This is a genomic window from Shewanella sp. VB17, from assembly GCF_013248905.1.
In the GTDB taxonomy this organism is placed as follows: Bacteria; Pseudomonadota; Gammaproteobacteria; order Enterobacterales; family Shewanellaceae; genus Shewanella.
Genome location: NZ_JABRVS010000001.1, coordinates 4,207,482 through 4,265,152 on the forward strand (window position 1 = coordinate 4,207,482; position 57,671 = coordinate 4,265,152).

Annotated in this window: 43 protein-coding genes (2 of these 43 cut by a window edge); 14 read left to right on the top strand and 29 right to left on the bottom strand. The window is 40.0% G+C overall.

Annotation, left to right across the window (positions count from 1 at the left end):
* Positions 1-209, bottom strand: partial view of a bile acid:sodium symporter family protein gene (locus tag HQQ94_RS18225; RefSeq protein WP_173295749.1) — the 5' end (the start) only. It extends 703 nt beyond the left edge of the window; only the first 209 of its 912 coding nucleotides appear in the window; its start codon is at positions 207-209; its stop codon lies beyond the left edge, outside the window.
* 164 nt (positions 210-373) lie between these two features.
* Positions 374-4,930, bottom strand: a complete 4,557-nt coding sequence (locus tag HQQ94_RS18230) for a biotin carboxylase N-terminal domain-containing protein (protein ID WP_173295750.1) — start codon at positions 4,928-4,930, stop codon at positions 374-376.
* 121 nt (positions 4,931-5,051) lie between these two features.
* Between HQQ94_RS18230 and HQQ94_RS18235 the strand changes: the two genes are divergently transcribed.
* The 7 genes from HQQ94_RS18235 to HQQ94_RS18265 all read left to right on the top strand — a co-directional run bounded on the left by HQQ94_RS18235 (position 5,052) and on the right by HQQ94_RS18265 (position 12,051).
* The gene (locus HQQ94_RS18235) at positions 5,052-5,963 is read left to right on the top strand and encodes a LysR family transcriptional regulator (RefSeq protein ID WP_173295751.1); all 912 of its coding nucleotides are present in this window, start codon (positions 5,052-5,054) and stop codon (positions 5,961-5,963) included.
* 175 nt (positions 5,964-6,138) lie between these two features.
* On the top strand, positions 6,139-7,299 hold the full coding sequence (locus tag HQQ94_RS18240) for a hypothetical protein (RefSeq protein ID WP_375335702.1): 1,161 nt from the start codon (positions 6,139-6,141) through the stop codon (positions 7,297-7,299).
* Positions 7,300-7,357: 58 nt separating this feature from the next.
* Entirely contained in the window at positions 7,358-7,924 is a 567-nt protein-coding gene (locus tag HQQ94_RS18245; RefSeq protein WP_173295752.1) for a SprT family zinc-dependent metalloprotease, read from the top strand.
* Positions 7,925-8,097: 173 nt separating this feature from the next.
* Positions 8,098-8,853 carry an endonuclease gene (locus HQQ94_RS18250; protein ID WP_254304095.1) on the top strand — a complete coding sequence of 252 codons (756 nt, stop codon included), beginning with the start codon at positions 8,098-8,100 and terminating at the stop codon, positions 8,851-8,853.
* A 6-nt stretch (positions 8,854-8,859) separates the two neighbouring features.
* Positions 8,860-9,591 carry a 16S rRNA (uracil(1498)-N(3))-methyltransferase gene (rsmE, locus tag HQQ94_RS18255; protein ID WP_173295753.1) on the top strand — a complete coding sequence of 244 codons (732 nt, stop codon included), beginning with the start codon at positions 8,860-8,862 and terminating at the stop codon, positions 9,589-9,591.
* Between the two features lie 52 nt (positions 9,592-9,643).
* Positions 9,644-10,594, top strand: coding sequence for a glutathione synthase (gshB, locus tag HQQ94_RS18260; RefSeq protein ID WP_173295754.1), 951 nt, complete (start codon positions 9,644-9,646; stop codon positions 10,592-10,594).
* A gap of 107 nt (positions 10,595-10,701) precedes the next feature.
* Entirely contained in the window at positions 10,702-12,051 is a 1,350-nt protein-coding gene (locus HQQ94_RS18265) for an alkaline phosphatase (RefSeq protein ID WP_254304220.1), read from the top strand.
* Between the two features lie 99 nt (positions 12,052-12,150).
* On the opposite strand, the gene HQQ94_RS18270 is transcribed toward HQQ94_RS18265, so the two are convergent.
* From HQQ94_RS18270 to HQQ94_RS18280, 3 genes are read right to left on the bottom strand one after another with little or no spacing between them, the layout of a single operon-like run.
* The gene (locus tag HQQ94_RS18270) at positions 12,151-14,631 is read right to left on the bottom strand and encodes a bifunctional diguanylate cyclase/phosphodiesterase (RefSeq protein WP_173295756.1); all 2,481 of its coding nucleotides are present in this window, start codon (positions 14,629-14,631) and stop codon (positions 12,151-12,153) included.
* 4 nt (positions 14,632-14,635) lie between these two features.
* Positions 14,636-15,808, bottom strand: a complete 1,173-nt coding sequence (locus tag HQQ94_RS18275) for a hypothetical protein (RefSeq protein ID WP_173295757.1) — start codon at positions 15,806-15,808, stop codon at positions 14,636-14,638.
* The gene (locus tag HQQ94_RS18280; protein WP_173295758.1) at positions 15,801-16,205 is read right to left on the bottom strand and encodes a hypothetical protein; all 405 of its coding nucleotides are present in this window, start codon (positions 16,203-16,205) and stop codon (positions 15,801-15,803) included. The genes HQQ94_RS18275 and HQQ94_RS18280 overlap by 8 nt, the downstream gene beginning before the upstream one ends.
* Before the next feature lie 295 nt (positions 16,206-16,500).
* Between HQQ94_RS18280 and HQQ94_RS18285 the strand changes: the two genes are divergently transcribed.
* From HQQ94_RS18285 to HQQ94_RS18295, 3 genes are all read left to right on the top strand, one after another.
* Positions 16,501-17,535, top strand: coding sequence for a methyltransferase (locus tag HQQ94_RS18285; protein WP_173295759.1), 1,035 nt, complete (start codon positions 16,501-16,503; stop codon positions 17,533-17,535).
* 187 nt (positions 17,536-17,722) lie between these two features.
* Positions 17,723-19,393 carry a DUF342 domain-containing protein gene (locus HQQ94_RS18290; protein ID WP_173295760.1) on the top strand — a complete coding sequence of 557 codons (1,671 nt, stop codon included), beginning with the start codon at positions 17,723-17,725 and terminating at the stop codon, positions 19,391-19,393.
* A 142-nt stretch (positions 19,394-19,535) separates the two neighbouring features.
* Entirely contained in the window at positions 19,536-20,699 is a 1,164-nt protein-coding gene (locus HQQ94_RS18295) for a site-2 protease family protein (RefSeq protein ID WP_173295761.1), read from the top strand.
* A gap of 120 nt (positions 20,700-20,819) precedes the next feature.
* Here the strand turns inward: HQQ94_RS18295 and HQQ94_RS18300 are convergent, their stop codons facing one another.
* The 6 genes from HQQ94_RS18300 to tkt form a co-directional block, all read right to left on the bottom strand.
* On the bottom strand, positions 20,820-21,563 hold the full coding sequence (locus HQQ94_RS18300; RefSeq protein WP_173295762.1) for an ABC transporter substrate-binding protein: 744 nt from the start codon (positions 21,561-21,563) through the stop codon (positions 20,820-20,822).
* A gap of 175 nt (positions 21,564-21,738) precedes the next feature.
* Entirely contained in the window at positions 21,739-22,479 is a 741-nt protein-coding gene (locus tag HQQ94_RS18305; RefSeq protein ID WP_173295763.1) for a YdiY family protein, read from the bottom strand.
* A 110-nt stretch (positions 22,480-22,589) separates the two neighbouring features.
* Complete coding sequence (fba, locus tag HQQ94_RS18310; RefSeq protein WP_173295764.1) at positions 22,590-23,654, bottom strand: class II fructose-bisphosphate aldolase; 1,065 nt, start codon at positions 23,652-23,654, stop codon at positions 22,590-22,592.
* A 194-nt stretch (positions 23,655-23,848) separates the two neighbouring features.
* The gene (locus HQQ94_RS18315; protein WP_173295765.1) at positions 23,849-25,024 is read right to left on the bottom strand and encodes a phosphoglycerate kinase; all 1,176 of its coding nucleotides are present in this window, start codon (positions 25,022-25,024) and stop codon (positions 23,849-23,851) included.
* A gap of 95 nt (positions 25,025-25,119) precedes the next feature.
* Entirely contained in the window at positions 25,120-26,142 is a 1,023-nt protein-coding gene (gene epd, locus HQQ94_RS18320) for an erythrose-4-phosphate dehydrogenase (RefSeq protein WP_173295766.1), read from the bottom strand.
* A 385-nt stretch (positions 26,143-26,527) separates the two neighbouring features.
* Positions 26,528-28,519 (bottom strand): transketolase, encoded by a 1,992-nt coding sequence (tkt, locus tag HQQ94_RS18325; RefSeq protein WP_173295767.1) that lies wholly within the window; start codon positions 28,517-28,519, stop codon positions 26,528-26,530.
* A gap of 522 nt (positions 28,520-29,041) precedes the next feature.
* On the opposite strand from tkt, the gene metK reads away from it, so the two are divergent.
* Complete coding sequence (metK, locus tag HQQ94_RS18330; RefSeq protein WP_173295768.1) at positions 29,042-30,190, top strand: methionine adenosyltransferase; 1,149 nt, start codon at positions 29,042-29,044, stop codon at positions 30,188-30,190.
* 226 nt (positions 30,191-30,416) lie between these two features.
* Here the strand turns inward: metK and HQQ94_RS18335 are convergent, their stop codons facing one another.
* Entirely contained in the window at positions 30,417-30,968 is a 552-nt protein-coding gene (locus tag HQQ94_RS18335) for a GNAT family N-acetyltransferase (RefSeq protein WP_173295769.1), read from the bottom strand.
* A 149-nt stretch (positions 30,969-31,117) separates the two neighbouring features.
* Here HQQ94_RS18335 and HQQ94_RS18340 point away from each other — a divergent pair, with 149 nt between their 5' ends.
* The 3 genes from HQQ94_RS18340 to HQQ94_RS18350 all read left to right on the top strand — a co-directional run bounded on the left by HQQ94_RS18340 (position 31,118) and on the right by HQQ94_RS18350 (position 33,327).
* Positions 31,118-32,044, top strand: coding sequence for a GGDEF domain-containing protein (locus tag HQQ94_RS18340; RefSeq protein ID WP_173295770.1), 927 nt, complete (start codon positions 31,118-31,120; stop codon positions 32,042-32,044).
* Positions 32,045-32,206: 162 nt separating this feature from the next.
* A complete protein-coding gene (locus HQQ94_RS18345; RefSeq protein WP_173295771.1) occupies positions 32,207-32,620 on the top strand; it encodes an META domain-containing protein in 414 nt (137 codons plus the stop codon).
* Positions 32,621-32,868: 248 nt separating this feature from the next.
* Positions 32,869-33,327 (top strand): GNAT family N-acetyltransferase, encoded by a 459-nt coding sequence (locus HQQ94_RS18350; protein WP_173295772.1) that lies wholly within the window; start codon positions 32,869-32,871, stop codon positions 33,325-33,327.
* Between the two features lie 132 nt (positions 33,328-33,459).
* Here HQQ94_RS18350 and HQQ94_RS18355 read toward each other — a convergent pair whose 3' ends face one another.
* From HQQ94_RS18355 to HQQ94_RS18435, 17 genes are all read right to left on the bottom strand, one after another.
* Positions 33,460-34,485: a hypothetical protein gene (locus HQQ94_RS18355; RefSeq protein WP_173295773.1), complete on the bottom strand. Its 1,026-nt coding sequence runs from the start codon at positions 34,483-34,485 to the stop codon at positions 33,460-33,462.
* 16 nt (positions 34,486-34,501) lie between these two features.
* Positions 34,502-35,020: a DUF4157 domain-containing protein gene (locus tag HQQ94_RS18360; RefSeq protein WP_254304096.1), complete on the bottom strand. Its 519-nt coding sequence runs from the start codon at positions 35,018-35,020 to the stop codon at positions 34,502-34,504.
* A gap of 62 nt (positions 35,021-35,082) precedes the next feature.
* Positions 35,083-37,578: a hypothetical protein gene (locus HQQ94_RS18365; protein ID WP_173295774.1), complete on the bottom strand. Its 2,496-nt coding sequence runs from the start codon at positions 37,576-37,578 to the stop codon at positions 35,083-35,085.
* A 155-nt stretch (positions 37,579-37,733) separates the two neighbouring features.
* Positions 37,734-39,134 carry an ATP-binding protein gene (locus HQQ94_RS18370; protein ID WP_173295775.1) on the bottom strand — a complete coding sequence of 467 codons (1,401 nt, stop codon included), beginning with the start codon at positions 39,132-39,134 and terminating at the stop codon, positions 37,734-37,736.
* A gap of 42 nt (positions 39,135-39,176) precedes the next feature.
* Complete coding sequence (locus HQQ94_RS18375; RefSeq protein WP_173295776.1) at positions 39,177-43,934, bottom strand: contractile injection system tape measure protein; 4,758 nt, start codon at positions 43,932-43,934, stop codon at positions 39,177-39,179.
* Positions 43,927-46,479, bottom strand: coding sequence for a hypothetical protein (locus tag HQQ94_RS18380; protein WP_173295777.1), 2,553 nt, complete (start codon positions 46,477-46,479; stop codon positions 43,927-43,929). Before HQQ94_RS18380 ends, HQQ94_RS18375 begins: the two co-directional genes overlap by 8 nt.
* Entirely contained in the window at positions 46,469-47,344 is an 876-nt protein-coding gene (locus HQQ94_RS18385; RefSeq protein WP_173295778.1) for a hypothetical protein, read from the bottom strand. Before HQQ94_RS18385 ends, HQQ94_RS18380 begins: the two co-directional genes overlap by 11 nt.
* 3 nt (positions 47,345-47,347) lie before the next feature.
* On the bottom strand, positions 47,348-51,496 hold the full coding sequence (locus HQQ94_RS18390; protein ID WP_173295779.1) for a baseplate J/gp47 family protein: 4,149 nt from the start codon (positions 51,494-51,496) through the stop codon (positions 47,348-47,350).
* 62 nt (positions 51,497-51,558) lie between these two features.
* Complete coding sequence (locus HQQ94_RS18395; protein ID WP_173295780.1) at positions 51,559-51,975, bottom strand: GPW/gp25 family protein; 417 nt, start codon at positions 51,973-51,975, stop codon at positions 51,559-51,561.
* 81 nt (positions 51,976-52,056) lie between these two features.
* Complete coding sequence (locus tag HQQ94_RS18400) at positions 52,057-52,356, bottom strand: PAAR domain-containing protein (RefSeq protein ID WP_173295781.1); 300 nt, start codon at positions 52,354-52,356, stop codon at positions 52,057-52,059.
* Between the two features lie 9 nt (positions 52,357-52,365).
* The gene (gene vgrG / locus HQQ94_RS18405; RefSeq protein WP_173295782.1) at positions 52,366-54,156 is read right to left on the bottom strand and encodes a type VI secretion system tip protein VgrG; all 1,791 of its coding nucleotides are present in this window, start codon (positions 54,154-54,156) and stop codon (positions 52,366-52,368) included.
* Positions 54,157-54,178: 22 nt separating this feature from the next.
* Positions 54,179-54,820 (bottom strand): peptidoglycan-binding protein, encoded by a 642-nt coding sequence (locus HQQ94_RS18410; RefSeq protein WP_173295783.1) that lies wholly within the window; start codon positions 54,818-54,820, stop codon positions 54,179-54,181.
* Between the two features lie 9 nt (positions 54,821-54,829).
* Positions 54,830-55,000: a DUF5908 family protein gene (locus tag HQQ94_RS18415; protein WP_173295784.1), complete on the bottom strand. Its 171-nt coding sequence runs from the start codon at positions 54,998-55,000 to the stop codon at positions 54,830-54,832.
* A 2-nt stretch (positions 55,001-55,002) separates the two neighbouring features.
* A complete protein-coding gene (locus HQQ94_RS18420; protein ID WP_173295785.1) occupies positions 55,003-55,473 on the bottom strand; it encodes a phage tail protein in 471 nt (156 codons plus the stop codon).
* A 72-nt stretch (positions 55,474-55,545) separates the two neighbouring features.
* Entirely contained in the window at positions 55,546-56,019 is a 474-nt protein-coding gene (locus HQQ94_RS18425) for a phage tail protein (protein WP_173295786.1), read from the bottom strand.
* 51 nt (positions 56,020-56,070) lie between these two features.
* Positions 56,071-57,624: a phage tail sheath C-terminal domain-containing protein gene (locus HQQ94_RS18430; protein ID WP_173295787.1), complete on the bottom strand. Its 1,554-nt coding sequence runs from the start codon at positions 57,622-57,624 to the stop codon at positions 56,071-56,073.
* A gap of 17 nt (positions 57,625-57,641) precedes the next feature.
* Positions 57,642-57,671, bottom strand: the end of a protein-coding gene (locus HQQ94_RS18435) for a hypothetical protein (protein WP_173295788.1). Its footprint extends 849 nt past the window's final position; only the last 30 of its 879 coding nucleotides appear in the window; its start codon lies off the right edge, out of view; its stop codon occupies positions 57,642-57,644.

The following is a 57,671-nucleotide window of genomic DNA, read 5'->3' on the forward strand; positions in this document are numbered from 1 at the left end:
AAAATAAGGCCCACCAACACGGCTCTTTTCTGCTTCATCGCACGTGAAAAGTCATCTAGGCTCAATGTTAAGCCCATAGCAAGCATAATGATGATTAACAAAGGCACGATTAAATATGTTAACTCAATAAACCACTGAGGGATAAAATAAGCCGTCGTTGCACCAATCAAAGCTAAAAGTGGGAAAAAACGGTTTATTTTATCAAGCATATTTTTCTCATCAATAAACTCACATCGAAGTGATGGGTAACTGGAGGGGTATTAATACATCAACAACATTGATGTTATAAAAAATAATGTTGAAAAGTTGGAACATAAGGATAGGCATTAATTTGCCTATCCTTATTTGACGATATTACTTTATTCAGAGTTGATTAAGCCTCAACAGGTGATACCACAAACAGTAATTCACCTTGCGACACTTGCTGACCATTGGTGTTTAATATCCGCTCAATACGGTATTTTTTATCTTCAGGATAAAGTACCGCATCTTTGCGATTATAGCTGGCCAGATTTAACTGAGAAAACATCTTCATCGCTTCCGTCAGTGCTAAAGTTTGATCGACGGTTACAATCTCTCCCTCTTTAACAAAATCCGCTTCACCTGGCGCTGGAGAGGTATAGAAAATACCGGCGCCTTGTGCCATCACCTTAAGCTCATCACTCTCACCAACACGCAATGATTCAGTATCGATTCCAGCAGTGTCAGCTGCCGCTTCCATCTCAGCAATTAATTCAGGAATATCAAGCTCTGCCATCAGGCGAGGAAGGTAATTGGTATCATAAACCCCTTCATTGAAGGTACCATCTTTCAAAATACGAGTCAGTAGAGGGATGTTAGTCGCAATGCCTTTAATCACGACCTGATCGGCTAGATAATCATGCAGCTTATTGATCACATCATCGCGACTTTCACCGCGACAGATGATCTGCGCAATTAAGCTATCATAATAAGGTGAAACCTCTTTACCTTCACCCGCAATAGAAATAATTTCAATATCATCACGCTCAGGCATCTGATATTCAGTGATTAGACCAGGATGTGGTAGCAACTGAAGAACACCATGACTATCTAATGCCGCTTTTTCAGCCGTCACTCGCACTTCAATTGCGTAGCCTTTATCTTGAGGCTCAAGCGCTTCAATCGAGCGACCCGCAGCGATATCAAAACCGGCACTGACAATATCAATACCAGAAGTTGCTTCTGTTACTGGATGTTCAACCTGTAGACGTGTGTTCATCTCCATAAAGTAGACTGCATTCATGTCTAAGTTATAAATAAACTCAACGGTACCCGCCCCCATGTAATCTGTTGCATGGCCTAATGCAAGCGTATATTCAAGCACCTTAGCTTTTAGCTCAGGTGGCAGCATAGTCGAACCTGACTCTTCTACTACCTTTTGGTTGTTACGCTGAACTGAGCAGTCACGAATCCCCAACACTTTGGTGTTGCCAAACTGATCACGCAGTAGCTGTACTTCGATATGACGTAATGAAGTGACATATTTTTCAAGATACAAATCACCATTGCCAAATGCAGCTGCGGCTTCTGTTGACGTCTGCTGGAACAAACTAATCATGTCACCTGCACGCTCAACAACTTGAATACCTTTACCACCACCACCTTGTACGGCTTTTAGTAATACTGGGTAACCTATCTCATTTGCCACATTTACCGCTTGCTCAGCATTGCTCAAAATACCGTGACTACCAGGAACGACCGGAACGCCATTGGCTTGAGAGGTCTTAATTGCGTTTGATTTATTGCCCATGGTCGTCATGCTGTGCACGCTTGGTCCAACGAAGTTAACCCCGTTATTGACACAAAGCGCTGCAAACTGTGGGCTTTCAGATAAGAAACCAATACCCGGATGAAGCGCATCGACATTCTCATATTCAGCCACTTTCAAGACTGAATATGCATTTAGATAACTCTCATCTGACGTATTACCGCCAATACAAACCAATTTATCCTTCTCTTTGAGCATGTCAGCAGGCACTGAAGTCATATCCGGATCTGATGCCACTAAGACAACATTGATATTATTATCGTGAGCCTTACGGATAAGTTTAACTGCAGTACAACCTCGAGCATGAACCAATAACTTATTAATTGGTTTCATCAGTTGACGAGGATCGTCTTGGATAATTTTTTCATCCTCAACCAAGATTTCAGGAACGAGTGTCGATAGTGCTTTACCAATGACCTCTTCTATTTTCGCGGTAGGCTTAGGCATGAGTGGATCGATACTAGCAAGTTGTTCATCAATCGTGTCACTAAATGGATTCGTCACCAAAGCATTCATCGCACCAGGAACTTTCGACAGATAGTTCGATAATGTTGCTGTTGAAGGCAGGTATGCAGGTACCACCATTTGACCTGCAAATGGCATATTTGTCCCTGATAAATAATAAGTCTGTACCAGTGGATGAGTCACAAAACTCGCCTGAGCGCCACCGGTACAATCACCATAACCAAACATCAATACAGGCAGTTCATTGTCACGAATAAAGCGTGTAATACGATCATTCACCACCGCCATGGAAAATAGCGCAGCAGCTCCCTCTTTCGTTTGCATACCACCAGAGCTGATAAAGCAAATAACAGGTAGTTTACGTTTCGCACATTCAATAAGCAAAGCCGAGAACTTCTCTGCACTGGCCATATCAAAAGCGCCAGCTTGGAATGCAGTGTTTGACACTGCAACCCCCACTTTAATCTGCTGACCATCTTGCTCAAAATCAGCCACACCTGTGATTAAGCCACAAGGACGAATGCCTTTATCGAGCGCATCCTCAATTGACAAACGAAATCCTGGAAAATTGAGTAGATTCGCTGACATTTTATCAGCATTAATTTCTTCGAAATCATTAAAAAACTGAGTGGTAATGTTTTCCCAACTCATCTTACCGCTGCGTTTCTCATCACGAAGTACTTTCTGGATCAACAAATCCTGATAGCCCATGGTGAGACGATTCCAAAAGTCTTTACGGCGACCAATACGCACAGGATTTATCGCCCCAGTGTATTCACTGCTTTCACTTTCGCTATCGAAATACTCTGGTAATAGACGCTCAAAGAAATAGGTCAAGATAACAAAAAGACTGTCATTCAACTGCGGAAAACCAACACTCTTCCATTGTTCTGTTTTAGTCAGTAATTCAGCTCGGTTTGACTGAGACATGAAAAATTTAAGCCACTTGTAGAACTTACCTTTATCGCTAGCAGTGTCTTGCGTCGAAATAGCACGGTCAATCGAGTCATGTAATAAATTATCCACTGATGCTCGAGACAAACTCTTAGACATCATGGCTTCTTTAGCGATAGAGGCTAAATTGCCAACGACGTTATCATACAGTGCGTTGAAGATGAGAATGTTATAACACTGCCAAATAAAATCTTCACGTAACTCATCATGAATAACCACATCAAGCACGGTTAATTCATTAAGCTCAGGCCAATCTGCTTGGGTCACTTCAGCTGGCAAGCTTTCAAGGTGCGCGATTAAGCCTTTAAAATTGTTCTCTGCATTGCCTTTCCAGCGATGATACAAAGACCAACCAATATTAAATAACAAGGCCTTACGTGCTTTCTTATAGTTTTCTTTTGGCTCACCCAAAATTAAACGAGTCAACATGTTACGTTCAGTAGAAACCTCATCACGCTTAGTGCTGAAGTTGCCCCAAAGCTTGTTTAACTCTTCATCGTAAACTAACTTATCCGGACTTGATAACCAAGATTGGAAGACACGATCTTGCTCTTGCTGAATACGTGCAAGTAAATCACCTTCAGGCACGCTGACCTTAGACAAACGACCATACTGGTCTTGGGAAATAGAATGAATACGACTACGCAGGGTTAGGTAGCGCAAGTAACGATAAGCACTACCAAACAAATTAAGATGCATTGTAGGATTATTCGCCACCGCAAGCTCTGCGTGGTGCTCTAACGCTGATAGATTTTGAGAAGGCATTAAGAAACGATTCAAGCTGCGATCATAGTGCTCACGTAAATCGCTTGATTCGCGCACAAACTGCACTGCAGCTTGTTCAACAGCTTCAACACTGCTAATGATAGCTCGACGTAAATTATGTTGGCGTTCATCTTTATCTGATGGAGAGAAGTCAATAATGCCGTCGATACAACCCGAAGTGTATAATTCCTCCGGAGAGACGCCCACTGATTTAGCACATTCTTGCCACGATAAGTTGTACTTACGCGCGATGCTCTGTAGCCCTTGTGGTTGAATGGTATTGAAAATACCATCACGTACTGAAAGTAGTATATTGGCAGCAGCTAACGGAATCGCACCACCTGAATAACCTGCACCGATAACAATACCAATCGTAGGCACATCAACGTTAGCGCTTTCAGCAATGGCTTTAGAAATAGTGTGTGCTTGGTTTTGGCTGTTCGCAATCTCACCCGCATCTGCACCAGGGGTATCAATAAGGTAGATGATAGGCATCGACAATTCAGCAAATTGACGGATAGCCTTACATGCTTGAAGATGATGTTCAGGCAACCAAGCCCCATTGCCGACAGTGCGCTCTTGAGCAATAAAGCCTAAACGGCGCGTACGCGCACCAAAATTAAGTTCAATTTCAGCACTGTAAAAAGATCCTATATGGGTTTCAGCAATCAATTTACCTTTAAGATCAGCAATAACACGCTTAGCGCCAAAGCGGTTTTTATCAAGCGTAGGTTGGATAACCTTAGTGACATAGCCATCGACATCAAGTTGTTCAAGCTCTTTCAGGTTTGATTGAATAGTCTCTTCGCCCAAAAGGCCTTTAATTTCTTCTGATAAACTCTGTTTACTGTGCTCAGGAAACAATGAAAAATTTTGCGCCAACTGCTCAGCTTTTAGAAAAAGCGGGTCGGCAGATTGAGCCTGGGGAATATTGATCGGCTTATTGTTACTGGTCATTGATTGTTCCTCTGCTTAGCCTCTAAAAATTTTTAGGTCGTAAATATAACTTTGTTAACCCGTCAAATGCCATTAAACTAGCTTAGACACTTTGTTCCATATTTGAGACAGTACAAATTACATGCCAGATCTTAACGGGATGATGCTATTTTCAGCGGTAGTGAGAGCGAAAAGTTTCTCTCAAGCTGCTCGTGAAACAGGCATACCAAAGTCTACCATAAGTCGTAAAGTCGCCCAACTAGAAGAACAACTTGGCGTACGACTATTACAACGTGATACTCGAAATTTGAGCCTCACTCAGGTAGGTGTATTGTTTTATCAGCATTGTGCTAGCATCAGAGATGAAATAGAAGCCGCAAAAGCAACCATAGAAAACACCCATAACCATGTATCAGGCTCATTACGAGTAGCCATTCCGGTTTCCTTTAGCCAAGAGCTCATTGCAAATCTGTGCAGTAGCTTTATGCGACTTTACCCGAACGTCGAATTGGATATTCAGTTTACTGACAATGATGTCGGTTTGGTCGGTGAAGGTTATGATATTGCTATTAAATATGGCCCTCTGCAATCATCAGATTTAGTGGCTAGGTTATTGCTCGAACGCCAACCTATTTTAGTGGCAAGCCCCACTTATCTAAAACTCAATGGTACTCCGGCAACGCCACAAGAATTAATGGAACATCGCGGTATTTTACTCGGTACATCTCGTTCGGCTCCCATTTGGCCTTTAGGTAAAGGCACCCGAAAAACCATGGTCAGTTTTCAACGAAAAGTGAGAGTAAATAGCGCAGTTATGGTGAAACAATTGGTACAAGATGATTTTGGTATTGCCATGCTATCCAACGCTGTATGTAAGAATGAACTGGCGAATGGAACATTGATACCACTATTACAAGAATGGCCAATTGAACCCATTAAGGTTTACGGTGTTTATTCCAGTCGACGGCAGCTAGCGACGAATATTAGTGTTTTTCTCGACTTCTTTACCAAACGATTCAATAGCCATGAATCTTTACAGTCCTTGATGATCTAGTCCTACATTCACTCGTCTTCCCCCTTTTCATCTTAAACACTCTACTGCATACTGCTACACAAACAAAAAACACAACAAAAAGCATCATTTAGAAACAAGGCAAACAAATAAGAAACAATGAACTCATATTAGTTACCTATTCCAAATATCGCTCATTCCAATAAAAGGATCACAAATGAATAAAGCTAATCTGGTATTTTTTTTCCTCATGATTGTTGGTTACTTACCTTATGTTAATGCACAAACTGAGCTTAATACCGAAGAGCTAAGACTTGAACAGGCCTCAATAACCTTGCCAGAAATCACTTCTCGTTATCAAAACCTAATGGATAATTTTAACACTCGATATAGTCAGAGCACTGATGAGATTGAAGTCACTAACATGGTCACAGACTATGGGGAACGATTATGGGTACAAGCCTTACAAGATGTTCAGTCTGGAGCAATCGATGACAGACCGCTCTACTGGAGCCGCCTTATGATGCTTAACACATTAAAAACCAATAATCCCAAATTCAATATCGCCCCATGGCAACGAGAAATATTATTAAAGACCGTGGAAAAGTCATCTAGAGGCTTGAGTCATATTAAATTTAATGATGATGCTCAAATTAAAATTTTACTCACCGGGTTTGATCCCTTTTTTCTTGACCGTAATATAGGTCAAAGTAACCCATCAGGTTTAGTTGCATTGGCCTTAGATGGATTTACATTTTCTGTTGCTGGTAAACAGGCTCAAATTGAAACAGTCATGATCCCGGTGCGTTTTGCTGATTTTGATGAAGGGCTTATAGAATCGCTCCTCACGCCTATTTATCGTAACAACAGTGTCGACATGATCCTGACCGTCAGCATGGGACGAGATAACTTCGATTTTGAGCGTTTTCCTGGTCGTAATCGAAGCGCTGCAGCACCAGATAACCTCAATGTGTTGACAGGTGCCACTAAGCAAAACCCCTTAGCCCCTATGCTTGCAGGGAAGAGCCTAAATGGCCCTGAGTTTGTGGAATTCTCACTCCCAGTACAAGCAATGCGCGCTGCAGGAGGGAAATGGAAAACAAATGATAATCATAAAGTCAGGACATTGGCTAAAGGGGCTTTTTATCCTCGTTCATTAACCGAACTGAAAAACTCGATATCAGTTGAAGGATCAGGTGGTGGCTACCTTTCCAATGAAATATCTTATCGTGCTGTTTTACTCGGACAACAGCTCAACAGTAACATCCCCGTTGGTCATATTCATACACCTAGAGTGACGGGCTATAACGCCACAACAGAAGCTCAAATTTTAGCGCAAATAAAAACAATGGTCATGGCAGGGGCTGCAAGTTTATAATCCGTATTTTGGTGCCCAGCATTCTGGGTGCCTTTAACTCTCAATTGATCACGGCACTATGTTTAATTTATTTCGCCCCACCGCCAAAACAATTAAGCCCAAAGCTTCTAACATAGACTTTAAAAGCTTAAATTATATATATCAAATCCCGTTACATAATCATGTTGCTTCACGTATCCTCGAGTGCTATTCATTAGCTGAAAAACAACTAGACCACGTTTTCCCTAAGCCTGAGATCAGTTTTAAACTCCGAGGAAAAAGTGCTGGCACCGCACATTTACAGCAAAATAGGCTTAGATTCAACGCCACTTTACTGACTGAAAATCAGGATACTTTCATTCAACACGTTATCCCACATGAAATCTGTCACCTGTTAGCGTATCAGATGTACGGCAAAGTCAAACCACACGGACAAGAGTGGCAAGCATTGATGGTACGCCTCTTCGCATTACCACCGAATACAACACATAACATGAATACTCGATCTGTTGAGGGGAGAAAGTTCTCTTATCAATGTGATTGCGGGCCTGTTCAGCTAAGTATCAGGCGCCATAATAAGGTCGTTAAAGGCGAAACGAAATATCGATGTCGGCACTGTAAGAAAGAGCTCATACTTCATCTTTAATTCATGCCCTACGAGCTGTACATTGACTTCGATACCCAAACCTCTTTTTCAGCTTTCAAATCTTCCCCTTTGCTTTGGGCTATTCATCCAGTAGAATTCCGAGCAAGGCAGGCACAGTTTTGTCATTAGTATTTGGAAAGATGTTTATCGCATCACTCCTTAGGGATAATAGATTGAAATCATTTTATAAAATTAGCTCAGCCTTCATCATAGGGTTAGGATTATCGTTGCTCTTTTCAGCATCGTCTTACTCCTCCCCTTCTCACCCTACCAGTTTTTCTCAAGCAAAAAAACGCGCTAAAGAGATCTATTCTCAACATCTTCCCGCCACCAGCTTTTATTGTGGCTGTGACATCAAGATCAACGGTAAAAAATGGCAAACAGATTTATCAAGCTGTGGTTACCAGGTTAGAAAACAACAAAAACGCGCAGTGCGTATTGAATGGGAACATATTGTCCCCGCCTGGGAGTTTGGTCACCAACGTCAATGCTGGCAAAAGGGGGGACGTAAAAACTGTGGTAAAACAGATGCTCAATTTAAAAAAATGGAAGCTGATCTTCATAATTTAGTCCCCGCCATAGGTGAAATAAATGGCGACAGAAGTAACTATCGCTTCAGTCAATGGAACGCCATACACGAGCAGTATGGCCAATGCGCGATGACCATTGACTTCAAATCAAGAAAAGCTGAGCCACCTAGCTATACTCGAGGTCAGATCGCACGCACTTATCTGTATATGCATCAAGCATACAATTTTAATATTGCCAAAAATCAATTAAAGCTATTTAAAGCATGGGATAAAACTTATCCTGTTGATACTATCGAATGCAAAAGAGATCAAGAAATTGCACTCACTCAAGGGAATCATAACTCCTTTGTAAAGAAATTTTGTGACGCACAAGCAATGCCTCAAACGCTAGCAAAGTAGGGAAAAATGAGAACTCCAAGAATATATCAAGCATTACCGTTAACCCTAGGCAACACAGTCGAACTTGATGATGAAGCGGCATCACATATTGGACGAGTGTTACGGATGAACAGCGGCGAACAGATCAGCCTCTTTAATGGTGATGGTCAAGAATTTCTCGCAGAGATAATTTCAGCCAGTAAGAAAAATGTCTCGGTTAAACTGTTAACTTCTCACCTTAATGAGACTGAATCACCACTACACCTTCATCTAGGACAGGTTATTTCACGTGGCGATCGCATGGACTTCACTATACAGAAATCTGTCGAACTTGGTGTGAATACTATTACCCCATTATTTTCTGAACGTTGTGGTGTCAAACTTTCAGGCGAACGATTAGAGAAAAAAATATTGCAATGGCAAAAAATAGTCATAGGGGCGTGTGAACAATCCGGTCGTAATCAGATCCCTGAAATTAGACCCGCTATGACCCTAGAAACATGGGTAGCTGAACACACTGATGCGATGAAGTTAAACCTGCACCCTAGAGCAGAACATGGCATCAATGGTTTATCTCTAAAATCGTCAAAAATCAGACTCTTGATTGGGCCTGAAGGGGGGCTTTCGCAAACCGAAATAATGATGACGGAACAACATCATTTTATCGATATTTTGCTTGGGCCTAGAGTATTAAGAACAGAAACTGCAGCCTTAACCGCGATGAGTGCATTGCAATTAAAATTTGGCGATATGGGGTAGCATCCTCCTATCACCTTCTCATTTAAGACCCTCGACAGAAGGAAGTAAATTCATGATCAAGCTCGGCATAGTGATGGACCCCATCGCAGATATCAACATAAAGAAAGACTCTAGTTTTGCTATGTTACTTGCAGCTCAGAATCGGGGCTACCAACTCTTCTACATGGAGATGCGGGATCTTGCCATGGTTAATGGCCAGGCTATGGCGACCATGCGCACCTTAAGCGTTAAACAAGACGAAGCCAGCTGGTTCACACTGGGGGAGTCTATCGACACCCCTTTGGCCGATCTTGATGTGATCTTAATGCGCAAAGATCCTCCTTTCGATACAGAATTTATCTATGCGACTTACATGCTTGAAAGAGCAGAAGAAGCTGGGGTGCTTATCGTCAACAAGCCTCAAAGCCTTCGCGACGCTAACGAGAAACTTTTTACCGCTTGGTTTTCTGAATTTACACCTGAAACGATTGTCACTCGCGATCAACAAAGGATCAGGGATTTTCACCAACAGAAAAAAGACGTCATCATTAAGCCATTAGATGGCATGGGTGGCAGCTCTATCTTTAGGGTTAAAGAAAATGATCCTAACTTAGGAGTGATCATTGAGACATTAACAAGCTATGGACAACAATACGCTATGGTTCAAGCGTTTATTCCAGATATCACTTCAGGTGACAAACGTATTTTAGTGGTCGATGGTGAACCCGTGCCTTATTCGTTAGCCCGTATTCCTCAAAAAGGAGAAACGCGAGGCAACTTGGCCGCAGGAGGACGCGGCGTCGCTCAACCCCTTTCGGAAAGTGATTGGGAAATAGCCCGTGCTATTGGACCTGAACTTAAAAAACGGGGACTTATTTTTGTCGGACTAGATGTCATTGGTGATAAACTCACCGAAATCAATGTCACTAGCCCTACTTGTATCAAAGAGATCCAAGCAGCGTTCGATGTCGATATTACCGGCATGCTAATGGATGCTATTGAATCGCGAATTAAATCAGCATAAAGGCAAATTCAATGACACTAACACGTTCCCTCTTTACCGGTCTGACGTTTTTATCTAGCAGCTTAATAGGCATTGCCAATGCTAATAATGACACACCTGCACTTACCATGATGGGAACAACACTTAGTGTTCCTAAAAATATTGTTATTATGGTTGGCGACGGTATGGGCCCGTCCTATACCAGTGCTTATCGCTATTATAAAGACAATCCAGATACCGAAGAAGTTGAACAAACAGTATTTGATAGATTATTAGTCGGTACTGCCAGCACATATCCAGCTCGTATCAGTGGTTATGTGACAGACTCAGCTGCTGCTGCAACCGCTTTAGCCACTGGTATAAAATCATACAATGGCGCCATATCTGTCGATATTGATAAACAAATAATCACCACCATAATGGAAAAAGCCAAGTCTTTGGGTTTATCTACTGGCGTTGCAGTGACATCACAAATTAATCATGCAACACCCGCGGCTTTTTTAACTCACAATGAAAGTCGTAATAATTATGATGAAATAGCCAAGAGTTTACTCGATACAGACACTGATGTGATGCTAGGTGGAGGTCAAAAATATTTTCCACCTCAATTACTCAAAGAATTTGAAAAGAAGGGTTATCAGTATCTTGCAGACTTCTCTAAGCTAGATTCAATCACGAAACCCAAAGTTATCGGTCTATTTGCAGAGGTTCAGCTCCCCTGGGCTATCAATGATAAAGGTGAGCATAAACTCAGTAAAATGACTCAAAAAGCACTGGAACTATTATCTAAAAATCAAGATGGCTTTGTTTTACTCGTTGAAGGTAGCCTTATTGATTGGGCTGGCCACAATAACGATATCGTTACAGCCATGGCAGAAATGGATGAATTCGCTAATACACTCGAAGTGGTTGAACAATACACACGTCAACATAACGATACGTTAATGTTAGTCACAGCCGATCATAATACTGGCGGTTTAAGTATAGGTGCAAATGATGAATATCTCTGGAAAACAGACATCATTCATGGCGTAGTCAATAGCCCTGATGTGATAGCTTCACTGTCACTTGATGATGATAACTGGCAAGAAAAAGTAAGCAGTAAACTGGGTTTTGAACTTAACTCTGAAGAAGTGAGCCAACTCACTCTGGCTCGCACACAGGGTCTTGATGAAATGACAACGGCCATTAAAAATATCATTGATATTCGCTCCTATACAGGATGGACAACCCAAGCTCATACAGCAGTTGATGTACAAGTCTTTGCTGCTGGCCCAGCATCGACACTGTTTAATGGCTATCAAGACAATATAGATATCGCCAATAAATTGATGAGTTTATTGCCAAAAAAGGCCAAACTTAACAATCAAATTAACGTAACAAGCTCCCCGAGCGTTCAGAGTAAAAATAAAGCCTCTCTTGTCATCGACCAGCCAAAAATAAATGCAACAGACGTAGAACAAGTTCAAGTCAATTAATCTTACTCATAGAATGTGCTATTAGTGTTAAAAATATATAAGGTTAGCTCCCAGAAAAGGAGCTAACCTTATTGGTTATTCATCGCTCTATGTCATTGTTTAACAGCCAAACTGCCTTAAGTCAGATACAAGGCCTATAGGCCAAATCCTACTCTTCTCTATGGTACTTAGGATAGTATTAATCTCGGTTTCATCTAAAGGTTTAGAATACAGATAACCCTGTGCAAGCTCACATCCTACTCTGGCTAAAAAATTGCTTTGTTCTATCGTTTCAACTCCTTCAGCGACAACGGTACGTCCTAAGTGATGCGCCAAATCGATAATCGTTGTGATAATATGCGGATCGACCCCCTCATTAAGAGCATCAGTAATAAAGCATTGATCAATTTTCAATACATCAAAAGGCAGCTTCTTGAGGTAACTGAGAGAAGAATAGCCAGTACCAAAATCATCAATCGCAATGCGAATGCCAATCTGCTTTAATGACTGCATCGATGACATGGCCAAATCTACCTGCTCAATCACACTCTCCTCAGTCACCTCTAATAATAAACTTTGAGGAGAAAGTTTATATTTAGATAAAATATGTTGTACCAAAGGAATAAGATCGGGGTCCATGTAATGCTTAGCTGACAAGTTCACGGCTAAATAAAGATCATCCCAACCTAACTTTCTGAAGCGAGATATCATGGCTCCGCATTCTTCCAAAACATAATTACCCACTTGGATCATCGCATCACTGCCCTCAATATCAGGAATAAAATCATCAGGCATGATTAATCCATGCTCAGGATGATCCCAGCGGATCAGCGCTTCAAACCCTTTAAGCTTTCCATCAGCTAATGCCACAATAGGTTGCAAATACAAAGATAATTGTCGCAACTCCAATGCCATATCAATACTTTGTTCTATCATCATTTTATTACTGGCCTTGAGTAACATATCATCAGTAAATACACGATAATTACTGCGACCGGCATCTTTAGCTTTATACATCGCAAGATCTGCATGCTTAATTAACTCTTCCGCCCGCATCTTCATGCTCTTACAATAGGCAACGCCTATACTGGTTGTCACAATCAACTTATGATGCCCTAGCGCTACAGGTTGCTGTAAAGAGGAAAAGATTTTATGAATAATCTTACGCACATCTTCATCTGACCGTATTCCTCTTAGTAAAATAAGAAACTCATCACCACCTTGCCTAAAGACGGTATCCATCGCCCTTACACTATTATTTAATCTGGTTGAGACTATTTTTAACAGCTCATCCCCCTGAATTTGACCTAATGTATCGTTAATTCGTTTAAACTCATCTAAGTCCAGATACATTAAGGCTACTTGATCATGAATACTTCCAACACAGGCTATAGCCTTATTAAGCTCGTGCATTAACATCGCTTTATTAGGTAAGCCTGTAAGGGTATCTAGCATAGTGAGTCTTTCTAATTCTTCAGTATACTCAGCAACTTCTAATTCTAAATGCTGAAGTCTATCCGCAAGCTGATGAGTCGCAACATTGATCAAATCAACCTCATCAATCACCAATGGAGACTTTATTGGTGACTGCCGCTTCAAAATATCAAAATCATGCTCTGCGAGTAAAGGTAATAAAGTCGCATGTCGACTGAGGCTGACAATGGGTGCCCAAGCAACCAAAAAAATCACCAACCCAGATAAAACGAAAGCAATTAACAAGGTACCCAGCATATTCTCTTGAAATTCATCTAGAAATAATTGCCAGGCATTAATATTATTAATCACCAATATCGCAGGTGAATCATCACCTTCAGTTAACGGAAATATCCAGACAGCTGAACGCTCATTGTTAACCTCATATACACTGCCTTTACTGGCAATATCATTCCATGAAAATAGCTTAACGGCTTGCTCTAGTTGCGGTAAACTGGTCCTCTTGTTACTTAAACTATACAACTGTCTTGACCAATAATGGAATCCGGTGGGATTATCGATCTCTGGTCCGAAAACTGCTAATTCAAACGATTCATTCACCCTGAAAATTGATAATATATCAATCAAACTTGATTCGAGAGATAGATAATAAGAAGCGCCATGGATAAGACTTGGTACTAAGACTTGAATCACGCATTCCTGACGACAAACAATACGCCAATGTGGCTCTCCATTGAACTTTTTCGACTTAAACCAGTGAATATCTTCTGTATCAATGGGCTTTCCCCCATGAGCTAGGACCTCCCCTAGCGGTGATATTAATCGTATTGAATTCAGCCCCCAGTAAAGTTGAATATCAGGCCAGCGGTCGTCAAACATCATTTGATATTGGTTGATACCAACATTGGTGCTATTTTTATCATTAATAAGCAATGTGATCTGCTCTGCTGTAATAAGCGAGTTATCCACGGCTAATAAAATAGCGCTGTCTAAATTTTGAGATAATTGGTTTTTCAATGACTCTAACAGGTGGTTCTGTTGGTTAATCAGCTGCCGAAATGTAAACCCTCCCAATACTCCCCCCAAAATGGTGAGCATCACTAAAACAACCACTAAAAGTTGCCATTTTAAGCTGATAAAAATACGAGTCCTATTGCCTATTTTCATTCATTTACCACTGAAATCGATATGAGATCTGCATTGCAAACATTGACCAATATTTTGCCTGCTCGGAAGGCATTGGAGAGATAAGAGGTGTCACCCAAGAAGCGCCTTCTACTTGATGATATTCTAATGTCAGTAGCCAATTATGACTGGGGAACCATCGTGTTCCAAAAGTCCAATCATCGGCATAACCATAATAAGCAGGGAAGCCAGAATTCATTGCATACCCTTGTCCATCTTTATCATTAGTGTTATCTATTTGCTTATCGAACCGAACAAATAACTCAACTTCATTAGGAAGATAGGTACGTAATTCTAAGTAATAACCCAAGCTAGGCTCTGTAAACTCTCCCAATTGAGGCGAAAGCGATAATCCATTAATAACAGTATCACCCGTTAGATATTCTCCCGTTAATTCAAAATTTTCATACCTAAATTGCCCTGAAAAAACCCAATTAATTAATTGAATATCACCTGAAAAATAACTGTCAGAGATTGGGGAAATATAATTAACTTTGCCATTATAATAAGTGATCCCTAACCAAACATTGTCATTTTGAAACTCGACATCAACAGCATAATAATGTTCAGAATCAAATTCACCTAAGTTAGCACTTCCCAGCACATTATTTTCTAAATCTTCGGTCACATCGACTTTACCAAGGCTAAGGTGCCAATCGAGAGTCCCATCAAAAATCTGATGTATGCCAAATACATCAGCGCCTTCAATATGCAACTGGGCATCACGAAAGTAATCACTATAAATCGATTGAGGTAACATAATACTAGAGCGAGTAAAAGGCACATCACGGGTACTTGAGTAAAAACCAGATTCATTCTTAAATAACCCGCCACGAATACCTAATGTCGCCAGTCCAAATAGATGCGTATACTCAACAAAGAGATAATCAAATTTAACTTTGGCGTCATATAACTCCCCCCATTGCCTAAAACTCAACGCACTGGCAACCCTTACATGCTCAATAGGTTTCCATGAAACAGCAAAAGCCGCTTCTGTGATGTCAAAAGCATGATCATCATTACCAACAACAAATTGGCTATCATCAGCATAAACATAACCTTGGCCAATGAAACCATTTAACTGCAAATCCGAGCCTACTGATGGAATAGATAAAATGAGTAATATAAATAAAAAGTAAAATCTAGCGAATTTATTCATATAAGCCTCTCGCTAAGGATCCGGTGTTACTGATATAGCCAATTGCACCCGGCGTTTGCAAAATCAATTGTTTCATTTCAGCTTCAGATCTTAATATTTCAGGCCTTTCACCTGTACCGGAAAAAACTAAACGATCCCAGCGTTTTTGTAGCATATAAGGCATCATATCTAATTGCTGGACACAAAATTCTTTATGTAAATCTGAACTTGGAGTGAGGATAAAGACATGAATTTTATTACCGTCTGGCCAGTAGGTTTTCTGCATAGAAAAAATCAACCGTAATTCTTGTAGAGAAAGACGGTGATCAACAGCTGAATCATTGACGATCACTTGAGCTGCGATTGAATGTGCACAAAAAAGATAAAATAATAACATCCATGTAGCCAAAAAATGCATCTAAAAGGTCCCCTACCATCAACCATATTTTCCATGACACTTTAATGGCCCAATTGACTACTGCATAAAGTTAAACTGATCCAAAACATCACCCAAGTACAGCTTAGGTAAGTAAATGCTATGTCGCCTACATATTTACATCTTTTTCACTGATTTAGTCTGAAACCACAGGATAAAATACATATGATGGACACCATATTCTGTCGAATTAAAGCCACAAAAAACACAAATCAATTACTGTATGACCACTTTTTTACGCTATAATTGCGGTCAAATTTTTTTAATGTGATTGTCAGTGTTAACGAATCCATCGCAACTTATTCTTAAAAATAGTGACTTTTTTTCTCATAAAAATGTGTTAATACTCAACTATGAGGCCGATTTATTACCTAAACGCCTGCTAGACAGTGCTAAGAGTGTTACCGCGTTATCACTTGATTATCATCATCACTTAGTCATGAGTCGTCAGCCTACAGAGAATTTAACTCTACATTTTGGCCATCGACTCCCCACGATTGATGAAAAATTTGATAGCATTATTATCTATTATCCAAAAGCCAAAGCTCTCGCTGCTTATCTCATCAATCTTGCTGGAACACATTTATGTCCAAAGGGTGAGCTGGTTGTCGTTGGCGAAAATAAAGGCGGTGTCAAATCGATTGTGAAACAGATCCCTGAGTATTTTGATCCCCCTTTCAAACAAGCTAATGCGAGACATTGCTTACTCTTCACGAGTCAACTTATCAAACAAGCACCGGCGATTAATCTCTCCGATTGGGTCAGTAAGTATCAACTCGATACCCCACAAGGTGAAATCACTATCTGTAATTTGGTTGGGGTGTTCAGTGAAAAACGTCTAGATGAAGGCACTAAATTGTTACTTTCACACTTACCAAGGTTATCAGGAAGAGTGGTAGATTTTGGTTGTGGAGCAGGGATAATAGCGGCTGCATTGCTTAAGGCTCAACCAGAGCTAAAAGTTGAATGCGTCGATATCAATGCGATGGCCTTAAAATCTTGTGAATTAACACTAGCAGCGAATCATTTTATCGCTAAAACCTATGCTTCCGACGGGTTATCTCAAACGCAAGGCCGTTTTGATGGGATTATTTCTAACCCTCCTTTTCATGATGGTTTGCAAAGTACGACTGAGATCGCCAAGAAATTTGTACAAGATAGTGTACAGAAATTAGCAAAAGGTGGCTGTTGGCATATTGTCGCCAACCGGCATCTCCCTTATAGTGATACAATTGTTGAATTTTTTGGCTCTGTTAATGTACAAGCAGAAAATAATAAATACAAAATTTATTCTCACAAGACACATAGTTAATCACTGCAGATATTAAGTGGTGTTAAAATTTAATACCACTTAATATTTCCTCCCTTTATTCGCATATCACTTCTATTATAAATAGGTTAGCTTAGATATTTTTCGGTTTTTACCGCTTCTAAGACTAAAGTTTACACTGTAATACTCAAAATAAAAAAGTGTCGAATCATCACAGATGGAATTGAATATGCTGCCTCCTGAACTTATTGAACTCAGTATTGATAAAAAATTTATTGAATTTAAACTACTCCCCAATACTCATGGTCCGATTTCAGAAGAGGCGGTTATGCAGCTTCTTACGCTCCCAGAATTTAATCAACTGCACCCCTTAGAAAATATAATACAAAAAGCCGTTGTTCAAGTGAATCAACTCTGCGGTCAAGATGACGGACAATTTGAACAGTTTTTCAAAATAGCAGAACGTATTGATGGACAAATTAATGTCAAAATAGCTGAAGATAAAATGTCAGCCCAAATGGAGCTTACCGCTCCTTGGGGGGGAGAGAAAATCACCATTCAGAATATTCTTCAAGCACTTAAGTCGAGTAATATTTGCATGGGCTTAAGTAAAATAAAAATCCAAACGTTACTCAAAGAAATCTCAAAAAAACAACCAGGCGAAACCTGTGAATGTATTATTGCAACCGGAAAGGATTGCATTCACGGGGTAAATGCATCTCTCGAACGCAAAGTCCCTCTTGCAAGAGAACGATTATTGCAACCACAAGAAAGAGAAGATGGCACAGTCGATATGCACAACTTAGGCTCAGTGATAATGGTCGATCCAAAAGATCTTCTGCTTGTCAAACATCCAGCAACCATGGGAACCAGTGGTTACAATATACATGGTGAAGTGTTATCACCGATTCCAGGTAAAGATATCTCACTCAAAGTCGGCGATGGCACAGAGCTATGCAGTAGCGATCCCAATCAACTGATAGCCTCAGTATCAGGGCAGCCTGTAGAGACCAAAACCGGCATGCTAGTTGATAATGTGCTCAATATAAAAGATGTCGATGTAGGCTATGGTAATGTCGACTTTAAAGGCAGTATTTTAGTTACAGGTGATGTGCATGAAGGCATGGTAGTCAAAAGTACAGGTGATATTACCATTATGGGTTTTGTCGACTCAGCAACCTTAATTGCAGAAGGAGATGTCATTGTCAGTAAGGGCATCATAGGTAGACAGCTGAAAGAAAAAGAGTTATCTACCAAGATTAGAGCAAACGGGCAAATCTGTGCTCAGTTCATTCAATATTCTGATCTTGAAGCACAAGGAGACATTTTAGTCACTAAACAATTGCTCCACAGCTACACCAAGACTAAGCAAAAACTAACGGTTAGTGATCCCAAAGGCAATAGAGGTGACTTAGTGGGCGGTATAGCCAAAGCTGATAACGGAGTCATCGCTGTCATTATTGGTGCTACAGCAGGGACCAAAACCGAGGTTTTTTGTGCGATGAAACAAAGTGAGCTTAGGCACCAACTTAAAGAATTAGATCAAAGTGTTAAAGCCATGGTGGTGTCACTTTTGGAATTGGATGCAAAAATAAACAAACTACCACCAAAAACTGAGTGGCAAGATGATGAAATGATGTTAGCACAAGTCGAGGTCATGTTTGAAGAAAAGGAACAGCTCTCTACTCGACGTAATAAAGAGCAAGCGGAACATGACCATCTTGAACTGGAAGTCAACAACTATTATCGTGACCATCATGTTGAAGCTCACAAGCATATCTTCCCTAATGTAGAGTTACATATTGGACCTGCTTTTAATCGTACTCAACGCGAACATGGAACCTGTATGGTCTTTAATCAAGATCAGGAATTGACATTTGATTACAGTACCAAGCATTAATACATAATCCTACTTTTGACGTTATCTGGGTATGAGCTCACACCTCACCTTAGCACTCTGATTTTACAGCGCTCGCATCCTTCAATATTTCCATGCATAATTCTCTACAGTATTAAAATTTACATCATACTAAGAGAATACAGTGGAACTACTAAGAATTGATTATTTAGGGAAAGAGCTTAGATTAGAAGGTTCAATGGCTGGCTGGCAACAACTTTTCTGGGGAAATACACTCGTATCGGTAAAACAGGCATCTGCTGATAATGAAAGACTAAAAATCCATCAGTTTGAACTCACATCACAGCGAATTCATCCCGAGATAACTCAAACCGAGAGAGCCCAAACACATCCGACAGATTTACCTTCACCAACCGTTAAAGATGAAGGTGACATAATCAATGTTAGCCTCGAAGTCAACCTTATCTGGCAACCTTTCAATTTGGATTATCGCTTAACTGTCGATGATTCCATCATCACTCAAGGGACTCGAAACCACAAAGATATTGAACGCCAAACTCCTGCGACGCCAATTGAAGTCAAACGTCAGTTCAGCCTAGTGGGCTTAGCCTCTCTTGGATTTAAACTCCTTAAGAGTGCAAAAGTGATAAAAGTTGTGCTAGCAGGCGCTAGTGTTGCCGCTTATTCATGGTTATTCTCCTTTCAATTCGCACTCGCACTCATCGCCTGTTTAGTCTTCCATGAATATGGTCATATTCGAGCCATGAAATACTTCAGCATGAAAACCAAAGGCATTTACCTGATCCCATTTATGGGTGGACTCGCTCTCAGTGACGAAAAAATTAATACCCGCTGGCAAGATGTTGTCATATCGATAATGGGACCGACATTTGGTTTATTAATGTCAGTCATGGCTCTAGTCGCTTTTTGGATAACCAAAAGCCCTTTCTTTGCCGGCTTAGCCGCATTCAATGCGCTATTAAATCTATTCAACCTACTCCCTATATTACCATTGGATGGTGGCCACATATTGAAAAGTGTTAGCTTCTCCATGAACAGCATTATGGGATTAGCAGCCTGCGTTATCGGTGCTGCCATTGGCGTTTATATCAGTTATACATTGGGTTTAGCACTGTTAGGATTTTTACTCTTAATTGGTAGTGCAGAAATTGTCTTCGAATGGAAAACTCGCCATCAAAGTCACTTACTCCCTCTGGACAAATATGGACAGATATTCTCAACCATTTGGTATCTCCTCACCGTTGGAGCATTAATCGGTATTATCTGGTATCTCGCCGGCACAGGAGACGATATGCTAAGTTTACCTTTACAAATATTGCAAAGTTAACGGTCTAACTTTCAGGGAAATCTACCACTTGCTGTGAGTTCAGTCCAAGACGTACGGCAAGTGGACGCTAAAAATTAACACCATAATATTCAAAACACAAACCACATAATACGCCCAAAATTAGCTTTTTGGTACTTTGGGAAAGCGTAAACCATTATGATTAAATACCTCATATTCAGCTTGTTCGATGATTATTTCGAGCTCGCCACTGGCTGCCATTTTTTTAATCACCTCATTCACTTCAGAGGCAAGCTCTGGATGATCTTGATGAATATAGTGATATAAATACAGTTCACTTAAGGGCTCACTTAATTTTACAATATCATTGTATCCCCTAGCTTTTATGGCTATAAGCCCATCGATAGTGTTGGTGAGGGCAACTTGAACCTCCCCAGATTCGAGCGAGTCCATCATGGCTAAGGTTGATTCCATATCGTAAACAAAACGCATGCCTTTGGTCATATTATTGGTATGTTTAACACCACGTACTTTAGCTACCTTATATTGCGCAAGATCATCCTTAGTCTTAATGACAATGCCTGTATTTTTTTTATAAAAAGCCATCGTTTGTAACGAATAATAATGAGTCGGGACACGTATGGCATCAGGGTGTTCGATCCCATAGGAAAAAATACGCATAATCTCTCCATCTTTTTCACCGATAGAGAGCATCGTTGAAGCACGCTTACCCGGTAATGGGGTGATGGTGATTTGATGACCTAATTTGCTGTAAAAATACGGTAATACCTTGCGCCCAACTTCTTGTTCAAATAAGTTTTCAATGGATACAAAATGATATTCGTCAGCCTTTACTTGAAATGTGATGAGCAGTAAACACACAGATAAAATAATCCCCTCTTTCATCTCTATGCTCCAATAACAAATTTACACAATATGACTTTAATCATAGTGTATTTTATAATGACTTGTTTTCTATATGACCTCGCTGCATTTTTTGTAAGAATATTCATGCAACTGACAAAAAGATAAAACACCAAAAGGTGCTTTATCAAATAAAAATAAAGAGAACATTGAGCAATTAAAATGAATAAAGCAAGGTCATATTCGTTTCCGTATCGGTACTCTTTTTATCATCTAATGGTTCGCTATTGTAACGAACAATCACAGCAAATTTCATCGCTAATGCACCAACGATATTAGCCGTAATAGAAGTCTCAGAACGCCCTTCTAGACTTTCACCCACATCAGCAATAAACATTTGTTTAAACATAGAGCTAGCAGAAATTTTAGTTTCAAAGTTAGCCACACCGTGAGCGACCAAGCTTTTTTCTGTATCATAGCCAGCTTCAAGTGCACTCTCATCATCAAGTTGTTTATATTTATAACCAGGTCCTACTTCCACATTAAATAAGCTTGTGCCTGTATCAATAAACTTATGACCATAACCTGATGAGAGCGTAGATGTTGAATCGAAACCTGTAAAGGGATCGATTTCATGATTAGCATTAATAAACAAATAGCTGGTGTCATTAAACTGATAGTTAGCTTGCACTAAGCCGTAGTATCGCTTACCTGTCACCTCACCAGTATCCTCTTTATATAGCGCATCAAGTAGGTATTGGTTTTCCCAATGACCAAATTCATGCTTCATATCAAGGCGACCTTTAAGTGACGTCGTATCAGTATTACCTGTCGTAATGGTCGCACCAAGCTCTGCATCAGCACTCAATGTTTTATTATCTTCAACCAAATTTCCACCCGCTAAAGCAGCAAAAGGGGCAGTCATCAAAATAGCTGATGTGATTAGCAATATCTTCATATTATTCAACACTCCAAATAAATACACAGTGAAAAACATAACAACTCTAGCACTTTAAAAACGAAAATACCCACAAGATGTGGGTATTTTAAAGCAATGACCTTAGGTCTTTATTTTATTTGTGGATCTAATTCACCAGATTGATATGCTTTGTACATCGCTTGCAGTGATTTAGGCTTAATCTTAGAAGCCATGCCAGCACAACCAAATGCTTCATAACGAGTAGTACAGATATCAGCCATTGCTTCCATTGATGCTTTAAGGAATTTACGCGGATCAAATTCACTTGGATTTTCAGCCAAAAATTTACGAACGGCACCCGTAGAGGCTAAACGTAGATCGGTATCTATATTCACTTTACGCACACCATGTTTGATACCTTCGACAATCTCTTCTAAAGGAACGCCGTAAGTTTCAGGGATCGTGCCCCCGTACTGATTGATGATCTCTAACCACTCTTGTGGCACAGATGAAGAACCGTGCATCACTAAGTGAGTGTTAGGAATACGTGCATGGATCTCTTTGATACGATCAATGCGCAACACATCACCAGTAGGTTTACGGCTAAACTTATAGGCGCCATGGCTAGTGCCAATCGCAATAGCTAAAGCATCGACATGAGTATCTGACACAAAACGTGCCGCTTCTTCAGGGGTCGTTAACATCTGATCCATACTCAGAATACCTGCAGCACCGATCCCGTCTTCTTCACCAGCTTCACCGGTTTCTAAGCTTCCAAGACAACCAATTTCACCTTCAACTGACACACCACAAGCATGAGCAAACGCTACCGTTTTACGTGTTACATCAACATTATATTCATAAGAAGCTGGGGTCTTACCATCTGCCATTAAAGAGCCATCCATCATCACAGATGACATACCAAGTTGGATTGAGCGCTGACAGATATCAGGATCAGTACCATGATCTTGATGAATACACACTGGAATGTCAGGATATTGCTCAAGTGCTGCAGCCATCAAATACTTAAGAAATTGAGGACGGGCATATTTACGTGCACCGGCAGAAGCCTGCACAATAACAGGGCTATCTGTCGCTTCAGCAGCTTGCATAATCGCGCGCATCTGCTCTAGGTTATTCACATTAAAAGCGGGGACGCCATAATCATGCTCTGCTGCATGATCAAGCATTTGACGTAGGGAAATTAAAGCCATTTTTTACTCCAATAATAGGGTGACTAAATACCACCGAGGTAGCTATCGTTTGGATTGATTTTTATGTCCTGGTTCAAATTGGCTTATTTACCTGAGTCAATAAGCTAACCTGAACCAACACACGGTTTCTTTTACTTGTCGATTTAAAACATATTACATTTTTATTTTTTTAATTTTAAATCAACTGATGTTCACTATTTTCCGCGAGATTCTAACATAGCTACTGCAGGAAGTTCCTTTCCTTCTAAAAATTCAAGGAAAGCCCCACCTCCTGTAGAAATATATGACACTTTATCGGCAATACCGTATTTATCTACCGCAGCCAGCGTGTCTCCACCACCAGCAATGGAAAATGCGCTTGAATCTGCAATGGCTTGGGCAATACGTTTGGTGCCTTCACCAAATTGATCAAACTCAAATACCCCCACTGGACCATTCCAGACAATAGTGCCTGCATTGTTAATTATGTCAGCTAATACTTCAGCGCTGTTAGGCCCTATATCGAAGATCATATCATCATTTGCTACCTGACTTACGTCTTTAAGGCTTGCATTTGCCGTTGGACTAAACTCACCAGCAACCACCACATCTGTGGGCACGGGAATATCGCCGCCTCGGCTTTGAGCATTAGCCACTAAACGCTTAGCCTCTTCGATAAGATCGGCTTCATAAAGTGACTGACCAACTTGGTGACCTGCTGCTGCAATAAAAGTGTTAGCAATACCCCCTCCAACAACAAGCTGATCTACGATACCAGACAAACTCTCTAGTACCGTCAATTTAGTCGACACTTTAGCACCACCAACAATGGCAACAAATGGACGAGCAGGATTATCCATCGCCTTGGCTAAGGCTTCTAACTCACCAACCAATAAAGGACCTGCACACGCTACGGGTGCATGTAAACCAACACCATGAGTCGATGCTTGAGCGCGATGCGCCGTACCAAATGCGTCCATGACAAACACATCACACAGCGCCGCTAACTTTATCGCTAAAGCCTCATCGTTTTTCTTTTCACCAACATTGAAGCGTACGTTTTCAAACACCACTACTTCACCGACATGAGCCTTTACACCATTAAGGTAATCTTTGGCCAAGCGAACAGGGCAAGGAAGCATTTTTGTCAGGTAGTCGACCACAGGCTGCAGAGAGAAGTCTGGATTAAACTCACCTTCGACTGGACGTCCTAGGTGTGACATCACCATCACAGCTGCGCCTTTTTCAAGGGCAAGTTTAATCGTTGGCAGCGCAGCACGTAAACGTGCGTCACTGCTGACAACACCGTCACTGATGGGCACATTTAGATCTTCACGAATAAGCACTCGCTTACCTTGTAAATCTAATGCAGACATATTAATAATAGCCATACTACGTTTCCTTAAATGCTTAAGATTAAAGTTAAAAATAAACGAATTATCTGACCGCCGAGACACTAGATCCCGCCATCAGTAAAAATGATTGTTTAGGCTCTTCTTGCTTTTATCATTTCTAAACTAGTATCTAGCATACGGTTGGCGAAGCCCCACTCATTATCACACCATAAAAGCAGCTTCACTAGATGACCGTCACTGACACGCGTTTGAGTACCATCAACAATACTCGATCGTGGATCATGGTTAAAATCACAGGATACAAGAGGCTCGTTAGTGTAACCTAAAACACCTTTATAAAGACCCTTAGATGCATCAAAAAGTACCTTATTCACCAATGCGATATCCACTTTTGCATTAATCGTAACCGATACATCAATGGCAGTGACATTAATCGTCGGTACACGTACTGAAATAGCTTCAAACTTATTTTTCATGTGTGGCAATATACGCTCTATGCCCCTCGCCAATTTAGTATCTACCGGAATAATAGACTGCCCTGCAGCGCGTGTTCGGCGCAGATCATCATGATAGGCATCAATGACTTGCTGATCATTCATCGCTGAATGAATCGTCGTGATAGCGCCACTTTTTACCGTAAAATGCTTATCTAATACTTCAATGACAGGCACAATACAATTAGTTGTACATGAGGCATTTGAAACGACGGTGTGCTCAGCTTTGAGTAAGTGATGATTAACACCATACACAATGGTGGCATCGACATTACTCGATGATGGGTGGCTAATTAATACCTGTTTAGCACCGGCATGAATGTGAGCCTCACAACTTTCCCTGTCGGACAATACCCCTGTCGCCTCATAAACAATATCAACTTCCATTTCACCCCATGGAAGTTGACTAGGGTCACTTTGATGCAACAAGGTAATGGCATCATCACCTATTAACATCTTGTTGCTATCAGAATCGAGCTGTACCTGAGATTGAAAGCGACCATGAGTGGTATCATATTGTGTCAGATGAAGCATGGCTTCCGGTTTAGCGAGTTCGTTAATAGCCACGATTTGAATTTGATCACGTTTACCCGTTTCGTAAACAGCCCGAAGGATCGAACGCCCTATTCGGCCATACCCATTGATTGCAACTCTGATCATTGACCTATTCCTTATACCCAAGTGACGTCAAGATGCTCATTTCAGCACTGCCATAGAGCACGACAAGAAGCACCCTATTTCTATGTTATAAAATGGCGAATGAGAATAACGAGTCCAGCAATTTAATGAAGACCACCACGGTTTTAATCGTTCTATACGCTTTAAAGGCATTGACCATATCCCTATGGAACAGATCCCAATGCCGTTAATTCAAGGATTCCCCCTTGAACTCGGCCACTTCTTAATACAACAACGGCTTACCTTAATCAGTAAGCCGTTGTGTTATAAATGCTTAAAATAAAAAAGCTATTTTACATCTATAGAGAAATCTATTATCCACTGATTCAATAAAGCATGGCTTACCTCCCATGCTTTATTGGCTGTCCTATAGCTTATTAACAGTTGCTACGACATTTTCAACTGTAAAACCAAAGTGCTTCAACAAATCTCCACCAGGTGCAGACTCGCCAAATGTCGTCATACCGACAACATCACCATCAAAACCAACGTATTTATGCCAAAAGTCCACATGAGCCGCTTCAATAGCAATGCGTTTAGTGACAGTACGGGGTAATACACACTCTTTATAGCTAGCTTCTTGTTTATCAAATTCATTAGTCGAAGGCATAGACACTACGCGCACTTTTTGACCTTGATCTGTTAATACCGCAGCTGAATCAACAGCCAGCTGAACTTCACTGCCTGTCGCGATAAGAATAATATCAGGTGTACCAACACAATCCACTAAAATATAACCACCTTTAGCCACGTTGGCTAGCTGCTCTGCAGTACGCGGCTGCGCCTGTAAACCTTGGCGACTAAAGATTAACGAAGTCGGTGCATCACGACGCTCGATTGCTGACTTCCAAGATACTGCTGTTTCAGCTGCATCACATGGACGCCAAACTGTCATATTGGGGGTCATGCGCAAATTAGCAAGTTGCTCTATGGGCTGATGAGTTGGACCGTCTTCACCTTGACCAATTGAATCGTGAGTATAAACAAAAATATTTTGAATTCCCATGAGTGCAGACATACGCACAGCGTTACGGGCGTATTCCATAAACATCATGAAGGTCGCACCATAATTAATAAAACCACCATGCAGTGATGCGCCATTCATTATACCGCTCATACCGAATTCACGTACACCGTAGTAGATGTAGTTACCGGCAGGGTCATTTTGAATCCCTTTAGAGCCAGACCATAACGTCAAATTTGAACCAGCGAGGTCAGCAGAACCACCGAGCATTTCAGGTAAAATAGCACCGAATGCACCAATGGCATTTTGTGATGCTTTACGACTGGCAATGCCTTCAGCTTTATCTTGAGATTCTTGAATAAAAGCCTGTGCTTTTTCTTCGAAATCGGCAGGCAACTCGCCTGTAATAACTCGGCGTTTGTATTCAGCAGCAAGCTCAGGGAATGCCGCTTCATAAGCTGCAAATTTTTCGTTCCAGTTTGCTTCGTTAATCGCACCCGTTTCTTTTGCATCCCAACCGGTATAAACATTTTCAGGGATCTCAAAGGCTGCGTGCTCCCAACCAAGGAATTCACGTGCAGCTGCAATTTCCGCATCACCCAATGGCGCACCGTGACAGTCATGACTGCCAGACTTGTTTGGTGAGCCAAAACCTATGGTGGTTTTACAACAAATCATCGTGGGTTTATCAGTCACAGACTTAGCCGCTTCAATAGCAGTACGGATCGCATCACTGTCATGACCATCGACATTCGCAATAACATGCCAACCATAAGATTCAAAGCGTTTAGGCGTATCGTCAGTAAACCAACCTTCTACATGGCCGTCGATAGAGATGCCATTATCATCCCAGAACGTGATTAACTTACCTAGGCCTAAAGTTCCCGCTAATGAACAAACCTCGTGTGAGATCCCTTCCATTAAACACCCATCGCCAAGGAAACAATATGTGAAGTGATCAACGATATCATGATCTGGTTGGTTAAACTGAGCCGCCAATGTCTTCTCAGCAATTGCCATGCCCACGGCATTACTAATGCCTGCACCTAATGGACCCGTGGTCGTTTCCACACCTGGTGTATAGCCATACTCAGGGTGACCTGGGGTTTTTGAATGCAGCTGACGAAAGTTTTTAAGCTCTTCGATAGGCAATGCGTAACCAGTAAGGTGAAGCAAAGAGTAGATAAGCATAGAGCCATGGCCGTTTGATAAAATAAAGCGATCACGATCAACCCACTCAGGATTATTCGGGTTGTGCTTAAGGAAGTCATTCCAAAGCACTTCAGCGATGTCAGCCATTCCCATAGGTGCACCGGGGTGACCTGAATTGGCTTTTTGAACGGCATCCATGGTTAATGCGCGAATAGCGTTTGCGAGTTCTTTACGAGATGACATGCTCTCTCCTGCTTGTTTTTTGGGGGGTCTAGAGCAACGAGCACTATATCGATTAGTACAAATCAAACTATCGACGCTCTACGGCAATTTTGGAGCCATATTTTCGCCTACATAACCTGTTGACGCAAATGTTTATTGCGCTTATAGTATTTTTCCTCTTTATCGCCAAATAAAACAAATAGATATATTTCTTATCCCCTCTTAATTTATCCCCTCCTGTAAAACAAAAAACACACATAAATAAAACACACAAACAAAAACACAAAACACTGATTTTAAATAATAAAATCCCACATAAAAACACAAAAAAACAGACTTATGGTTACAACTTCAATGAATAATTTGTCATTGGGGGTGATAAGCTGACCATAATGAATTAAAATAGCCGTCTAGATGTAGATACTTCTATACCCAAACGGCTCATGATCGTGTTTTAGCCTAAGCTGAAGATACATTCGCCACATACTCCGGTTTGATCGCTTGGGTATACATTCAAATTCTTCAACGACGAGATTTTATACCATGTCAAAGCATTTATTCACCTCTGAGTCTGTCTCAGAAGGTCATCCAGATAAAATCGCCGATCAGATTTCTGACGCGGTATTAGACGCAATACTAAAACAAGATCCTAAAGCTCGTGTTGCGTGTGAAACATACGTAAAAACCGGCATGGTCATGGTTGGAGGAGAAGTCACCACTTCTGCCTGGGTCGATATCGAAGAAATAACGCGTAAAACCGTTCGTGACATTGGCTATACTAATTCGGACATGGGATTCGATGCCGATTCTTGTGCCATTCTAAATGCCATCGGTAAGCAATCGCCAGATATCAATCAAGGTGTTGATAGAGCAGATCCTAAAGAGCAAGGCGCTGGTGATCAAGGACTAATGTTTGGTTATGCAAGTAACGAAACTGACGTATTAATGCCAGCACCTATCACCTATGCACATGCCTTAGTTAAACGTCAATCTGAAGTACGTAAAAACAAAACATTACCTTGGTTACGCCCAGATGCAAAAAGCCAGGTCACATTTGCTTATGAAGACAACAAAATTGTTGGCATTGACGCCATTGTTTTGTCGACTCAGCATTGTGAAGATATTGGTCAAAAAGATCTTATCGAAGGCGTGATGGAAACCATCATTAAACCAGTCATTCCTGAACAGTGGTTAACAAAAGACACTAAGTATTTCATTAACCCTACAGGTCGTTTTGTTATTGGTGGCCCCATGGGCGATTGTGGTCTTACTGGTCGTAAAATTATCGTTGATACCTATGGTGGTATGGCTCGTCACGGAGGGGGTGCATTCTCAGGAAAAGATCCATCAAAAGTCGATCGTAGTGCAGCATACGCCGCACGCTATGTTGCTAAAAACATCGTTGCTGCTGGTCTTGCTGAACGTTGTGAAATTCAAGTTTCATATGCTATTGGCGTCGCAGAACCCACCTCTATTAACGTAGAAACTTTCGGCACTAACAAGGTTTCTGAAGAACTATTGATACAACTTGTCCGCCAACATTTTGATCTACGCCCATACGGTTTAACTGAAATGTTAGATTTAGCTCGCCCAATTTACCAATCTACAGCGGCATATGGTCACTTTGGTCGTAATGAGTTCCCATGGGAACGTACCGATAAAGCTGAAGCCTTACGCGCAGACGCCATATAATAACAATCAAAATGTGCTCAAATCACAGATAGAAAATAAAAAACCACCTTACTGGGTGGTTTTTTTATGTCATTTTATGAGTGATCCGCACTCTGATTAAGTCACACTACATGTTGGCACAGCTATATTCAACGACTATAGATTCAAAGCACATTCAAGATGCGGAGTCAGTATATCGAGACGTGGCAGAGTTCAACTCAAGGGGATAGATCATTTAAGGTGACGCTTAGTGATTTTCAACATTAAGCGCCAACAGATAATAATCTCTATCATCAAAAGTAAAAAAATCTAATACCGGCATTGATGCCTTATTGGTATGGGCAGCAAAAGAAATCATATTATCTTCAGCAATAAAGGTCAGCATAAAGGCATATCGAGCGCTAACAACATCTTTCAATCTTGTTACCATTTGTTCAAAAATGCCTTTTCCACGATATGCCTTCTGAATCCAAATAGGACCATACTGGCAAGTGTTATCTTGAGTCAACTGAATGCCTTGTAGACTAAACAGACTTAATTGCTTAAGAATATGTCGATAAATAGGCCAATTTTGAAAAAATGACCAAGGACCAGCAATCACATAACCTACAATATTTTGTTTATCTTTAGCGACAACAATCCAGCCATTCTCAAGCAAATGTTTAAGCTCATCCATCCCAAATGCCTGACCATCAAAAGCATGTGATTGAACTTCGGCGCCTAACTCATCATTAAGATAATGGCGCTCAAGTCGATGTAATTGCTCAATGTCGTCAAAAGTCGCTAATCGAATGTCCATAAAACTGACTCATTTTATATTCCTGTGAGTTGCATTATACAGATATCCATACATTGACAGAAGTGGATCTCTATATTTCATCACATTGCTAAAAGTCAGTATAACGACCACAATTAATACCAGTAAACTGTGTCGTACCCTAGGTTTTTATGCTTCCAGAAAATATTGATACCACTATCAGCCTGCTTGAAAGTGACAATACCCAGCTCAATTTAGTGAGGTGGATGCATCAATGTGAGTTAATGCACCGTTATTATGAATCTGATGTTGTATTTGTGATTCAGCAAACAGGTCAAGGTTTTGAAATTATCGTCAGCTCAATCCACCAAAATCGCAGTTTTACGACCGGAACACTATTTGAACAAAACACGCCTATTTTTCAGCGTCTAGTCAACACCCCACCAGTTGGTCTTAATATTGACTTAACCAATCAAAAAAAAAGCGATTTACCTAAAGATTTTGATCAAGCTAACAACATATTAACTCGGCCAATATTATGGCCGGATGGTACTCAGTTTGGCTGTATCTGTGTATTAAATTCAAAAACAGAGGCTAATGCCTTTATGCTTGAGCCATTTCAGGTCTTACTGCAACAAGAACTGTCGCTTTATTGTCAGACTCAACGTATTGAATCTCTGTCGATGAGAGACAAAGACACTGGCATGTTAAATGAATATGGTTTCATTATGATGGCACCTAGACAACTCAGTTTAGGCCGGCGTTTCGGGGCTCACGCTGGTATTATCTTTTTTGAATTATTACCGGATCCAACAACCCAAAATATTGAAGAGCACCACAACAGGCTACTCGGCAATATCATTCAAGACACCATACGCACAGCAGATATTGCGGCACATTATGACGACACACAATTTGTTGTCTTAGTATTTGTCGACTCAGAACGTGACCTTAACTATATATCTCAACGAGTAGAAAAACTTCTCCACCAGCAAAATGAACACCTCAGCATAGATACTAGCTATAATTTCTTTACTCCAGATTCAGCACTAAAACTCTCACCTATGTTAGAGGAGTCAAAAAGAGGCCTCAGATCTGAACAAAAAAAAAGCCACTAAAACATGAATAACAACTAAACCGTGAATGACTAGCAGCATATATCGAAAAATCATCAATTAAACAGATTTCACCTATATCAACTAAAAAATACTGATTTAATGCTGCTTATTCTGCACTATAATGGTCACAATGTAACAGCTATATCAATGTAAGGCTCCACCATGTTTATCAAGTCGTTCATTTTCTCTGTAGCCTTAATCGGCTTAGCTGCTTGTCAAAGCTCTGGAGGAACTCAGATCCAATCCACCGAAATACAAGGAGTCTGGAACATAGAAACCATTATTGACAGACCCGTTATAGATTATAGTCCAGCACAACTTATTTTTGCTGAAGAGGGCAAGTTTACTGGTAATAATAGCTGTAATAATTTTTTCGGCAATTACTCTATCAATGAAGGTAATGTACGCCTTATGATTATCGGCAATACGATGAAGGCCTGTGTCGATGCATTAATGGAGCAAGAGCAAAGAGTGATGTCAACTATCCCAGAAGTCACGAGTGCCAGTATGTCGCAAGGTAAACTCTTGCTAAAAGATGCCAAAGGTAACACCCAACTAATGTTGAGCAAAGGCTAACAATGTTAGTACCGCACAGAGCTCAGCGCCATTAGCGTCAGCTCAGTGCGACATTAAATCATCCAGCTCACCTTATTTTGCAAAGAATTTCACTGTTAATAAAGTGCACAAATTAACTCAGATATCAATATGAGCCACCGACATATCAGTACTTTCAAAGTTAGCATGCGATAAAGGGCTTTGTCATCCTCAACGGCTGTAACCTTATCGAACAGTCACATGATAGAACACAAAAAATAGGAATCAATATGATCATTAGAAAAGGTCAGAAATGTGATCTTAATTCATTAATTCAGTTTAATTTAGCCATGGCAAAAGAAACCGAAGGTCTTGCTTTAAATAAGGATATATTAGCTAAAGGCGTTAATGCCTTATTGTCACAACCACAAAGAGGCTTCTACCTCGTCGCTGAAATTGATGGCGAGATAACGGGATCTCTCATGGTGACATTCGAATGGAGTGATTGGCGTGCTAAGGATTATTACTGGATACAAAGTGTTTATATTCGCCCACAAAATCGCCGACAAGGTATCTACAATAAACTCTATCAAGCAGTCAAAAAAATAGCTGAAGATAATGATGGCGCTGCAAGCTTCAGACTCTATGTAGAGCAAGACAACACTAACGCTCAACGTACGTATGCTGCGCTGGGAATGGAAAAAAGTGACTATCAAATGTATGAAGAAAAAGTATCAATGATAAAATAGGGTCGTTTTCAAAAGATAGTGTTCAAAGGTAGTTTCCAAAATTCGGTAGTATTCATAATTCTGTGTTATTTTAGTAAAATGTTCAACAAACAAGAATGACATAGAATTGCACGCCCGCTCACCGTGTTAGCTTTATGCTGGATCCTGACGAATATACCCGCCAAGTAGAGTCGTAATATTAATCATGTCTCCATCTAATCTTACTAATTTTACTTTTGCTCCTAAATATTGATTAACTAAAACCGCAGTTTTCGTAGTAATAAGTTGACTTATTTGAGAGTTTTTATCAAAAACTGCTAATGCAGCACTGTATTTTCTCACAATATTCAGCCCATCCTTTCTCAATGCTTTATTTGCATCTAAATCCCAATCCTCAGCTGAAACAGCGGATAAGGCTTCTAAAACAGCCGCAAGTAAACCCACTTCTGTATTTTTAGGAGATAAATTACCTACCCCTCCCTCCTCAAGCTCATTTCCCGTAGAAAACCCTAAATTTCCTTCAACAGTGACGCTATCTACATCATAGACCTTCGCTAAGCTTGCTGTTACATCAGCTAATAAAGAAGGCTTGGCAGTGACAAAAGTTTCCCCAAAAAAACCGCCTTCGGTTTTTCGACTTAACGCAGACATACAAGCTTCAATTTTGACTGCGCCAATGGATTTATTCTTGTGTGCCAGTCCAGTTTTAAGGCTATTAATCACGCCTGCGACATTCGCCCCCGACAGTGTTCCCCCATGACCATCTTGTAGTATGGCCGGCTCATCCCCTAATGGAGCACGACCATGCGCAACAATATATACCTTTTCCTTATCTCCCATAGCATCATACACAGCTTCAGGTACCATTCCTGGAATCGCTTGCACACCAATATCCTCATCTCGAGTTCCATTTTGTGCATTGGCGATTTTTAATGCGTCTGCAGGGATTGGAGCACTATCACCATATTTCATTGCCAAACACTGCATAACCTCACCTGACATTTTTCTGCTATCGCTGCGAACAGCATGACTCATCATTTCTTGTCGTTGAGTGACTTGCAAAAACTCGGGCCTGTTATCTACCAATGCTTCTTGCTTACTATGAATGTTCTTCTGGACAATAGAATCTTCAGCGGCCCGACTTTTATTTTTTTGTGACTTATCTATCTGTGTACGCATACCTCAAACCTTTACCTTATCCCCCTCGTAGCGCCTTATCGCCCATCGAGGTTGCTTCGCTCTCTAGGCTGGCATTGTCGTTCACCGCCATGCCTGCAATACTGGTTGTTGCTTGTACTCGACCTTGCGCTTGCTGTACCACGTGACCTAACTCATGAGGTAAATGCTGCTCCTGCCCCGCCCCTAAATGAATGTCACTGCCCTGAGCATAGGCATGCGCTTGTACCGCTGCAGGTTTTGGTGAATTATAATGAACATTGACATGATTTAAACTCATGCCCGACAGGTTTTCCATACCAGATTTAAGTTTATCAGGCAGGCCGGTACGATTATCCTTCCGTTGAATAGGGGCCTGTTGAGACAGCTTTTCTTCGTCTTCTAAGTTGTCTTTTAGCTGCATAAGTTGTTGAGTCTGGCTACGATTATCAGCAATGGTTAGTGTAGCTTGTGCTGGTAAAGTTATGCCACTTTTATCACATCGAGTCTGATGTTGGCTGACGTTATTCACTTGCTTTTTTGGCATCAAAATCGACATGACTTTCACTCCGTGTTTATATACTAAATATCACTAAATCTGTACTCATCTAATAGCTCGTATTAGGGTAAGTTTTTACGTTTTTCAATCTCTTTTTGTCTAAAAAAATTCACCACCAACGCAATGAACAAAAACAAAAATAAGAATAATGATTGCTGTTCTTTCCAATAAGGATCACAACTAAACACCAACATAATAAAAATAACGTATCCAAGTAAAAAAGCAAAAAAATACCAACGTTTATAGAGAGATCTGAGTCTAAAAACCCACAGTGATGTCAACATATAAATAGCTAAGCTCAAAAATAACAGTAAAAACACGACTCTAAGTGGCCAGCGCAATGGGCATAGTGTGTCACACACTTTATTCGCTAGGTTCACAGCTGGTTTTATCAAAGTAAATGTGGAATCTTGACCGGAAAAATAACTTATATCAATTAAATCACTCACTCCATCAGACAAAGGATATGTCCAATAAGCTGCACCTAAGTAACTCCATTTTGTATAGTTCAATACCTGTTTAATATAGTCAGTGTTATGCCCATCTATTTGCAGTAAGGGAATAGATTTATTAAATAACACCCCTGCGATATCGGTATGTTTTTTATCCCCCATATAAGTACGCAACAGCTTAAGTCGCTCTACATCAACATTCATAGACTCAGAAATATTCATGTCATTAGATAACCCCTCCTGAGTATTTTCTTGCGCTAATGAAAAAGGAGAAAACTTCATAATATACAAATTAATATATGGCTCTAACTCCGCCAAATTATCCAGGGTATAAAACAGCGATGCTTCTGATACAAGTGCATAAGAGGGCACAATCATGTTTAAATAATATTGATCTTCAATGCCTGCTGTATCTGCTCCCACATTATTTGCATTGAGCTGCATTTTTAATTTTTTAATAAATGCATTAACCTCATTGACCTTAGCTTGAGTATTGATTTGTTGTAGATCTAAATTCAAAGTGACACCATCTGCCATACTTCTCTTAGGGCTTTGGCCTAAACTCATGATAGGTTTTAAATTATTAATAGGGTAACCCTCAAGCGGTGCTTGAACCGTTGCAATGATGTCATTGAGCAAAGCATCGTTAAATTCGATCTCAACCTGTTGTTCAGCTGGAGAACCGTTGTTATTTGAAAACACCAAATCAACTTTGACTCTATGATTATGCGCACTATTAACAAATTCTGAAAATGGCTTTGTTACTCTTAGATTGTCGGGCACTGTCACACGACTACCATCAATTGACGCTGAAAAATAAGCCATCCGAGTTAACCGGCTATAATCTATTGTTTGCTCATCTGGTTGCCAATATTGATAAAACCCATAGTAAATAGGGGAATGATTACCTTCAAGGCTAATATTTTCCGCACAACCACAACCAGGAGTGGCTTGCCAAACTAATTCATTAACCTTTATGTCTGTTGGCCTAATTAATTTTTTAAATAGTTCAACCAAACTCTTGAATACATCATCACTTAATGTCGTTAAATCAATATCTTTTAATGCTACGCTCAGTAAATAGCGCGAATTAAATACCATGGCCTCAAGCATTGCTAGCTGCTTCATTTGAGCTTGAGTTAATGCAATCATCACCTCACCATTAAGTGTATTTACAGCCTGAGTAAAGTCTTTAATACTATGTTTAGTAATGGCATAACTCTGAGGCTGCATTAATACGCTAACGGGTGCAGCTTTGGTAACGCTAGCTTCATTTATTATTGCCGATGAAGCTCCTGATGGATCCGCTGGATCTTTTTGAACGGTAGTGAGATCAGATGGCGTATCTGTGGGTAATAATGAAGTTGCAGCTTGGGTTATTGCTGCTGAATTTGATATTGTTGGTGCAGCAACACTTTGATAACTAGCAGGTGTTACGACCACGAGTTGATTAAGCAATGCATTGATTTTACTGGGCGACAATTCCCCAACTAAAGCAAGGGTAAGTGGCCTAAGTTCCTTAACAATCGCCGCTTCGCTAGCAAAGGGTTGATCCATTAACTCATTCAATTTAAATCGCGTATCACTCCATACGGCTAATTTTTTCATATCAGTATTAGATAACTGATAGTAAATGCTTTTATTTGCTACCAATGGGCTATCAGTACTCGGTATTAGCTTGGATGTATTTTGTTGACTCAACACAAATTCATCAATCGCTAAATGCAGTGTTTGAGCCGAAATATAACACTGAGGTTTATCGATGCAATCTTGTTTTGTCAATTGATTCACGGCTTGCTGTTGCATCCATTCACTAAATATCAAACTCTTAAGTATTTGTCGCCATTGAGGATAATTCTGACTTAATTCTGCGATAGTCATCAATGAACTCAATAGTTGCGCGACAAACTCACTGTTACTTTTAGCGATGTGGGCCTGATTAAATTCATGACAAAAATACGCCAACCATTTTTCAGTGATCCGACCTACTTTTCCATCAGACAAATACGTTCCAGGATTGTCATAATCTTGGAGATATGCTGAATTATCTTGGTATACGATCCCTAGATTTTTTTGCACCAAATCCCCAAATATCTTGCTGGTCAATATGGGATCCTGCTTGGTTAGCTCAATATTGGTTAAACATGGATTTATCACTCTTTTGTCTGCACTCAATACATATGATGAATACAGCACACTTATCACTAGCAGAGCGAGGCACATGAGGCTAATATTTTTCATGAGAGCTTCAATCATAAGCTTCATATTGTTTTGCCTTCTTTACGTAACTCTTTGGCAATACCGCTACGTAAGTCATCAAAACTCATCATGTCATGATCTGATTGAATCGCTCTGATCGCTCCATAGCGCACGACATTAGCAATGGATCCACCAGCAAGCTCATATTGTTCAGCAATTAATTTCAGTTGCCCTGATTGTTCATCTTCATATCGATGATTAAGCATATTGCTCCACAGCTCAAAACGCTGGTTTGCATCTGGCATAGGGAAATAGATCAAGGATTGAAAACGGCGTGAAAAAGCATCATCAATATTAGCCCTTAAATTTGTCGCTAAAATAACCATACCGGGAAAATCTTCAATTCTTTGTAATAAGTAAGCGATCTCTTGATTTGAATGACGATCATTGGCAGATCCACCTTGTGAACGAGTACCAAATAACGCATCGGCTTCATCAAAAAATAAGATCCAACGTTTAGTGGCGGCTTGATCAAACAAATTAGCTAAATTTTTCTCCGTTTCACCTATGTATTTAGACACCATAGAAGAAAGATCAATACGATACACATCTAAGCCAAATTCAGCACCGATAAGAGTCGCAGTTAATGTTTTCCCTGTTCCTGGTGGGCCATAAAATAAACTTCTGTAGCCTGGTTTTAACGATTTTGACAAGCCCCAATCATGTAAAATATGATCAGAATGAGCGATCCAAATCCTGATTTGATCTATCTCTTCCATTACATCAGCTGTCAATACTAAATCACCCCACTCAAGTTGACTCTTGATTAACTTGGCTGGAAATTGAGTACTGTAATCCAGTTTTTCTGTGATCCCAGTTGTAAATCGATTCAGAAATTCGACTTCAATTGTAAAAGGACTACTGAAAAAAGGCTCACCGTCACCAGCGTCGAGTAATTTGATGACATTGTGGTGTAAAAAAGGATGATGGGCTTCAAATAAAGACGTCATATTAAAACGCTTTATCATATCTTCAGCTGCTATGATGAAAGCCGCAGTTTCACATGTAGGTAAAAAACCACTGTGTGTTTGCCCTTGTTTACCACCAAATTCAGTATAAGCACGATCAAAATGACTATTACGAATAAAAAAAGTATCAAAGACTTGTGGGCGAATATGAGGAATTAAAGCCATTAACAACACAATTCTTTCTTGATCTTGATGCAGGTGTTGTTTAACCCATTTTGCATACAAAGATTGATCAGAGCTTAAATCAGGTGCAGCAAGTTGAGACAAGGATGTCAGTTCACTTTCTTGCTGGAAGTACAGCTTAATACGTAAATCTAAGATCTGAGAAAACCATTCAATCTCACGTTCTAAACTCATGGCATTGGCTACACCGCAGTCAAGATCGAATGCCTTGCTTGTTGTGGCGATACTGTTCACTGCCTGTAAACTGTTCATTGCTAGACACCTTATTGCTTAAAATGAATACCTTTGACTTATTTAACGCCACTCCACATGCAACACTTTTTCCATCCATGGGTATTTGATCACCGCAAAACTCCACGGTATAGAATCCAATAACATATCAAATGTTTTAGGTGGGACGTTTAGTTTCCACGCGCCTTTATCTTGAATCATAACGGCTTCTCTTTGTAAAAATGATTCACGTAACCCACTGATACTGGTTTGACCTATCACCTGCCAATTTTGAATGATGCCATCTAACAAGCCTGACATGGTTTCAATGTCTTTATTGGTTAATTCCACATCATAGGAAATGGATTTAGTGATGTTAACGCCACACAACACTTTATTAAGGCTCAATAAGTACTCAGGTGTCGCTTGCTGCTCTGTCACTAAATACTGCAGCACATGAACCGCTTTGTCTTTTGCTGCATCGTTAATGAATACGCCTTGGTCTGTTAAGGACAACATAGCAAACAAACGGGGGAGATAAGGCGCAGCAATCACGATCCCAGCATTAGCAACATAGATGTTCTCATTAGAGAGGATATTGTCATGACTGAGGATACTCGAACTTGTAGGCGTAGCGGTTTTAACCACATCAGTCTGCAAAATTGTACTTTGCAGTGGCATTACCACCTCGCCTTTTTCTATGGCACCAGTATTAACATTATTTTCACAACGCAACAGTGAAATATGACACTTAAGATGTTCTATGACCGCTTTATTATCCCAAATATCAGTGCTACATAAAGCATTTTGCTTATCCCCCATTAGCGGGGGTCTGATTAAGCATGAGTGAGTGAGTAAATCAATTGGGAGCTCAAGTTCAACAATGAATTGGTGTATGAATAATTCAAATCGTTTAAAGTGTGATTTTATACTGTCAAGAGACAAACGATAAACAAACGCCAAAAAATCCACTGTCAGCTGAGTTTGATCAATCACAGATGATGAATTGATATATTGGCACATAAACGACCACATCGACTTTTTGTGGCTTTGTGAAAAATATTTCAACGTCGGACAAACATGATTGAGATAACATAAAGACTCATGCATAACCCTGAATCTTGAGCCATACAAAAAGGTCATCATTTCATGACATTCGTGCTCACTGCGCACTGTTGAAATCCCTAGGTGAACAGCAATATCGGGTAAATATTGCAATAAATAAGATTTGTATTCAGCATGATGGTAACGCTTGAGGTACACCAGTATGACATCGAGTTCTTTGAGGTAAACAGCGTCATTAAGCTGAGTATCGCGATTCGCTAATTTCTGTAAAAAATCGTGGCATTGCTGTAATTCATTATGTTCTTTTGGGTTATTTATGATAGTTAAATCAATTTTTTTAGCGCTTTTTTCCGTTGTTGCTGCTTGGGATATGGTAAACAATGGCTCTGGTACATGCCGAGCGGGGGATTTAATTTCAGCGGACCTATTTTGAATTACCCCATTTTGGGACCAATATTTCTGACTCCAACGCGCTTGTTCCAAACGCACTGCAGTGTAAATCAAATCTGAAGTAGAGTTAATTTGTGCTAAGACATTAAAGTGACGGCTATCTTGTCTATATTTTGCAAGGTTAAATACCATCACCTTCATGGACTGTTGCTGCTCATGACTGTATTGTTTGAACAAAACAGTCCAATCCATCGACAAAAGTAACGGTTGAATCATCAGACGCTGAAGATTTAAATAATCATCTTGATACAATTCAGTCAACATATCAAAAAGCCGACTAAAATCATTTTTATCTATTGCTACAGTACTATTGCGTTGATAATGAAGTACTTTCACCATAAGAACTTGTAACTGAGCACGCAACTTATTGTGATAAACCAAGTGTTCAATATCCAATCGTGATGATTGAGTTAATACACGCTTATTTTGCTCATCTGCTGATGTATTCCTTGTCGCTATCAAATCATTGGACAGTGGAGCACGCAAAGAATGCAAATATTGATATTGATTTACCCTCAATGGATGTTTTTCATCTCTCTTCACACAATGCAACATCGCCTCGATGAGTGAATCTGGTGTCAGGTTTCTGTATCCCGCCATCTGTACAATCAAGTGGTGCAGTACTTTATTATGGTTCTGACAACTTGCGTTCATGACACCAACATACTCCCAAATAAACAACCAAAGCATATCTGTAATAAAAGGACTTAATATTATTTTGCTGGTCAATTTATACCAAACTTTTTTAGTCAATTTCAGCCTTGATATTTCAACATCTGTAATATTAGGCTTCATAGACGGACGCTTAACATCTGAAAATGGGACACTGACGAAGAGTAATGAATCTTCACTCATTAGTTCATCAAGCAGCACCATAATATTAGGCATGAGCAATTGCATCAAATAATGACTCGTTTGCTCTGAACTTTTATGTAATTGGACTAAAATCTGTGGTGACACCTTAGCAAAATGCATAACAATGTATTTAAAAACCTTAGTTTCACAGTGTGATGCGTGCTTAATCATGACTTTAATTTTGCCATGATCAGCAAGATGCAAAGCAATAGCAAATTGGCTCAGAATATCATCACTATGAGAAGATAAATCATCACCATCACAGACAAGTTCAACATCAATTAAAGTATCATTGGCAACTGGATCCTGTAGCACTCCCCGCAGAACCCCTTCAATCGGCTTAATTAAGAGTTGACCAAGTAAACCTAACATACTGTCTTTTAATGCCGACGGGGCTAATGTGGCAGAAAAACCACTCACCAGATCGTGCAATAACTGCTGATGATCGACATTATGATGGGCAGCCACTTGCTGAGTTAAGTAACTTAAGTAGCTAATACGGTTAAATTGGCTACCACGTTCAATCAGTAAATAACTCAAACTAAAAGCCCATAGATGCTCTGTTACTCCCTGAGTTTCAAGAGGGATCCCACCCTTCGATTGTTGAATTTTCACTGTACTCAGTTCAATCATAGACAATATGAATGGCTTATCCGCAGGGGCCAAACATTGCAAAATATCTTGGAGCATAGACTGACTGAAGTTGTGGACCATAGTACGAATAATATGCCGTTCTTGCCCCCACAGATGCAATGCTTGACCCAATAAGTTGGAGTGTTCGCTGATAACTAAAGACCAAAATGGAGTGATTTGTTCAACGCGACCTTCGAGAATAGCTATCGCTAAACGGCTCAATATCTCCTGTGTAGAAATACCAGTTTGCTCAGTCTCACAGAGCGCTACTACTGACATAGTGCTTTCTATTGCGGCTCCAGGAGTCATTCCTCTGATGACAGTAACATCACTCAATAACTCTGCTAAATTACGTTTTAACTTAGACTCTTGGCTGATTTGATGCAAAGAGTCCATCAATGAGCCATATACTTGCTGCTGACTTAAATTAAAATGAGCTGAGGTTTGCCTAATCAGACTCAATAGATAAGACTTTCGGTTAAAGCTTCCTCCTCTTTCGACCAATAGATAAGTTAACGTAAATTGCCAAAATATTTGCTCCTTGGCTTTGTCAGCCATGACGATATTGCGTGCCTGTGGCTGTGTTTTAAGTGTTAATAAGCCTTGATTCGCATTAGATTGAACCTGCAAGATAAAATGACTTTCATTTGGTTCAAGCAGTAACACTAAATCTGTCAGCATAGGCACTGACAAATTTGTCGCTAAGCAATGCCTCACTCGTGCTTGCTTACCTAATTGTGTTAATACCTCAACAAACACATTGGCATACTCCTTATTAGCAAGAGTCCAAATTGATAAAAGCCCTGCACGACTGCCTTGTAACACCGACTGATAGAATATAATCGCAATACTCGATTTGACCTCACTCACTGGTAAGTGTTGTAGAAAAATCGATTGGGACTGGGTTAGATGCATCGCGACAAAATCATTAATCAGAGTCCTTGGTAATGAATCTAACTGGCGCGAGACATTGCGCAATAAATAATGGCAAGCACTGTTTGAACTAAAATGGCGATCGGTGACGATGTCATCAAATAAGCTTGATAAAAAGCGTAATCGCTTCGTTTTTTCTGATGCCTTAATCCAAGGCGACGATGTAAAAAATGCTTGCTCTGTTTGCGTTAATCTATGCTGGCAAGTGCTACCAAATATCAAACTCAGCATACACTCTAACTGAGTACGCTCATTGGTTGGGATCATGGTTAATAGAAGCTCAATGACATTGCTTACCGTTAATTGATTAACCAAACGTCCAATAATCTGTTTACGCTGTCCATGAGTGGCCAACCATAATCGTAATTTTTTACTGTGAGTAAATACTCGCTGTAATAACCATTGCTGCCACTGACTAGGATCATGGTACTGACTTGCCTGTCCATTCCAGGGCAATGAACCACTAAGCAGATAAAAAGTAAACTGTTGCCACTGTCCCTGTGTTATTGGATATTGACTCATGGAGACTTCAGCAATATCAGCAGATAAGCTGACCACTTGTTTATCGCTTTGATTGAGTCCTGTCTTGTCTTTAATGCATGCTAATTGCAGTGATATTGCTTCAAGCACGCGTATTTCGATTTGTGTTAAATAATCGCCATGCTCAACATTACCTAGATCAATCACCAACTTATCAATGCTTACCATCGTCTCTGGCACATTATGAGCATTGAAGGCGCTATCAATCGCAGGCAGTAAACGACGTAACATAAAGTCATGAGCTTGCTGCTGAAAATCATCTGCGACTTGTTGGTGATTGAAGTTAATATCAAACACGATACCTTCTATTACGTGGGGAGGACTCGAACCAAACCCCACCTGAGTGTTCGCTATTGGCTCAATCATGTACCTCTCCAGCTGACGCTAGTCGATATTGCTTGAGTAAGTTAACTAACACAGCAGCACTTGTCTGGCATGCTTCATTGGACGTGTCTGACGATCGCATCAGCTCTAACCACGGCATATACGCTTGTTCAAACTCACATAATTCACTAAAACTTAACCAATAACATTGTGGTAAAATATGCGCAGGGCATTGTTCATGAACAACCATTTCAGCCTGTTTTCGATATCCTTTATCAGCACATCGACCAGTAAAACCTGAAAAAATAACAGAGATTTGAAATGAATAAAAATCATCGCCAACTTGTTTATCGTGTCGACTTGAGCTTTGTTGACTTTCATCGCTTGGCTTTAGCAACAAATGCTCAACCACATAAACACCTTCACTACTGCGATTGAGTTTAGTAAGGTAACGGCGTAACACATTGGCTAATCGATGAATTTTATCTAAATGTAAACTGGAACCTATGTAAATAGGGCGACATGACTGCGCCATTAACTGTTCAGTTGAAAGGTCCTTACACTCTTGTTCAGTAAAAAATAAATCGTAAACATCAGATCGTTGCCGCTTCACTAATGTGTAGTGATTGATATTAACGCCTTTTTGAAAAAAACTTTCACCTATCATTTGCCGCTTTAACGGTAACAATGACGACATGAGTTTAGCGATTTTTTCAGGGCTAATACCTAAATCAGCCTCAATTAAAGGGATCGTCATCAAGTGTTTTTCCATCGCATCATTTAACATCACTTGATTATGATGAGCGGTATTTTTTTGTTCGAAGTCAGCATCAGAGACAATATCCAATGGTGCTCTTTTAATCATGCTGGTATAGGGCCATTTATGCAGTTGCATCCCCAATTTACAGCTGAGTCTATATTGAAATCCGCCAACATTGGTTTCAAATAATCGATAACTTCGATAATCAAAGCCGCCACCTCGATCACGACCTAAAGATACAATAGTGCGTAAATATTGATATTTATTATGAAGAATTTCCGTTTCTATCTCCAACTTACTCTTATAGTGATTAAACTGGCGTAAAATAGTTTGTTGAAACTCTTCTCCATACAAGGCCAATAAATAGTCCAGCACCCTTCCTTTACGCTCATTAAAATCATCAAACTTAACTAATGCTGCCGTGACCTTTTGCCTTTTTTTGGGATAAAACTGTTCAATTCCTTGTAATGAAATAGAATCAAAATGATAGAACTGATAAGTCCTATTAACATGAATATCAATAGAGAATAATGTTTTGATATGATTGATATTTTCAGAAAAGTTGGCCAATAGTTGATCAAAAAGTAATAAGTAACCTTTTAACTGATTAGCCTTCGCTTTTTCAGCCAACGAAGATGAAGCCTGAGTTCCCATAACACTCAAATTATAATGTACTGGAAAATGATATTGAACTGAGTAATATTGCTTTTGCTGCCGACAAGTTCCTTCAATCGGTTGATACAAACTCGATACCTCTTGACGAGTATGTCTGACTGAATACTGCTTAAACTGCCGATGCTCTAAATAAGCATTAAAACGATCAAAATGAATCGAAACACGCTGTTGATGACGATGAACCAACACATTCATCTCTGCCTCACATACGGGCATGCTCAACCATGCTTTATCTCTAATTTCCATATGTTCCACCCGAGTATCCGGATGATTAAACATAGATTCATTCACTATTTTATCTGCATCAATAAGTGACAAATGATTAATTGCATCAATTCCCTTGATCAAACGAACATGAGAATAAAGTGATGATATTGTTCGTACACCAGTATTGTGCTGAAAATGATGCGTATGATAACGACCATGCACTGTTTTTGGGCCAGTTAAAATACTATCCAGAGATTCACCGGCTTTCATTTGCGTGTCATAACTTTCTACAACCAGCCGCCCTACTAGCCACTGATGACACACATCATAAATTTCAGCTAATACGGCTTCAGCATCCACCTCACTGAGTAAATCTATTGATGCGATCAGCTGATAACCTTTATCTTTGACAATACTGATATCACCAATATTTTCACATAAATTCCGGTTCTTCCCATAAATCAATGACACTTTATCAATGATTTTTTCACCCAACGCAGGTCTTGAAAGACACCGAGCTCTCATCAACGGTGTGAGCTGTAACTGGATCTGGTATAAACCGCGATAAATGCTTGGCTGTTGAGATATCCACAGCCTATCAATTTCCTCAATACTATCTAATAATAAATTTTGATAATCTTCAATATTACATGCTCTTGCTGGCAATATATCCTCAGGTGGATACAATGCTAGTTGTGTTAAATTCAAATAACCATCTTGCTCCGCAAGGTAATCTTCGACATCAAACTCGCTACGATACCTGAGCTCTGTTAAGCCATAACATAATTGTTCAAGAATCGTGACACCGGGATCATGGGCGTTATAATCCGTCCATACACTGCCAGAAAAATGCTGCGCATAAGCAATGCCCTCTTTACGTAAACTGGCAAAACTTAACGGATCGGTACTCTCATCATGTCGAGTAATATTGATACTAGTTAGCATCGCTATCCTTATCCATCAGAGCCTCTGATTGCGTCATATACTGATCAAACCACATTTGTGTAATGTGGTAACGAATAAACACACCTTCACCATAATCTGTCCGAGTTCTGATTTGTAAATAGTAAGGTCGATACGCTTCATCTTTTGTTTGGTAATTATCCGCCTTAACCCATCTGAGAAGTAATTTATCCCCAGTAGATAAATAGTACGCATGTTGACTTTTAATGGTTTTTTTATGACTAAACCAATTAAAAATATCGAACCAATATCTATCAGGATCACAAGTATTCATAGCAATAGAGCGGATCAATGCGTAACGGCCTGAGCTTTTGATCCCTACACCAGCCATAACTTCAAAAGCATGGCAACCTTCCAGTTTAGGCGAAATATTATGCCATTGACCATCGGCTTTAACTGAAGTTAACCCTAACTCTTTTTCAAATGCTCCCCCCAGTCTTCCTATTGATTTGACAGTACCATTAACCTCTAACGTTTCACTGGGTTTATCACAATTAATGCCTACGCATGCCGTTGGCGTTAATGAAAGCACACTAGCAGACTCAGGCTTAATAAGAGGGCTGGTTTGAGAATATTGAACATTAGGTGCGCTGAATAACATCGCATCGATATCTTTATCAAAATGAATTGACCACAATATTGTATTCGGCGTACTGTCGCGATAAAAGCTCATCAGATTGGCATTATCTTCTAACGAAGACACTTTAAATCCTTCATTAATAGACTTATCAAACCCTTCTTCCAAGGTATTAAGACACGAATCAATCAGATCAGAAAAATGATCAGCGGCGGGCAGTGCACCTTTACGAAAATAATTTTTCAGGGTACTCCTATTTCGTTTAGCCATTATCTAAACTTCCTTTTTTGCTGCTAACGTCTGGACATCTTCTGATCCCACAATGAAGTTACCACCCACTTCTAACTCATTAACACCCGTTATCATGCCCGTTCTTTCTATTTCATCATGGATAACATCAATAACGTGATGAGTAAATGGCATTAATAAACACCAAGGTGAGCTTGCCTTTATGCGCTTTTCTGAACCACTGCTATAACGAGTAAGATCGGCATCTTGCATCACGCTGTCAATAAGTTGATAACTGGGAATAGGTTCTTCTTGAGTCATCACAATGTGTAACACCGATACTTCAGTGACAAATTGGACATAATCTAATCGCCGAATAACGGATTCAATGTCTTTGATTTTAAATGACCAACCAAAACCGCCATTACCATGCAAAGGAGACCACGGACACAAGTAAGTCTCTATATCTTGATTTAACCGAGTTAATACTGAACCAAGATTCTCCCCCTGTTTAAACTTAATACTGCAACGAACTTGTACACTTTCATAAATCGGGTTTTGGACATCAAGAGTGACGAATTCTGAACACCTAGAACTTATAAACCTTTGAATATTAGTTAAAACATTACTACTCACATGTATTTTATTACATGGACTATGATCACAACTCAATACTTTTAACCGCACAATAATTAATATATTCCCAGGAAAAAAACCGGCTTGCTGATAAAGCAGATTAGCAAAGCAAGTCACACTTTCTATTTCAGGAAAATGCTCAAGAATCAAACGTTCATGATCCCAAGCTGACACTGCACGCGCTTTATGCCTTAACCGCTCATTGACACGCTGTTTAAATTGAACATTTGACTCGGTAGGCTTACCTCCAAAAAAAGCGGAAGCTTGTGCTGTACTTGATAAACCTACAATAGGATGCAATGCCTTCCAACTATTTACATTTTTAAGGTTTAAGTCTTTTTTGTATGCAGTTGAAACTCGTTTAAGCTGGCTCACATTTGCCAAAATAGTTAAACATTTTCCGTATTTATCTAAATTTTTATCCGCTGAAGCTCGGATCCAAAATTGCCCTGCAGGCATCACTGTATTGTGTTGAGTCATGTCTTGAGGTAACGTCATCGTGATGACCCCTGAAGTCATAAATCCTAACGTTGAATCAGCCACTATTTGTTGATTAGAAAAGGGATACCATTGTTCACTTGCTAAATAAAACCATTTAATATCATTAATTTGATCACCACGATTAATATTTGCCGTTTCATCCAAATGAAAAAATAAACTGATCTCATCAGGCATATTCTCAGCCGCTAAACCAATGAATAAATTGCCATCATAAGAATATCGAGGAAACAAATATGGCAATAACATCTGCCCAGCTTGCTTTGTCGCTGGATAAATCGACTGGTATCCAAATGGGTGTATATGTGACACGCTATGAAATAAACCGTTTTGCTTCTTATTATGTGGATGAGTGTATATAACTACTTTCGCTTGATAATCAATTGACAGACGACTGACCTTGGGAGTGTAAGGTGGATTAGGCAGGATCTGTTGTTTTTTAGATTTAGCGTTATGCAGCAAAGTATTGGTCAATATCGTGTTATATTGCTGATGACCAAACGCCTGGTTTGGCGACACTAACTCTAGTTTAATAAAACCATTGCGACTTTTTAAATTATAATCAAAACTGATGTTCTCATAGCCTTTTCGTTGTGGTTTAAACTCATTAGCCACGAAAGCACTTATCACTGTTTGATTAGATAACTCACCGTTGATTGATTGTTCTGAAAATAACGAATACGGGTTATCAGGACCTGATTTAACCCAACGACCATCTTTCAAAACACTCAGTTCAACCCTAAAGTTTGGGTTATTGAAGTCTTCTCCATAACCATAATAATAGCGTTTAAAGCCATCTTCATTCGTAGGTAAATCACTCCAAGCAATGTTTATATTAATGTTTGTCACATGCTTGTTCGCCATCTCTTCACTGGCGAGTATCAAATAACTGTGTAAAGTTGGCAAAGCACCTAAAGGCACAAAAGTCTTTGATGGATCGATTCTACTAAGATTATTGTAAACCACTAAATCGGTCAGGCCCGTTACCGATACTTCTATTGCAATAGAACTCAACACAATGCTTCTAAAGATTGAATACGGAAAAAATGTCGCTAATGGTTTGATCGAAAATTGAATAACTGGCTCTGCTGTTTGCCATTGTTCACCATGTATCGCTTTATTACATCCCGCGGTAGGGGCTATATCAGCAGCAAGATGGATGTTAAATTTAAATCCATACAAACCAAAATCATCACCGTTAACTTTTTCCAACAAAGGATGGATCCGATAATCTTTAACCTTTTGCCAACCCTCTTCAGTTGATATTTGAATATCAAACATCAGTTCATACAGCTCATAAAACGTGCGAACTTGATGTTGACGAAATAGACGTATAAGACGTGTCATACCCTCGGTTACAGAAAACTCTTTGGCTTTTGATTCGATTAAATCAATATCATTTTGATGCAGCCAAGCTTCATTGCCGACGAATTCAGCACAAGCAAGCGTATGCCGGCTAAAAATACGTCCAACCATTAAACAAAAATGTGTTTCTTCAGTCGCTAATTGTAATAAAGCCAAAAGGTAATTTTTATAAATTAACTGCCTGACATAATGAATTTCACTGTGATAAATTTTTTGTAATTGTTCAGCTGGAATGTTAGCCATAACCTGATTAACCACTGTGACCGATAACTCGGTTAAGCCTCCCTTTTGTAGCACTGTTTCACGACAACAAATATCAGCCATCAATTCAGATTCATGTTCAAGTAGGTTGCTAATAATGTTCATTAAGCTAGTTTTTTTTTGCTCATCATTGGGTGCACTATTGAGTAAATAAAGAGAATGCTCATCGATTTGATGAGGTTCAGCCAACGCAATTGATAAGCTAATATTTCTTTCACCCTCTTTTAAGTTCAGTACTGGTCCAGAAATGGCCAAGCCTAGCGGTGCTTGTTGACTCCTTGTATCATTAGCACCAAAAATGGCAACACCATCATTCAACTTTTGCTCTGTCCCACTGACTAAACAACTCTTCGTTATCTTAGTCACATAATGCAATTCACTCTCAGGTGAAATCAGTGGGTCTCGTTGTAAAAAAAGGTTAAATACTGATTTTACTTTGACATTTGACAGTAAAAAATCATTATTAATTTCAAAGACAATATCTTGCAGATGTTCATCCTTACCACAACTAAATCTGGTGCCTTTTTCGATAACCCTTGGCGTGACTAACTCTTTAACGGGTAAAAATGCCAAATACACCGATTCTGGTTGAGATGGCATCTGAGAAAACTTAAGTATTTTTTCATAAAAAAATGCTAAGTGCTTCATGGTAAATAGATTAAGGTGAGATTGACTGCCCTGATAAAGTTTTAAAAAAGTCATAAACAATCCGATAGAAGGATCATGATCTGATTGTTGCTCAAGCGCACTAATATAGGTTTGAATGTCTGATTGAAAAAAGCGGATCACATTCATTAAAGAAGAAAAAAACTGCTGCAGTTTTATAGCGACATTAACATGTGATCTTGATGCCACATCAGTGTCAGAGGAGTCTGCGCTAAGTGAGCCGCACCAATTAACAATATTTTCTCCCCATACAGCATCAAAACCAGTAAATACCTGTTTGACTTGCTCAAGTGCAACACCATCAACATAGATAATATTGTCTAATAACTCATCTAATTGAAAAACAAGTTTTTTATTAATTGCAGTCGCTATTTTTATACACAGTTCAAAAGCCGCTTCATTGTTTGATAATTTGAGTTTTTGGTACCATTCATTAATGTGACTCAACAAAACCACGATAGACATAACTGCTTGCTGAGGTTGATAAATTAACTTATCTTCAAACTCAATGGCAAGCTTTTCACAATCCAAGGTTTGCAGCATTGCCATTGTCACCAAATCGTTGGCTAGAAACATCTTGTCCCAATAACCCTCTGGAACATTATCAAGATTATAAAACGTCAGATGGGCAGCGATATCTTTTGATAGCACCAGCAAAGACTCGAAGGATAATTCATCAACATTAACATAATTAGCTTGTAACGCTGCAGGTTGTCGGCTCGACTGCTCGCTACCGCTCGAAAAGGGCACTCGATGACTAAGCAACATATGTCACCAACGGCCTAATATGCAAACTTAAATAACACCCTAGCACATAATATAAACACACTTTATAGTTCAACTAGAGTGCCCTCCATAATGTAAAATGGATACACCATATTACGCCTAGCATTGGTGGTTATAACGCGATAATCTAAATGGATATCTAACCTACCTTCCATTGCGTTATCTGTAAAAATATCGATTGAATTGAGATCAATTCTGGCTTCAAAAAACAAAATAGCCTGTTGAATAACATGGGTGATTTTAGTGATCGTGGCTTGATTTATCTCTTCAAATACCATCGCCTTAATCCCACAACCATACATGGGATCCATCACCCTCTCCCCAGGCGTTGTTGCAAGCAAGATATGGATACTTTCTTCAATATCTGTTTCAGCACTGACCATATTAGTCTGGCGATTGGCACCATTAAATTCTGGAGGGAATGACCAACCGGTACCTAAAAATGATTTATCTATTGCCATTTATGATGCCTCTTATGACGACTTTGACTCATTCGCCTAATCAATTTAAGCCTATGGCCGCTGAACAATAAGTGTGATGATTTATCCACCAATCATCACCGTAAATGCCCCCAAAACAATGCTGCCACCATGCACTGTTGTATCGCCTAATCTCGCAGCTGGTTTCCCCCCAATCATCACGGTCGCAGACCCCTTAACGACCGTATCTGGTGGTCCAACACATACACAACTATCACCAATAACACTTGCCGGTAGTTTTTCAATTAACACTGTTGCCACACCAGGACCAATCACGGGTCCACCAACATGAGGGATCGGGGGTAATCCAGGGGTGATCATTGGGCACACATGCATATCGGTAATTCTTGCCGCTGGTGGCATAAATCTCTCCTAATTAATCATCACAATTGCACCTTTAACCGTGGTTTGTCCTGACGCTGATAATTCTGCCGTTGCGCTGCCCTTGGCCACAATTCCCACTTGAGCAGTCTGATTTATATTCATTCCAGAAGCATTTATATCCGCTTTAGAACTCATGCTGATTTCCCCTACAGCCTCTAAAGTTAACGTCCCTTTGGCAGTGATTTTGATGTCTTTTGGACTGTCTAATGTGATACCACTGTCATTCATCTCCACCTTATTACTATTTTGATCTTGTAAAACAATCGATTTTTCTTTATCGCTGATCACAATTTGATTATTAGCGGGAGTCACGATGGTGATCACTTTATCTTCTTCATTAAACTCAATTTTCAACTTACTTTTTGTGACAATTGCCTTAGTATTGTTTGCTTCTTCAATGGCGTATGCTGGTGCGTGTTTACTGCTATACAAGCTGCCTAAAATCACCGGCTCACTAGGATTATTATTAAAATAACCTAATACAACTTCATCCCCCACTTCGGGAATAAAAAAACTTCCAAAATCTTGTGAAGCATAAAATGTGGCTAATCGGGCCCACACACCCGGCGTCGTAGCCTGCATCACTGGCACATTAACTTGAATCCTATTTTGACCCATTGGATCGTCATTTAACTTCATCACCACACCAATTTGTAAACCTTCAACGGCGGGGATGATACCGCTAGCAGGAATAGCACTGATGTCTCTATGCTCACTTGACCAATGGGGTGACATGCCAAATTCAATGTCAGTTAACCATTGACCATTGACCAATTGATGATTGACCTCACTCACAAAAACCGAGCCATTAAAGCGACTACCGACCCCCACAACCTCAATGAGTGAACCTATTTTAGCCAAAGAGCTCCCTTGGAATTTCATTCTTCCACGTATTCTTGCCAACGCCGATTTAACCTGCTGACCTTTAGCCCATGCTGTTAACGCTGTAGCATCTAAAGTATTAGAAGTTTGCAAACGAAAGTTAGTAAGATTAAGCGCTTGTGCTAACGTTGATGAACTGAGATCTCCCTGGGAGTTTAACGTTTGCGAAGACACCTCCTGCTCTTGGCTTGCCTGCTCACTGGGATCCCAACACACGCTTTTAACCTTAGTTAATTGAAACCTTGAATCGATATCCGCTTCAAATTCAATCAAATCTTCACCATAGGTCACGGTTAATACAGCATCACCATCAACGATTGGTGCACCAATCGTTAGCTTAGCGGCATCAACACACAGCAAAAAGCCATTCATTTCAGCACGGGTTAAGATAAAATCCCAATCTGTACAATTAAATTGCACTAGCTCCTCATATTGAGAATCTGTCGCGCTAACAACACTTGATAAATCAGAGTATTGACCAATAATGGTTTCTATTATCTGGCTGTCTTTTTGTTTGGTGTAATTTGCATTGCATCTCGATACAGTCATAGCAGCACATTGATCTTTGCAATCAATGATGAGTGTTGACACATTACTGGCTGCGATTGAAATGCCTATCCCAGTGATAATGCCACTAAAAAGCAAATCTTCATTACTATCATAACCCGCTTTTATGACGATTTTAGTCCCTGGTTTAAAGCAAGCTTCAGCGCTAAGTGGGAAGTTTTTTGTTGGCATATCACCATCACTGACAATGACTTTAGCCCTCGGCACCTGATTAATCGCTGAATGAACTTCAATCATAAGTACATTAATATCATCTTTTAAAGGGCTACCGTCTGCCGTGATACTGTATTTGATCACACCATCACAATCGTTCATTGGGGAAGCAGCCATAACAACTTTTATCCTTAAAACATTAAAGCAGCGGCGGGAAAAATAACTTGGTGCCAGGCGTTATCTGTCTAAAACTAGCCAAATTGTTAATTTTGGCCACTTGCATATAATACGAGCCATCTTGATAAACTTGATGACATAAAAGTGGTAAGGTATCACCCGCCTTAAATTCAATCACATGAGTTAAATCGGGTGAAGAACGCTTCGAATTTAGTGCCTCTTCCTTATTGGTCATATAACCACTAAATGAAAGGTTCACTTTCGCCCTCAGAGGTGTACCATCTGGTTTAAACAATACATACTCGACTTTAAAACTGGTCAAACGACACACAAAATATAAAGTCCCCCAAACAATGTGAACGATATTGGGCTCATGTTTATTACCAATATAGTTATAGATAACATCTTTTAAATCTGACACTTGCTGAGTAACATCTACAGGTTTAGTCGTTTTAACTACTCCGGTCCCGTCAATAATAGTCATAAAATCAATGGTCTCTGCATCATATCCAGCAAATTTAGTTTCACTGGCAGACTTACCTAATGATTTTTTACTCTTTTTATCGTATTGGATAACGTGGTTGTGGCTAAAGTTTGATGGATTAAGCATAAGTTCAAACTTACTACTGCCATCTTCCGCTTCAATTGTTAATTTTTTAGCCATCATCACTCCCTAACGCTCTCGGGTTTGTACTCGCTGTTGCTGGATCATTTTAAAACAACGCTTTAGCACTTCTTCTTGCTGTGCGTCGAGTTCTTCCTCCGTCACAACTGAAACGGCCGGACTATCTTGCCCATTAATCACATTGGATTTAATGACTAACTGTTTCACTTCAATCGCCATGTTCACATCACTCTATTTGAATACTGATAACACAGCTCAATCTCTTCAATTGCCACTTCATTTTTAGTTGAATGGAAAGCATCGAGCTTCCAATTAACGGGATAGGCTTGAAAAAAATTCCAACTGCGAATGACGGTCCCTCGCTCACCTAATAAATGAACTGACAGATCTTTAGGTTCTAAGGTTTTGTTGAAATCACCTTCGAAAAATGTTATACACCATTTAACAATAAATGAATCCAATTTAGTAATGCCACGCTTGAGGCTTAAATTACTGTGCTTAACCGACTTAGGAAGTTGATAAATAAATCTATTTTCTCCACCTTCACCATACTCTTCGGTTTCAACTTGAGCGCTGATCCCACCTATTTCTTGGAAAGATGTATCTGATTTATTTTTTGCACCATGAAATGCCACTTTGAAATAAAATGCAGGTACTGGCCAACCATCATCTTGCTTCGACCCATCTGACATCATCATCCCCTTTAGTGGCCATCATTATTATCAAACCAGCACCAGATATGGATCTAATGCTGGGGATTAACACTAGGCGTTAGCAATAGCCAAACCCTCATGTGCCAACTCAATCGTCTCAACAGCGACCTCATTACCATCTGATTTAAGATCAGTGCCAGTAATTTTAGTTGGCCAAGCATTCGACAAGGTCCACACCATGGTAGGTGCACCGGATTCATCCAACAAACTGATGGTCACCGCCGTTCTTGCAACCGTATTCATTTTAATTTTGCCGTACCAATCAAAGAATTTATTATCTTTAGCAAAGATGCCTTTCTTCAAAGTGACATTACTAGACTTAACGATACCGGGCATTTTTATCGTGGAAAATATCTTATTGTCCCCTGCACGATATTCAATAACCTGAGCTTCAACATCAAGTCCAGAGACTTCTTGAAACGAAGAAACCATCCCCTCACCAGCGCCTCCGGCCCATTTTACTTCGAAGTAAAATTTAGACATTGGCCATACATTAGCGGATTGTTTCGAACCATCATCTGACATATTGTTCTCCTTAACTCATAATTTCTTAATGGGTTACCATATGAATAAACGTTATGATTTCTGCATCTGTTGCTGAAAAGTAATTTCGATGAATTCAGCAGGTCTCGTTACAGCGACCAAAACAGTGACTCGTAGAATCCCCTCAAGAATATCTTCACTTGTCATGGTATTTCCCAGTCCGACACTGACATTAAACGCATCTGCAGGTGATGCACCTGCTAAGCCACCTCGTTTCCAAATACCGGTTAAGAAATTAGTGATCATGCTATTAATCGTCACCCACGTATTGGCCGTATTGGGCTCAAAGACATAAGCTTTAGCAGCCAACCGAATTGACTCTTCGAGCATGATCATGGTTCTTCTGACACTGATGTAACGCCAATCTAAACTGTTGCCATCAAGGGTTCTAGCCCCCCAAACTAAAGTGCCTTCACCAATAAATGTTCGAATAGCGTTGATGGATTTACCTTGAGTCGTGACGTTTAAATCTTCTTGTTCATCATGGGAAATATTAACTGCTGGAGATATTACCGAGTTTAAACTCACATTAGCAGGCGCTTTCCAAACACCACGCGCATTATCAACCATGGTATAAATCCCCGCCATTGACGCGGCAGGAGGTAAGAGGTTGAGCTTAGTTTTTATATCAAGTAATAAACTGCCATAGGCTGGACTCATCGACGTTAATGTCTTATTTAATAGCCCCCTTTGAGCATCACCTTCAACGGTTGACAATGAAGTGATTTCGGCTAACATTTGATCGCGTTTTGCCACTCGCATTTTATTGCTCGGGCTTACTAACTCATCTGCACTTAACCCCTCTAAATCACTAAAGTTGGCTGCAACTTCATCATTAAGTATGGTCGTCAACACATCTGCATTACCTATATTTGCAAAGCTAAGTTCACTGTCCTGAACGATAGTAGTGTGTAGCCATGGATAGTAAGCACTTGAAAAATCTAAATTATTAATGCCCAACTTTGAACGAAAATTAGCGATACAATCCCCATCTTCATCCTGTCTATCTTTAAATCCATTCCAAACATCCAAAATAGCCACTCGATTGCGCATAGCGCCACCACAGTGAGCTAAAGAAGCTTGCTGTACACTAATGCAATCATCTTCTGCTAAACGTACAGCTTCTGGGATAACGAGCATTGTCGGTTCTTGCTCTTTTAGTAATGTCGGGATCCCAAGTTCTAATTTTGCCGCTTCAATGTCATCGGTATAACTCCCGACAGACACGATATAACAAGGGCCGCCTCCATTCTGAAAGAAATGCATCATGCTGTAATACAGCATATAGCGAGTATTAGACTGGGTGACAACATATTGTTTATCACCTAATACAACCGCAGGATCATCTTTTGAGTCTGCCGTTTTTTCACTGATATCAAATAGGGGTGATGGAGCATTACCAAAATAACTACGAAATTCAGCCATGGACGTAATCCGCCATGGCTTATTTAATAACGATTTACTGCCATTAATGGCTTTTTCGGTATAACCGATAAAAGCAGGGACAGCCGTTGCCACTTCAACAACAGAATTAGGAAATGCATTTTTTTCAACAATATACACGCCCGGTGTTTTCATCACGCCCATAATCTATTCCTTTACAATTAAAAGTTAACAAAAATTTCAGAAATTTG

What these genes read in the sequence shown, in the direction of transcription:
- HQQ94_RS18230 (WP_173295750.1), bottom strand. Translation starts at nt 4,930, where the DNA reads ATGACCAGTAACAATAAGCCGATCAATATTCCCCAGGCTCAATCTGCC.
- HQQ94_RS18235 (WP_173295751.1), top strand. Translation starts at nt 5,052, where the DNA reads ATGCCAGATCTTAACGGGATGATGCTATTTTCAGCGGTAGTGAGAGCG.
- HQQ94_RS18240 (WP_375335702.1), top strand. Translation starts at nt 6,139, where the DNA reads ATGAATAAAGCTAATCTGGTATTTTTTTTCCTCATGATTGTTGGTTAC.
- HQQ94_RS18245 (WP_173295752.1), top strand. Translation starts at nt 7,358, where the DNA reads ATGTTTAATTTATTTCGCCCCACCGCCAAAACAATTAAGCCCAAAGCT.
- rsmE (WP_173295753.1), top strand. Translation starts at nt 8,860, where the DNA reads ATGAGAACTCCAAGAATATATCAAGCATTACCGTTAACCCTAGGCAAC.
- gshB (WP_173295754.1), top strand. Translation starts at nt 9,644, where the DNA reads ATGATCAAGCTCGGCATAGTGATGGACCCCATCGCAGATATCAACATA.
- HQQ94_RS18265 (WP_254304220.1), top strand. Translation starts at nt 10,702, where the DNA reads ATGATGGGAACAACACTTAGTGTTCCTAAAAATATTGTTATTATGGTT.
- HQQ94_RS18270 (WP_173295756.1), bottom strand. Translation starts at nt 14,631, where the DNA reads ATGAAAATAGGCAATAGGACTCGTATTTTTATCAGCTTAAAATGGCAA.
- HQQ94_RS18275 (WP_173295757.1), bottom strand. Translation starts at nt 15,808, where the DNA reads ATGAATAAATTCGCTAGATTTTACTTTTTATTTATATTACTCATTTTA.
- HQQ94_RS18280 (WP_173295758.1), bottom strand. Translation starts at nt 16,205, where the DNA reads ATGCATTTTTTGGCTACATGGATGTTATTATTTTATCTTTTTTGTGCA.
- HQQ94_RS18290 (WP_173295760.1), top strand. Translation starts at nt 17,723, where the DNA reads ATGCTGCCTCCTGAACTTATTGAACTCAGTATTGATAAAAAATTTATT.
- HQQ94_RS18300 (WP_173295762.1), bottom strand. Translation starts at nt 21,563, where the DNA reads ATGAAAGAGGGGATTATTTTATCTGTGTGTTTACTGCTCATCACATTT.
- HQQ94_RS18305 (WP_173295763.1), bottom strand. Translation starts at nt 22,479, where the DNA reads ATGAAGATATTGCTAATCACATCAGCTATTTTGATGACTGCCCCTTTT.
- fba (WP_173295764.1), bottom strand. Translation starts at nt 23,654, where the DNA reads ATGGCTTTAATTTCCCTACGTCAAATGCTTGATCATGCAGCAGAGCAT.
- HQQ94_RS18315 (WP_173295765.1), bottom strand. Translation starts at nt 25,024, where the DNA reads ATGGCTATTATTAATATGTCTGCATTAGATTTACAAGGTAAGCGAGTG.
- epd (WP_173295766.1), bottom strand. Translation starts at nt 26,142, where the DNA reads ATGATCAGAGTTGCAATCAATGGGTATGGCCGAATAGGGCGTTCGATC.
- tkt (WP_173295767.1), bottom strand. Translation starts at nt 28,519, where the DNA reads ATGTCATCTCGTAAAGAACTCGCAAACGCTATTCGCGCATTAACCATG.
- metK (WP_173295768.1), top strand. Translation starts at nt 29,042, where the DNA reads ATGTCAAAGCATTTATTCACCTCTGAGTCTGTCTCAGAAGGTCATCCA.
- HQQ94_RS18335 (WP_173295769.1), bottom strand. Translation starts at nt 30,968, where the DNA reads ATGGACATTCGATTAGCGACTTTTGACGACATTGAGCAATTACATCGA.
- HQQ94_RS18340 (WP_173295770.1), top strand. Translation starts at nt 31,118, where the DNA reads ATGCTTCCAGAAAATATTGATACCACTATCAGCCTGCTTGAAAGTGAC.
- HQQ94_RS18345 (WP_173295771.1), top strand. Translation starts at nt 32,207, where the DNA reads ATGTTTATCAAGTCGTTCATTTTCTCTGTAGCCTTAATCGGCTTAGCT.
- HQQ94_RS18350 (WP_173295772.1), top strand. Translation starts at nt 32,869, where the DNA reads ATGATCATTAGAAAAGGTCAGAAATGTGATCTTAATTCATTAATTCAG.
- HQQ94_RS18355 (WP_173295773.1), bottom strand. Translation starts at nt 34,485, where the DNA reads ATGCGTACACAGATAGATAAGTCACAAAAAAATAAAAGTCGGGCCGCT.
- HQQ94_RS18360 (WP_254304096.1), bottom strand. Translation starts at nt 35,020, where the DNA reads ATGTCGATTTTGATGCCAAAAAAGCAAGTGAATAACGTCAGCCAACAT.
- HQQ94_RS18370 (WP_173295775.1), bottom strand. Translation starts at nt 39,134, where the DNA reads ATGAACAGTTTACAGGCAGTGAACAGTATCGCCACAACAAGCAAGGCA.
- HQQ94_RS18375 (WP_173295776.1), bottom strand. Translation starts at nt 43,934, where the DNA reads ATGATTGAGCCAATAGCGAACACTCAGGTGGGGTTTGGTTCGAGTCCT.
- HQQ94_RS18380 (WP_173295777.1), bottom strand. Translation starts at nt 46,479, where the DNA reads ATGCTAACTAGTATCAATATTACTCGACATGATGAGAGTACCGATCCG.
- HQQ94_RS18385 (WP_173295778.1), bottom strand. Translation starts at nt 47,344, where the DNA reads ATGGCTAAACGAAATAGGAGTACCCTGAAAAATTATTTTCGTAAAGGT.
- HQQ94_RS18390 (WP_173295779.1), bottom strand. Translation starts at nt 51,496, where the DNA reads ATGTTGCTTAGTCATCGAGTGCCCTTTTCGAGCGGTAGCGAGCAGTCG.
- HQQ94_RS18395 (WP_173295780.1), bottom strand. Translation starts at nt 51,975, where the DNA reads ATGGCAATAGATAAATCATTTTTAGGTACCGGTTGGTCATTCCCTCCA.
- HQQ94_RS18400 (WP_173295781.1), bottom strand. Translation starts at nt 52,356, where the DNA reads ATGCCACCAGCGGCAAGAATTACCGATATGCATGTGTGCCCAATGATC.
- vgrG (WP_173295782.1), bottom strand. Translation starts at nt 54,156, where the DNA reads ATGGCTGCTTCCCCAATGAACGATTGTGATGGTGTGATCAAATACAGT.
- HQQ94_RS18410 (WP_173295783.1), bottom strand. Translation starts at nt 54,820, where the DNA reads ATGGCTAAAAAATTAACAATTGAAGCGGAAGATGGCAGTAGTAAGTTT.
- HQQ94_RS18415 (WP_173295784.1), bottom strand. Translation starts at nt 55,000, where the DNA reads ATGGCGATTGAAGTGAAACAGTTAGTCATTAAATCCAATGTGATTAAT.
- HQQ94_RS18420 (WP_173295785.1), bottom strand. Translation starts at nt 55,473, where the DNA reads ATGTCAGATGGGTCGAAGCAAGATGATGGTTGGCCAGTACCTGCATTT.
- HQQ94_RS18425 (WP_173295786.1), bottom strand. Translation starts at nt 56,019, where the DNA reads ATGTCAGATGATGGTTCGAAACAATCCGCTAATGTATGGCCAATGTCT.
- HQQ94_RS18430 (WP_173295787.1), bottom strand. Translation starts at nt 57,624, where the DNA reads ATGGGCGTGATGAAAACACCGGGCGTGTATATTGTTGAAAAAAATGCA.